The sequence below is a fragment of the Paenibacillus sp. JCM 18996 genome, from assembly GCF_055392555.1.
The window spans coordinates 1,241,461-1,299,131 of the sequence record NZ_AP043884.1 but is presented as its reverse complement, the minus strand read 5'-3'; the positions used below and the strand labels follow the sequence as shown (position 1 = coordinate 1,299,131).

Below are 57,671 nucleotides of genomic sequence, written 5' to 3'. Positions count from 1 at the left end.
AACCGCATTCTGGATCTCTTTTTTATTCGTTTTATAATGAGGGGGGCCTGAAAGAAAGGTTTTGTTCAGGGCATTGACGGAAAAAATCTCCCTGCCGTTGGAATACGCGCTTCGCAAGACGGCTGAGGTCAGGTTGGGATCGTCGAAGGTCCCCGTAAAATCATACAGAGTTAACCGGTGACTGTCAGCTTCGTAATAAAACGATTTGTAACCCGCCTGTCCGTCCGAGAACGTCTTGACCCGCAATTCCGAACGCTCTTGATTACTCGCGACGTAGACCTCGCTGGCATCGGAAAGAGCCCTGAAATACAACGTCCTGGCGGCTTTCATTTGGGATTCATCGGTAAACTGCTGCACGGCGTTCTGTTGCGTTTTTTGGATGGAATAGAACAGCGTAGTGGCTGCACCAAGGATCATGGTGCTTATCGTGACGGCGGCCAGCAATTCGACTAAAGTAATGCCTCGTTCGTTATTCATGTTGAAACGTTAACCTCCCCAAGTGACGGTGACCGAGTAGATATAGGGTGTATTGGCTGCTGCGGAAGGCAGTAAAACGATGGCCTGGACGGATGCGGCGTTATTATCGTTTGTAAAAGGGCTCGGTTTCAGGCTGCTTTCCATGGGAGTAACCTGCTTGTAAATATGATATTCGACGTTTCCTTGCGAAACCGACTCCTGCGAAGGTGCGGCTATCCACTGGGCCAAGACGGTTTTATTGCTTCTCATTTCGTTCAGCTTGCTTTCTGCGATCAGCCTTGCCTGCTCTTTATTTGACGTTTTCTTGTGCCCCAGGGACAGGCTTCCGGATAAGCCGGCAAAGGCAACCGCTGCGATGGCCACTATGAGTGTGGCTGCCATGGCTTCTACCAGAGTCAACCCTTTTTCGTTGCGGATCATAAGCATTTCACACCTGCTTCAACTATGTTTTGGGCAATGAATTTGACTAATTCGGGTGGTCTCTATGAAACTTCTAAAAAAGAATGAAGGTTTCGCTTTCCTTTACGCGTTGATGATCATCATGGTGTTGGGAATAGTCTCCGTGCCTCTGCTCAGTCTGATAAGCAGCAGCAACAGGACGACTGTGAAATCGGCCAACGAGTCGCAGGCAACCTACATGGCCGAAAGCGGAATGGAGGCCTTCATCGAATATTTAAGCGCATATCGAAGCGGAACGACAAGAGTCGATTATTTTAACAAGTATGCCGGCTGGGTCGATTCCACGATTGCGGTTCCCCAGGGAGGCTCGATCAGATACCAGCTTCTTAAACCGGTTATTGACTCTTACGGCGATTATGATATAGTTTCCAAGGCGCAAATGGGGGATTATGTAAAAGAAATAAAATATACTTTTCATATCGACAAATGGAATTTTACGAAAAACGATCTCTTCCAAAACGACTTGCTTCAATACCAGCAAGCGGTCGGCAAGCCTGCTGAGCAGGAAGCCCAAAATTATTATTGGAGCCGTATCCTTTATTTATGGGATTTGCTGCAGCAGAATAAGCTTACCTGGAATGAGCTGCTCGAATTTATCAATGATTTCAATACATTTAAGAACTCGAACGGTACGACGTCCAGAACGATCGTGACTGCCAGTCTGCTGCCCAAATTTGATGAGTATATCTCGGATTTGCGTGATTCTCTAATGCCGTTTGATTACGGAGACAAGGGAGAGATCACAACTGTGAGCGGGCTTGTCGAGCAGATGAACAGCGCGAAAAGCACAGCGGATACAAAGCAAATCTCTTTCAAATGTACCTGTCAGCCTGTCAATCTGGCTGGGGCAAAATGGAATTACGATTTCACTCTGGATAATTCCCGTACCTTCGTTGTGTATTTTACAAACGGCATAACCGATACCGGAGGAAGTTCTTCCGGGCTTTGGCGGATGAAAGGCATGGTTTTTATCAATGGCAGCCTCACGGTCAACAAACCGGTCTTTGAGGTGAACAACCTGGTTGTCACGGATACGCTCAGCACCAAATCAGGAGTAAAGCAAACCGCCCTGATTGCGGCTAAAAATTATACTTTGTCCAATCCAGGGGATGACCCAATAGATCCCAATAAATCGAACAATGTCCAGATCAGTTCCGGTGCGACTTACTACTATGGGGATAAAAATTTTGCCCCCAAAAGAATTCGATGACCCGTCTCCTATCAAAGTATAACATGAAAATTGACAAACTTTGTCGAATATCGAAAAAGAAATTACGCTTATGCATAAAAAAGGATCTGTCATCCCGACTAGGGAGAACAGATCCTCTGGAAAGTAACGATCCAACCAGTTTGTAATCCGAGTTTTCACTTGATTCAAGCTCACCATGACCTTCTGATGTACTCGGCCAAGCTCCTTCATCCACGCCGCCAGCTTCGTTAGCCCTTCCTGATCATTGGGAAACACGCAGTCTTTCCCAAGCTCAATTCCGCGGAAATCCACGGCACGAGCTACGTGAATCTTCTTGGCGAATGTCTGCGCCAACGACCAGTGTTTTTTCGGTAGCAAATTTGAATGAGCATTCATCTACAGCGTGTGAATTACTACATAATTCACACGCTCTTTTTGTGGAAATTTGAGGACTACAGCCTTAAATCTGTGTATCAGAAGAGGAATTTCAACTTCCCCCATGGAAATATCTAGGATAGAGGGCTTTTGATATAAAGAAAGGAGGGACACCAACCTTTGATAAGCCGATGGATCCGACAAGTAAAAATTCACAACCGGCTCGTTGCGGCGTTCGCTATTTTATCTTTGGTTCCTTTATTAATAACGGGATTTTTTGCGTACGATCGGTCCAGTGAAGCGATCAAACGAAAAATTAGCGCTTCCACGATCCAGGTCATGAATCAAGTCAGTGAAAATATTCAAAATGAGCTGACCAAACTCGAAAATGACAGTGTGGATATTGCCTTCTCCGATCTGGTTCAGAACACGTTGGTTTCCTATCCGGCAATCAGTGAATTGGACAAAATCAATGCGGAGGTAAAGATGCAAAACATGCTGGCGAAAAGATTCTCCTCTTTCCACAGCGTGTCCGATGTTCTTTTATATACCAATCGCAAAGAGAAAATCATGGCTTATGGAGACGTCAGTTTTAAGTTCCGGTTAAAGCCGAACTACCTGGATTCGATATTGGAGGAAGCCGCTGCGAAAAACGGTGTCCCTATATGGAAAATCGCGGGTCAGGAGGATGAAGAGTCGGTGAATGCGCGCTACCGGGTTAATAATTACGGCGAGACTGGCATTTTGTTGTCGAGAAGCTTCAAATCATTGCAAGGCAAGCCGATTGGAAACATTATCATCCGCATTGATGAGAAATACATTTTGGCCAAATTCAAAGATGTTCAGCTTGGCGGCGGCGCGGATATATTGATTTTAACAAGCCGAGGAGCCGTCGTTTCAAGCCGGAATCCCAGTATCAAAGCCGCGCATATGTACCCGGATGCTTCCCTTGTCGAAGAACTGGCGGAGAACAGGGAAAAAGGCGCTTTTTCATTTCATACCGCTATTTCTGGGAAGCGCTATCTGGTTGCCTATACGTACATACCGAGCGCCGACTGGTACCTGGTAAGTACGATTCCGTTTTCCTACTTGAACGATGAACCCGTTAAGATCGGCGTATTTATCGCCGTTTTGGGAATCATCTGTTTTTTGCTGGCGCTGCTTCTGTCTTTCATCGTATCCCAAAGCATCTCAAAGCCTTTGTATAAACTGGTGAAATTGATGAATAACGTGAAAAGCGGCAATTTTGGCATAAGGAGCCATGACAACAGCAATGACGAGCTGGGCGTGGTGACGACCCATTTCAACCATATGGTGAGCGAGCTTCAATTCCTGATCGATGAAGTCAAAAACAAAGAGGTCTCCAAAAGGCTGGCTGAATTGAAAGCGCTTCAAGCCCAGATCAATCCCCATTTTCTGTCCAATACATTGAATACCGTCAGGTCGCTTGCCAATTTGCAGAAGGCGGAAAATATCTCAAGTATCATCACGTCGCTCATCCAGCTGCTGCACGCCTCAATGGGAAAGGGCAGGGAACGCGTCACGCTGCGGGAAGAGATCGAATATGTGCGAGATTACTTGAACATTATGGCTTACCGGTATTATGACAAGTTCGAGGTTTATATCGAGATGGAGGAAGGCATACTCGATTGTGATATTTTGAAATTCATTCTGCAGCCGATTGTGGAAAATGCGCTGCTGCATGGACTTGAGCCCATGGAAGGGCAAGGCTTGATTGTCATCAAAGGATACAGGATCGGCGACGAATTGAAGATCACGGTAACCGATAACGGCGTAGGAATGAATGAACTCACGTTGAACCGTCTGATGAGCGAGAAGCCGAAACAAACGAAGGCCGGGTGGAACGGGATCGGCGTTTGGAACGTCGATCAAAGAATAAAGCTGTATTTTGGGGAAAAGTACGGTATCTCCATCCAAAGCGTCCCAAACTTGTACACGACCGTTGAAATTAAGATTCCTGCTGCCGCAGAGGAGGCCGCCTAGTATGTTGAAGGTACTGATAGTCGATGACAGCGCTTATTCGCGTACCGATTTGAAGACGATGATCAATTGGGAGAATCGCGGTTTCTATATTTCCGGAGAAGCGAGCAATGGGATGAACGCCATTCATTCGATGGAAAATGACATGCCCGATATTGTGATAACCGATATGAACATGCCCGTCATGAACGGCATTGATCTGATCGACTATATAGAAAGAAATTGCCCCCAGGTTCAGGTCATTGCCCTGAGCGCTTATGATGATTTTGATTATGTCCGGGAAAGCATGAAGAAGGGAGCCGTCGATTATATGCTGAAGCATCGTCTGAATGCGTCTGTGTTATTGGACATTCTTAAGTCCGCCGCAAGCTCGATAGTCAAATATAGGAATGAACGCGAACGGCAAAACGAGATTACCGAGGAGCTTTCCTTAAGCAAGGCCGCTCTAGGCCGGGAGTTCATGCGGAAGGTTTTGGAAGGGAGCCTGACGGATCCGAATGAGATTCAAAGGCAATTCAACTTCCTGGATATCGGCCTCGACATGGAAAACCTGATGGTAACGGTTGCGGAGATCGATGATTTTCGATTTATTGAAGAAAAATTCACGCCCCTGGAAGTGGACGTAATCATCCGAACGTTTCTGGATATATCCGCAGAAATTCTTAATGACTGGAAGAAGTCCGTTATTTTTCATTGGACCCATGGGAAATTTGTCATGATTTTTTCTTTAGATCAAACCAGCAGCAAGATGTATGTTTACAACAGACAATATGGCATTCTGAACCGAATCCGCTCGCAAATCAAAAAGTATTTGAATATTACGGCAAGCTTCGGTGTAAGCCATGCCTGCAGGGATGTCTTTGAACTGCATCATGCATATCGCGATGCGGAGTCCATGTTGAGAGACAAGTTTTTCAAAGGCAAGGACGGAATCTTCATTGAAAACACAAGCAGTAAGTCGGTGGAGTCTTTTTTTAGCCTGGATATTCAAATGGAAAAGGAGATCTACACCGCTTTAAGAAATCAGGATGAGGAGCGCGTAAAACAACGGATCAATGAAATCTTTGATAGAATCAAAGCTTCGCGGCTGGGAAGCAAATCGACGCAGATGATTTGCGCCGAATTGATCCATATCGCAGGCAAAGTTTGCAGAGATTTCGGGATGGAAATATCCACCCTATATACAAGTGAAGACGTCCCCTACAATATGATCCAGAAGTACGAGACTCTGATGGATATCAAAGAATGGGTGCTGGGTCTTTACCTCAAGCTGATCGCCATGCTTAAATTGATGAAAATCAACGGTACATTAAGCAAAGTAACCCACAAGGCCGTTGAGTTTATTCACCGCAATTACCAGAACAACATTTCATTAACCGATGTCGCAGATTTCGTCGGCGTAAGCGGTCCGCATATCAGCAAGCTGTTCAAAGAAGAGTGCGGGATCGGATTTGCGGAATATATGAATCATTTCCGGGTGGAAAATGCCAAGCTGCATATCGAGAATGGCGAACTCAAGCTGAAGGTAATTGTAAAACGTGTTGGTTTCAACAATTACAATTACTTTTTCCGGGTGTTCAAGGATATTGTAGGAATGACACCGCTGGAATATGAACAGAGATTAAAAAGTTATAGTAGATCTTAAGAAAGTGTAGTTCGATGCGAACTGCACTTTCTTATAATGAAAATAGGTAAACCGAAAGGGGAAACCAATTTATTATTCAAAGGGGAGATGAGAAAGCATGAAAAGGGCGTCCATTATGGCTTTAAGCATGTCCGTACTGCTGACGGCTGTTATGTCAGGGTGCTCCGGCAGCGAGGGATCGCAATCAGCCCAGGGCGAAAAGGCGAATGACAGTCAGAAACCGAAGAAGCCAGTTGCGCTGAACTTGTGGACATCAAACGAATTGCACCAGAAATACTATCAAAAGACGGCTGAATTATGGAAAAAGGATCATCCCGAGCAGCCGATCGAATTAACGGTGGACAATTATCCTAACGCGGAAATGCACAATAAGCTTTTGATCGCCCTGCAATCGGGAGTGGGAGCGCCGGATATTGTCGATATCAACCTCAATTTCTTCTCCAATTTTATGAAAGGCGACATTCAACTGGTGGAGTTGAACAAGCTCGTCGAACCGGTGAAGGATAAATACGTTCAATCCCGGCTCGATATTTACACCAAAAACGGAAAGCTTTATGGTTTGCCTTTCCATGTAGGCGCAACGGTCGTTTATTACAATAAAGAACTTTTGGACAAAGCGGGTGTAAACGCGGATAACATCAAGACCTGGAATGATTTTACCGAAGCGGGGAAGAAGGTTGTCGCCGCAACCGGAAAGCCGATGACCGCTTTCGAAGTAACCAACCAGCGGCCGTTCTGGCCCATGATCGTCCAAAGAGGTTCTGATTATCTGGATAAGAACGGTAACGTCATTTTGGATAACGAAACCAATATTAAGACCTTGAACGCCATGAAGGACATGATGTATAAAGATAAAATCGCGATAGCCATGCCGGGTGGAGATACCACCAAGGAAGAATTTTTCAGCTTTATGAATAAAGGCGAAATGGCCGCTCTGATCATGCCTATGTGGTACATGAGCCGGTTTTTAGCTTATATGCCCGACTTGAAGGGTAAAATCCAGGTTCGCGCCATGCCTGTGTTTGAACAAGGCAACGCCAAATCCGCAGGAATGGGTGGTACGGCCACGTCGGTGACGAAGCAGAGTAAGAATCAGGAAGTTGCGATGCAATTTCTAGCGTATGCCAAGATGACGAAAGAGGCCAATATCAGGATCTGGCAGGAGCTTAAATTCGATCCTCCGAGATGGGATGTATGGGACTCACCGGAGCTGCAGAAGCCTGACGAATATTTCGCAAACGAAAAAGTGTTTAATGTGCTGGTTCAGATGAAGGACGAAATTAAATCGCCCAGCATGACCGAGCTTAGCACCGCCGCACAGGATCTCGTGAATTCCAGTGTCATGTTCAAGTCGTTGAAGGATCAGAGCCTTACCCCGGAACAGGCGCTGAAGGCAGCAGCCGATGAGCTGCGCAAGCAGAAAAAGTAATGCTCGGACGGATGGCGGCTGAAATCAAGGCGCGGTTTCGGTTGCCGTCCACCATCCGGCTTGGAGGTGGTTTTTTGGCCAAAGGCGCAGTCAATACGCGTTACGGACAAACCGGGACGCCCAATAAATTCAGCTTGGGGAAGTTATTTTACTCCGAAAAGCTGGCTCCGTACATTTTTGCATCCCCTTTCATATTGACGTTTCTGATCTTCTTTCTGTATCCGACCTTCTCTACCGTGATTATGAGCTTCCAAGAAGTCACGGGACTTAATAACGCCAAGTTTATCGGACTTGACAATTATAAGCGATTATTCGATGTCCATTTTTACAATGCCTTGAAAACGAACACACTATACACGATGTTTTCGGTTTTGCTGTTGATCCCCATTCCTATTGTGTTTGCCGTTTTTTTGAATGCAAAAGTGGTTAAGGGCAGAAATTTGTTTAAGGCTTCCATCTTTATTCCGGCATTGACCTCCGTTATAGTGGCGGGTGTTTCGTTCCGGCTGATGTTCGGCGAGATGGACACCGCTTTGATAAACTCGCTGCTGATCAAATTGGGTCTTCCCCCGCAAAAATGGGCTTTGAACTATTGGACGGGGATGTTACTCATGACGGTTTTGAATCTCTGGAGGCATGCGGGCATCAATATGGTGTATTACCTTGCCGGTCTGCAAGCCATACCGGAAGAATTGTATGAGTCTGCGGAAATCGACGGAGCCGGTGTGGTTAGAAGGTTTTTTGCCATCACCTTGCCTCTGTTGAAGCCCATCATTATTTATACGATGACAATCGCGATCTTCGAGGGCTACCGGATGTTCGGAGAAAGCTACGTATTCTGGAACGAAGGCATGCCCGCCGATATTGGTCTGACGATTGTCAGGTACATCTACCAGCAGGCTTTCCAACGGAATGACATGGGATTCGGCTCGGCCATCGGCATTACCCTGCTTCTTATCGTGCTGGCCATTAACCTGGTACAGCTGAGAATTTTCGGACTCTTCAAGAAGGACAGTGATTGAGTATGGGCATAAAATCCAAAAAAACGGCAGGGGCTGCCTTAATCATTGTTTTTTTCGTCATTGTCAGCTTTGCGATGCTGTTTCCGCTTTACTACATGTTCTTGGCTTCGTTCAAGAGCTCGAAAGAATTGTTCCGCAACGGCATGGATTTACGGATTGTTCCCGCGCTGATGAGTCTGGACAATTACAAGCTCCTATTCACAGGCAAGAGCATTTATTTGTCCTGGTACAAAAACAGCCTTTTGCTTGTAACTTTGTATACGGTTGCTTCTCTCTTCTTATCGTCTTTGGTCGGTTACGCACTTGGAGCCTATCAGTTCAAAGGCCGGAATCTGATTTTCGTCATGGTCCTGTTCGTCATGATGGTGCCGCTTGATATTCTGATGCTGCCTCTGTACAAGCTTACGGTCAAGATGGGGATCATCAATACGTATGCCGGCGTTATCTTGCCGTTTGTGGTCTCACCTATGGCGATCTTCTTTTTCCGGCAATTTGTGACGGGACTTTCCAGAGATTTCATGGATGCGGGAAGGATTGACGGCTGCACGGAGTACGGCATCTTCTTCCGGATCATGGCTCCTTTAATGAAGCCGGCCTTCGGGGCAATGGGCATTCTACTCGCCATGCAGAACTGGAACAGTCTGGTCTGGCCTCTGATCGTGCTTCGCACCAACAGCATGTTTACCTTGCCGATCGGGTTATCGTCGCTGCTCACTCCTTACGGCAACAATTACGACGTGCTGATATCCGGTGCCGTATTGTCCACGATTCCGATCATCATCCTATTCCTGTTGAATCAGAGGGCGTTTATTTCCGGTCTGACCACCGGCGGAGTTAAAGGCTGATTCATGTAAAATAACATAAAAACTCGTGAAAATGAAGGAGAAAACTAAAAATGAAAAATCTCGTCAAAATTGATACGAAAGCTGGAAAACACAAAATCGACCGAAATATTTACGGGCACTTTGCCGAGCATCTGGGCCGCTGTATATACGAGGGAATTTGGGTCGGCGAGGATTCCGACATCCCCAATACGCGAGGAATCCGAAACGATGTCGTTCAGGCGTTAAAGGATATGAAAATTCCGATCCTGCGCTGGCCGGGAGGCTGCTTTGCCGACGAATACCACTGGAAGGATGGTATCGGACCTAAGGAAAGCAGAGCGCATATGATTAACACACATTGGGGCGGCGTGGTGGAGAATAACCATTTCGGCACCCACGAATTTTTCGATTTATGCGAAATGCTGGAAACCGATCCTTATATCTGCGGGAATGTCGGCAGCGGTACTGTTTATGAAATGCAGCAATGGGTCGAATACATGACCTTTGACGGCGAATCGCCTATGACTGACCTGCGCAGAGCAAACGGAAGAGAAAAGCCATGGAAGCTTACCTATTTCGGTATAGGGAATGAAAACTGGGGCTGCGGCGGTAGAATGAGAGCGGAGTATTATGCCGATCTATACAGACAGTTCAGCACTTATGTAAGAGATTATGGGGAAAATTTCCTTTATAGAATTGCTGCAGGGCCTAGAGGGGACAATTATCACTGGACGGAAGTGCTTATGCGGGAGGCAAAGTATTTCATGGACGGATTGGCGCTCCATTACTACACGAGGCTGAGGGATCACAGCATCGTGATTGAAAATCCCGACGGGAACCGAATTTATTTAAAAAAACCGGATGCAGTGAGAGGCCAGGCCGTCGACTTCGACGAGAGCGAATGGTTCGGCATTATGAAGGCGGCCTATTTCACAGAGGAGCTTGTAGCGAAGCACTCCGCCATTATGGATAAATACGATCCCGAGAAGAAGGTGGCGCTGATCATCGATGAGTGGGGCACATGGTTTGACGTAGAACCCGGCACCAACCCCGGCTTCCTGTATCAGCAAAACACAATGCGAGACGCAGTTTCTGCGGCGATCAGCCTGAATATTTTCAACAATCACTGCGACCGTGTAAGAATGGCGAATATTGCCCAGACGATCAATGTGCTGCAGGCTGTTATTTTGACGGAAGGGGAAAAGATGATCCTGACTCCGACCTATCATGTCTTTGAAATGTTTAAGGTGCACCAGGATGCCATGATGATGCCGATTGAGCTCCATTCAGGCAAATACAGTTACGATGGGGAGGAAGTTCCTCAGATTAGTGTATCTGCATCCATTGATGCTGACGGCAAAATGAATATCACCCTTTGCAATACGGACCCGAGAAATGCTGCGGAGGTGGCTTGCAATATCGGCGGGTATGCCGGTAAGCAGGTATCCGGCAGAGTATTAACCGCATCCTCCATGAACAGTCATAATACATTTGAAAAGCCGGATCAAGTAAAGGCCGTACCATTTACCAGTGTGCAGCTGAATGAAGGAGGCCTGTATGCAGAGATTCCACCGATGTCGGTTGTCGTGCTGACGTTGAGCTAAGGCCGGGTGAACAAGATGGCTAAACAAGGCCCATGCAGGGACTGTTCGGAAACCATTGAGGTGTCACCGGAAAAAATAGAAGCCATGCTGCAGATTCTATTGAAGTCCAGGAACCTTGAGCTGGCGGACGAGGATACAAGCAGCAGAAGGCTATCCGAGTGTATGAGCTGTCCAGCTTATACACTTGGAGGCACCTGCAAATACTGCGGTTGTCTTGTTCAGATTCGAACGAAAATTCAGGGGCAGTACTGCCCCTATCCTTTACATCCGAAATGGTAAGGGAAAAGGAGAGTAATGCTTGATGGCTGCAATTGAGATTCTGCTCCAGAACGAGATCGGCCGCATCAATCCAAATATCTATGGTCATTTTGTAGAACACCTGGGCGGCGTTGTATACGATGGCATTTGGGTTGGCGAGGATTCCGGCATTCCTAACATCAGAGGCTTCAGGCGCAGCCTTATTGAAAAGCTGAAGGAGATTCAGCCTTCTGTCATCCGATGGCCGGGCGGCTGTTTTGCCGAGACCTACGACTGGCGAGACGGAATTGGTCCAAGAAATGAGCGTCCTACCACCGTGAACTGGTGGTACATGAATGACGGCAAATATGAGTCTAATCAAGTCGGGACACACGAGTTTATCGACTTCTGCAGGCTCGTTAACGCTGAGCCGTATTTTGCATTAAACGCAACTACTTCAACCGTATTAGAGGGCAGAAACTGGATTGAATACTGCAATATGCCGCAGGGAACCACCACGCTTGCCAAAGAGCGTGAGAATAACGGGAGTTCGGAGCCCTTCAACGTGAAATACTGGGGCCTTGGCAACGAGAACTGGGGTGGCGGCGGCTGTATGACTCCTGAGGATTACTGCCACATATATAGGAAGTATGCCATTATCGGCAAAAGTGTAGGACCGGAGCTCAACTACATAGCATGCGGCCCCTACGAGGGTATTCCTGATTGGACCTTGAAATTTTTTGAGAAGTATAAGGAAATGTATACGGTCGGCCGTATCCCCCCGATGTTCGGATACTCCCTGCACTATTATGTCACCAACACCGGAAGATTGGGCTCAGAGCTGGAATATTCGGATGCCCAGTGGTATGAGATGATGCGGCTCGGCTTGGAAATGGAGCCCTTTATCCAGACGCAATATGAGATGGTTAACGAGGCAATGCCCGGCAGCAGCATCGGTCTTATTGTGGACGAGTGGGGAGTGTGGCATCTGCTGCACGGCAAGCATCCATTGCCCGGAAAATACCTGTTCGAGCAGCCGGATACGATGCGTGAGGCGGTAGTGGCAGCGCTTTCGTTGAATATATTTAATAACCACTGCGACAAGATAGTCATGGCAAACGTAGCGCAGCTTGTGAACTGTATCCATTCCCTGTTCCTTGCAAAGGGCGACAAGTTTGTTACTACAACAAGCTTTCATGTATTTGATCTTTTTAAAATCCACCAGAATGCTACTGGCGTCAAAACGATTGTCGATACGGAAGCGATTGAATATACCATAGAGGACAATTGCTATTCCATTCCAAGCGTTTCTTGTTCTGCTTCCGTAAAAGATGGCGTTCTGGCGGTCACGCTTGTAAACACTTCTGTCCATCAAGCGCAGCATGTTGAGCTTAATCTGAATGGCGGCTTATTTGCAGGTGAGGGGACAATGACTGTGCTGGCCTCTGCAAGCCCCACGGACGGCAACTCCTTCGATGAGCCGAACAAGGTAACACCAAAACAGCAATCCATCCATGTAGAAGGCTCGGAGTTCAAAGTGACAATTCCTAAAGCGTCTGTCGTACTGTTAAAAATAAACTGCAGTTTATAGCAAAAATAGCTTGCGGAGAGGACTGCTCTTGCAGGCTTTTTTTCGTATATTCTTCCCAGCCGTTCCGCGTACTTCTTCAATTGGCCTTTGGCGTGGTAAGGTCCCCCTTCTTTGATGACCGTCCACAGCGGGTCAGTGTCAAAAGCTATCGATTCCATCATCGCATCATGCCATTCGTTTAAATAATAAGCCGCTTGTTGGCAAAGCTCGGGATGTGTTTGTGCAAGGTTATGCTGTTCGTGCGGATCCTCTGCCAAACGAAAGAGCATTTCTTTGTCAAATAAATGAAACCCGTCGTGATAAGTCCGCATATACAAATAATCTCCAAAGAGCACGCTGCGCTGGCAAACATGCGCGCATTGGGAGACGACCAGATAGTCGCGTCCGTACGGTAATAGCCGGTGCATAGCCGGCTCCGTCCCAGAACGGCATCGGTTTCTTCCCGAGCAGATCGGCGATGGTCGGCAGCAAATCCAGATGATAGTGCAGTCCTGTGTCGACATGCCCCTGCTTCATGCCCGGCCAACGGATAATCATAGGGATGCGGCACGTTCCCTGGTCGGCGGTTCCGTGCTCTCCGTAAAAGCCGAGCTCGCCCATGTTTTTGCCGTGGTCCGCGGTAATGATTACAATAAGCTCCTCCATAACTCTCTGTTTCTCCAGCTCGCATGCCGCAGTCATAGCCGTCGATCATCCGCCGCAAGCCCTCGCGGTCTGTAAATTCGCCGAGGTGACGGGGATATTTCGGATTGGTTCCGGCGTCGAACATGTTGATTTCACGCGGACTATGCGGGCATATCTTGCGGGTGGTGTAACGGTTAAATCAACTGCATTCCAAAACCCCCCTCAAACAAGCTATGGGCTCCGGATGATGATTGCTTTTTACGCTCCCCGTGCTGCTTCGGAAAATGCGCCTTATCTCCCCGGTAGCCGGTGGCTATAACGGCATGGATGTCATACTCCCCGGGTATGTTCAACAAGGCTCTGGCTTTGTTCTTGTCAAAACCGGTCATCGCATAAGTGATCAAGCCGTGGTTTAACGCCTCAAGCGCGAGGTAACCCCAACATAATCCGCTGTCAAGGGACGCTTCGACCGCCTCCGTTTGGCTTTTTACAGCCTTGCGTTTGGAGATTGCCAGCACCAGCACAGGCGCTTCGACGCACCACGCCAAGTTTAGAGGATGAATAAACTTGTGGAATCTTTCCCGGTCCTGCGGCGTTCGCGCGATAATATACCGCCAAGACTGCCCGTCGTTACCGGAAGGCGCCCATGTCGCCGCTCCGAATACTGCCATCAGCACATCGTTCGGCACGTCCTTCGACAGAAAGGAACGGGTCGACCAGCGGGTGAAAATCTGAGGATCAATGCCTAATTCAGATGTTTGGGAAGTTTCCTGTTCAGACGTAACGTTTAATCTCATATTGTGATTCCTCCTTATAAGGATGGTTTGTATGTAGATATATTTACTTTTAAACTTTAATACAAGCCGGCGAAACGAATTCGTATGGACTCCATAAAAATTGGATATGCTTATGAAGTTGGAATGCTATTTATGGAGGTGTCCCGGCGTGGAGTTTGGCAGTCACGATATCATCGTTATAGAACAAGCGCTGCATTCGGCTATGGCACAAGAAACGGACGGCCGAAAGATCAACTCATACAAGGAAGTGCTGGCTAAGCTTAAGGCAAGCTCAGAGATCGCGATCCGCACATCCGCAGGCCCTGTGTATGCCGCTGCGGAAAACGGGCTGCGCTTTGATTACGACGATTTCTCAGCTGGACACTGGCAGTAGATTTTTGCCCGGGACAGCGGAGGGGTCTGCACACAATTGAGACGGCCGTCCCACAGTTTGCCGAGGGTCGGGATTCTGCTGTTTCAAATCAGGCATGGAGTCACAATACCCGACGGACGAAGCGGGAATAAGGCTCTTTTTTTGTTTGGGGAACGTATTGTCCTGCGAACATGCATTCTGTATAATAAAAGAAATGCTGATTTCGTTAGGAGTTTTACATATGAACCGTTTGACAGGGAAAGTGTCGTCCATTAACGAGATGATAGATTTGTTCCGGAGTACGCCGGAGATAGCGGACGGAATTACTTATTGGCATACCATTCCTCCGCGCCATCCCCAGCTGATTGATTTCCCGGACGAAATCCACCCTCTGCTGCGGGAATCGTTGAAGGATAGAGGAATTTCCCGATTATATACCCACCAGGCCCAATCGGTGGCAGAGGTGCTGAGAGGCAATCACGTGGTAACTGTGACGCCTACCGCCTCAGGCAAGACGCTCTGCTACAACCTACCGGTTCTGCAGGGTATACTGCAGGACGCAAGCGCCAGGGCGCTGTATTTGTTTCCGACCAAAGCTTTGGCCCAGGACCAGGTGGCGGAAATGCAGGAAACCATAACGAAAATGGGCGTCGACATCAAATCGCATACCTATGACGGAGACACTCCGCCTAATGTAAGGCAGGCGATTCGCAATGCGGGGCATGTGGTGGTGACCAACCCCGATATGCTGCATTCGGCGATTCTGCCGCATCATACGAAATGGGTAAAGCTGTTCGAGAATTTGAAATATATCGTGATTGACGAGGTGCATTCTTACCGAGGGGTGTTCGGCAGCCATGTGGCGAACGTGATCAGGCGGCTGAAGAGGATCTGCCGTTTTTACGGTTCAAGCCCGCAGTTTATTTGCGCCTCCGCAACGATCGAGAATCCGAAGGAGCATGCGGAGCGTTTGATCGGCGAGACGGTCATTCTTGTGGACAACAATGGCGCTCCTGCCGGGGAGAAGCATTTCGTGTTCTACAATCCGCCTGTCGTCAACCAGCAGCTCGGCATCCGCCGGAGCAGCGTCCTGGAGACGAAGAGGATTGCGGGCCTGCTGCTGAAGCACGGTATCCAGACGATCGTGTTCGCTCGAAGCCGGGTGCGCGTGGAGATCCTGCTGACGTACCTGCAGGATCTGATCAAGCACGAGCTCGGGAGCAAATCGATCCGCGGCTATCGCGGGGGCTATCTGCCGAAGCAGCGGCGGGAGATCGAGCGGGGACTGCGCAGCGGAGAGATCCGCGGCGTCGTCAGCACGAACGCGTTGGAGCTGGGCATCGATATCGGCCAGCTCCAGGCGTGCGTGCTCAACGGCTATCCGGGCACGATAGCCAGCACCTGGCAGCAGTCCGGCCGTGCCGGGCGGCGGCAGGAAAGCTCGCTGACGGTCCTCGTCGCGAGCTCGAACCCGCTGGATCAATATTTGATCCAGAATCCGCGGTATTTTTTCGAGCGGCCGCCGGAGCAGGCGCTCATTCACCCGGACAACCTGATTATTCTGGTTGACCATATCAAATGCGCGGCGTACGAGCTGCCGTTCGAGGACGGGGAACAGTTCGGCGACGAGACCCTGATCGAGATTCTAGAATTTCTGACGGAGGAACAGATCCTCCACCATGTTAACAACCGCTGGTATTGGATGGAACAGTCGTTCCCCGCCCACGATATCTCGCTTCGCAGCGCCGCGCAGGAAAACATTATAATCATCGATACGACAAACGGCAGCAGAGTGATCGGTGAAGTGGACCGGTTCAGCGCTCCCACGCTCGTTCATGAAGAAGCGATTTATCTTCATGAGGGTGTGCAGTTCCAGGTTGAGAAGCTTGACTACGAGGAGAAGAAAGCCTACGTGCGGGAAGTCGACGTCGATTACTTTACCGACGCCAACCTTGCGGTGCAGCTCAAAGTCCTCCATGTGCACCGCGAAGATTTGCAGGGGCAGCTGCTGCGCCAATACGGCGAAGTGACAGTGAACGCCAAGGCGACGATTTTCAAAAAAATCCGACTCAGGACGCACGAGAATATAGGCGCGGGACCGATTCATCTGCCGGAAGAGGAGATGCATACCACTTCATATTGGTTCACATTCGGCGATGAGATTGCCGGCAAGCGCAGCACTAACGATCTGCAGTACGCTTTGCTCGGGTTGTCCAATGTGTTGGTCCATATAGCTCCGCTCTATCTGATGTGCGATCCTTCGGATATTCGGGTAGTGCCGCAGGTAAGGGCAGTGCACAACAAAAAGCCCACGATCTTCTTCTATGACCGGTATCCCGGCGGCGTCGGACTGAGCGAAAGGCTGTACGAGGTGCACGGCACGCTGCTTCGCCAAGCGGAACGTCTCATCTCTTCCTGCACCTGCCTGAGCGGCTGTCCTGCTTGCGTCGGGCCGATCGAGGAAGTGGGACTCACAGGCAAACAGCTTGCGCTTGAACTGCTGAGGGAAACGGGGGACTGACTATGAACGGATTAAGGGAAAGGCTTAACCGGTTGAAGAAGAGCGAGCCGGAGAAGGCGGTCCGCAGAACCGAATCGCTTGGAGCGGACTGGGACCGTATGAACGCCCGGCTGCAGACAAACGAAGCAGGCTCCTTCATCATGAGGGAACGCGTTTATCCGCTCCACCATATGCATGGCCGTTATCCACTGGGGAAGCTGTCTGGAGAATCGCATTTCCTGTCCGCCTTTCATCCTCATCAGGAAGTAAGCTGCGACAGGCTTCTCTTTTTTGACACCGAGACGACCGGCCTTGGAGTGGGCGTGGGCAACGTCCCGTTTATGGTCGGTATCGGGTTTTATACGGAATGTGAATTTACCGTACAGCAGCTTTTTATCCGCAATCCCGGCGAAGAGCTGGCAATGCTGCAGCACCTGAAGGACAAACTCGATGCATCTACGCATCTGGTTTCATACAACGGAAGAACCTTCGACTGGCCGATTTTGAAGAACCGCTATGTGATCAACCGGTTAGAACCGCTCGAGGATTGTTTGTTGCACCTAGATTTTCTGTATCCTTCCCGGAGCTTGTGGAAAAGCACGCTGCCTTCATGCCGGCTGAGCAAGGTTGAGGAAGCGCGGCTGGGCTTTTTCCGTCAGGATGATGTGCCCGGATCCTTGGCCCCCGCGCTCTACTTCCAGTACCTGGCAGAGAACGACGCCACTCTTATTGAAGGGGTGTTCGTGCATAACGAGTACGATATTCTCTCCCTCGCCGGACTCGCTATACATTTCGGTCTCCTGCTTCAAGGAGAGGTCATTTTCAGCGATATGCATCCCGATGAAATTTACCGTACCGGGGCTTGGCTAGAGAGAATGGGGCGCAAGGAGCAGGCGGAGGACGCTTTTCAGTATTTAATGGACCATAGTGCGAGCTACAAAGCGGGTGGCTATCAGCTGCTGCTGGCCCAGCACTACAAAAAAAAAACCGACTACGAGCGGGCTGTCGCTCTATGGAGAGGATATGTCGACGAGAAGCACGCGGCTCCTTCGGCGGTAATAGAGCCATACATTGAGCTCTCCATGTTTTACGAACACCGGGCCAAGGACTTTCGCTCTGCTCTGAAGTACGCCCAGTGGGCCTTGGATAGGCTTTGGAAGCGGCAGTCTCTGTCCAGGCCGGCCAAGGGAATTAATAATCTGGAGGCCGTCCGGGAGCTGGAAAAAAGGATTGAGCGGATTAAAAAAAAGATGGCAGCGGACAGTGAAGCAGGTTCCAAACGGGCTGCCGTTGCATCGGGAAACAGAGGTTCCAGGAGGAGCAAGACAAGGTACGAGGGCGTCTATATGGATTCCTTGTTTAAAGAAGCCGGCTACTGACAGGGTGTCAATACTGCGGGGACTTCATTTCCTGCCGGTATTGCTCGGGCGGAACGACAGGCGGGTGAGGAAGCGGCTGCCCATTGTTGAATATTTCCAGCCTGCAAAGGAACACTATCTGATAGCAGCCACCAACTCTCGTAAGAGAGCGAGAAGAGGGAATGATCCATGCCTGAACTTCCGGAAATGGAAACTTACAAGATACTCCTGGCGCCTAGAATAGCGGGTAAAGTCATCACAGGCGTGGAGATCGGACGGGAAAAATCGTTAAATGTGCCGGCGGAGCATTTTATACAAAATGTGCGCAGTCATACCATGGTTACCATTGACCGGCGGGCGAAGCAGCTGCTGTTTCATTTGGATAATGGACTCGTACTTTTGCTGCATCTGATGCTGGGCGGATGGATGTTCTACGGCACGGAACAAGAAAAGCCGGACCGCACCGTTCAGGTGAAGCTGTCTTTTGGCGACCATCATTTGTTTTTTCTGGGGCTCAGGCTTGGCTATTTGCATATGCATACGGAGCGGGACGCCGCTGCGCGGCTGTCCAAGCTGGGGCCGGAGCCTTTGGAACGAAACTTCGGGCTGGAACAGTTTATGGCCAGGATCACAAGCAAACGCGGCAGCGTCAAAACGGTGATGGTCGATCAGGGCCGAATCGCCGGAATCGGCAACTGCTATGCTGATGAGATCTGTTTCGATGCGGCCATTCGTCCCACGCGGAGAACGGAGGAGCTGACCGGCGAAGAGCTTGCCGCGCTCTATCGCTCCATGCAGACAGTGCTGAACGAAGCGATACGGTACGGAGGGTACATAGAACGGCCGCTTGCTTTGGATGACGACCTCACGGGTAATTATAATGACCGCTGCAATGTATACGATAATGAAGGAAAGCCCTGCCCAAGGTGCGGTCATACGGTAGAGCTGCACGAGCTGAATTCGCGCAAATGCTTTTACTGCCCTAACTGCCAGCGTTAAAGGATGATGTCTCATGTTTATAGGCAGCCATGTCAGCATAAGAAAAGGATTTTTGGGCGCCGCCAGAACGGCCGCTGCAATCGGCGGTACGGCTTTTCAATATTTTCCGAAGAACCCCAGAAGCCTGTCGGTCAAGGAGTTTGATCACGCGGATGCGGAAGCTTGCGCGGCATTTTGCCGCAGGGAAGGGATAATATCCATCGCCCATGCCCCTTATCCCGCCAATTTGGCCGCCGAAGATCCGCATATGCAAGAGGTTACGGTGCAGTCGCTGCTGAACGATCTGGAGATCGTGGAAGCGTGCGGTTCCATTGGTCTGGTCGTCCATTTCGGGAAATACAAAGGAAAAGACCCGTTACAAGGGTACAAAAATATTATACAATTACTGAACCGGGTCACAGCGGAATGGCATGGGAACGCGCTGGTGCTTATAGAAAACCAGGCGGGTGAAGGCACCAATATGGGAAAGACGCTGGAAGAACTGGTGCAAATCCGCAATCTGGCCGACCATAATGAAAGAATCGGCTTTTGCCTGGACAGCTGCCATACGTTCGCAAGCGGGCTGTGGAATGGCTCGAATTGGGCGCAAATTGAAGCCAGAGGAGAGGAGCTAGGTTTTTTTGAGCATCTGAAAGCGCTGCACCTGAACGATTCGGTGTATCCTTCCGGTTCCGCCCGCGACCGTCATGCAACCATTGGCAGAGGGCAGATCGGGGAAGCGGCGATGAAAGATTTGCTGAGTTCCCCGCATGTGGCGCGCATACCGGTCGTGCTGGAGACCCCGGATTCCGATTCTCACGGGGAGGAAATCGCTTATGTACGCGTTCTGGCCGGCTTAAGCAAATAATCGCGTTGGAGGGTGGGGGAGAAGAATGATTCGGTTATCGGATGTCCATTTTATAAGGGAACGGCGTCATATTCTTAAGGATGTCAATCTACATATCCGGCAGGGGGAAAACTGGGTAATTCTGGGCCGAAACGGCTGCGGAAAAACTACAATGCTGGAGTTGATGAACGCTTATCAGTTTCCAAGCTCGGGGACTGTCCATGTGTTGGGCCATCAATATGGTCAGGTAGAGGTTAGGGAAATGCGCAAATCCATTGGCTACATAAGCCAATCGCTGGTAGAGAAACTTGCGCTGCGCGACCCCGTCTGGGAAATCGTGGCGGGCGGCCAATTCGGAAACCTCCGGTTTTATGAGAACATCACGGACGAAGTGAAGCAAAAAGCGGTGGATTGGCTCGATCGCGTCCAGCTCAAGCATACTGCAGAACAGCCTATGGGCGTTTTATCGCAGGGTGAACGTAAAAAGGTGCTGTTAGCCCGGGCTTTACTGGCCGAGCCCTCGATTCTGATCATGGATGAGCCGTGCTCCGGATTGGATTTGTATGAAAGAGAACGGCTGCTGCAAACGATCAGCGCCCTTTACACCAGCAATGTGACTATTGTTTACGTAACTCATCATATTGAGGAAATTATGCCATTGTTCACTCATGCTGCTCTTGTGGAGGAAGGACAGATTATCGCGGCAGGCCCCAAAAAAGAAGTGCTGACCGCCCAAAATATAGAAAGGGCTTATCAGGTTCCCGTGTCTTTGGAGTGGACGAACGATAGGCCTTGGATAAAGGTGCTGTAATCGATGGAACTATCTTTACTGACGGCTTCCGGCTCACGCTTCATCGGAACGTCGAATCACGGCTTTGGGCAGTATGCCCAGGAAGAGGTCCGCAGGTTGATTCCGGATGCCAAATTTCACGCAATCGTACCGACAGAGGTCGTTCTGATCGAAACATCGAGTGACGCGCGGACGGTTATCGACAGGATAAAAAACAATAAACCGATGTTTCTCAGGCACCTCCAGCCGGCCAATTTAGCTGTCGAGGCTGAAGGCGGCGAGCAAGATTTGCAGCGTTTAAGGGAGCTGCTGGCAGGGCGGATTGACCTCCCGGAGGACAGTAAAGTGGCGGTGCAGGCCCGTAAGCAGGAGGGACTTGATCTAGTTTACCCTTTACTTGCGGTTAAAGAAGCAGCGGACCAGGTGCTCGCATCCGAATATAAAGCGGAAACCGTAGTACGGGATGCGGACTACATTTTGTCCATTTACATTACCGGCAAAGCGATATATGTCGGGCTTTCCTCACCGGAAGACAATCTGTCCGACTGGTCCGGCGGCGCAATCCGGTTCCAGAGGGAAGACGGGCAAGTGTCCAGGGCCAAATTCAAGCTGCTTGAGGCCGAGCATGTGTTTGGAGTAGATTTTTCCGCGTTCCGACATGCATTGGATATCGGCGCGGCTCCCGGCGGCTGGACGTCTTTGCTTCTGGAAAGGGGACTTAAAGTGACCGCCGTGGATCCGGCTCATCTGCATCCAGGCCTGCTTGACCACCCGTCTCTCACCTTTCTGCAGAAAAACGCCGACGAGGTGAAATTTGCCGCCGAGACGTTCGATCTGCTCGTATGTGATATGAGCTGGAGCCCGAGGCAGATGGGCAGGCTGATTGCCAACCTGCTGTATGCTCTGCGCAGCGGAGGGACAGCCATTATTACAGTGAAGCTGATGCACAAAAAGCCGTTCCAGACGGTGAGAGAGCTCACGGAGCGTTTTGCGGACAGCTTGACGCTGTGCGGCGCCAGGCAGCTTTTTCATAACAGGGAAGAGCTGACTCTTTACTTGGTCAAAGGCTAGGACGGCGCTGTGGAAAGAGAATCAAGCTCACCTTGGGGGCAAGCACGGCGTTGTGCAGAGAGAAACAAGCTTATCTGGGGGCAAAGGCGATGCTATGTAAAGAGAAACAAGCTCTTCCTGCGAGCATGGTGAGCTGGTTGTTATTTTGCGGTAGGCAGGAAATCATGTAATGCTCTTTATGGATAATGGGGCCCCCAAAAGTGTTGGAGCAGTTTTGCAATGGGCTGCTTCACTTTTGGGGGCCTTGGTATTAATCTTCCGCAGGAGCGGCTTCAACGGCAATTTGATAGGCATTCAGGATCGACTCGGCTTCCTCGGGATCTTTTATGCCCACAAGGTACTGGTCCTCCTCATCGCCTTCGACCCGCATCAGCACGAGGTCTTCTTCCCTTTTCAGCAGTGCGTAGGTGTGCTCTTCCATATCGAACAGCGCCTCTACGTTGTACTCATGTTGATGTCCGGCCTCGTCCTCTACAATGACCTGGTCCCTTGCTTCATCTTCAGCCATGCCGCTAAGCCTCCTTAAAATTCGAGTGAACAAGTATATTATTCCCCATTACCTGCAAAAAAGCGGCGGGAAAAATATTTTCTGCAAAAGGTGCTCCACGCGCTTCGCTTTTTTTGTATGATAAAGCTATGAATAAATTTAATCGTGCAAAATCCGCTGTCGGCCTATCGGTTATGCTGCTGCTGTGCGTTATTTTTTATGGGTTTGATTCTTATCATCCTGTGCCGGACAAGCCGGGGGAGAACACAACCCCAACCATTGCCCCGTCCATTTTGCAAAAGGAGGAGCAGCTTCATCAGCCGGAGGGGGCAGAGACAGCCACGCAGACGGTAGATACAGTGAGACGAAACGGTGTGCAGGCCAAGGAGGACTCTGTGCAATCAACCGAGTTTCAAGCAATGGAGGAGCCTGCACAGCTAACGTCTTCACAGCTCCAAAAAGATCCGCAGCCGGCCCGTCTCTCTTCCGCAAAGCCATACAGCTGCATGAATTCTAACGCATCCGTAGATGAGCATATTGCTTATGTCAATGTTTCCGTGGCCACGCTATGGAAACAACCGCAGATGCAGCGTAAAGTGGACATTCTTTCCATGGAGCAGCCTGTCCGTGTATTGGAGTGGACCCGCAAAATGAGCATCCCGGACAAACTGTGGCTCGTAGGAAAGACGGAGACGCAGGCTTTGCTGGGTCAGGCTGTCTATACTTTGGAGGAGCGGGGGGAGTGGACGAAGGCTGCTGTGATCAATCAGTCGACACCTCTTCTATCACAGGGCTATCCTGGCTGGCTTCCTTCGCAGCAGCTAACGAAAAAAGCCGGCGTGGAATCCGGCGGTGCATGTCCCAAGGTGGTGGTACAGGCTAAAACAGCGTGGCTGTACAACGATCCAAGCTTAACGGAACGGTACCGTCAAATCAGTTTTAACACCGTTCTGCCGCTGGCGGCAGAAGACGGGGACATATTGACCGTTGCGACACCGGCGGACGGGTTCAAATGGATCGACAAGAAGGATGTCTTGATCCGCGGCGGCGAGGCCGGAAAGGCTGTGACGGGACAAGAGGTTTCCGAGCTCGCCCGGCAGTTTTTGGGCTTGCCCTACCTATGGGCCGGCACCTCGGGATTTGGCTTTGACTGCTCCGGATTTACTTATTCCCTGTATGGCTTTTATGGGATTTCCATTCCAAGAGACGCCAAAGACCAGGCAAAGTTCGGCCAAAAAGTCGACCCATCTCGGCTTAGTCCAGGAGATTTGTTATTTTACGCACGCGAGGAAGGAAAAGGGGCTGTTCACCATGTCGCCATGTATATCGGAAACGGCCAAATGATCCATTCGCCCAAAACCGAACGCTCGGTGGAGATGATTTCCATGAATACGCCTGAATATGCCGTTGAATATGCCGTTGCCAGAAGGGTGATACCCTAGGGCCATACAAAAAATAGTAGATAAAATAGCCCTTTCCCGCTATAATCAGAGTGCATTTTTATTTACAAAGGAGAGGATGCAGTGAAAAGTGTAAAGCCGGGTGAAGTGCTGGCTGGCCGTTACAAGATAGTGAAAACGATTGGAGAAGGAGGGATGGGTAGTGTATTTTTAGCGGAGGATGTGAAGTTGGCCGGCAAGGAGTGGGCGGTAAAGGAGATTCCACAGCGCCCCGAGGATGTTCCCCATTTTCTGGAGGAAGCCCAAATGCTGGCCCGCTTAAACCATCCGCAGCTGCCCCGGATCGTAGATTATTATGTGGTGGAACCGGACAACGTGTGCTTCGTGGTGATGGATTATATCGAGGGGCAGACGCTGCAGGCGTGGTTCGCGAATAGGCAGAAGAAGGCCGACGCTGCGTCAGTCCTGTCTTTTGCCGTGCAGTTATGCGATATTTTACATTATTTGCATTCGATTGAGCCTGAGCCTGTCATATACAGGGATTTGAAGCCTTCCAACGTGATTATCGGACAGGACGGCCGCATCAAACTGGTTGATTTCGGGACGGCCCGCAGCTATAAGGCAGGTCAGAACTCTGACACTGTGCCGTTAGGGACGATAGGATTCGCTTCACCGGAACAACTGCACGGATTTCAGACGGATGCCCGCTCGGATTTATACAGTTTGGGCGCTTTTATGTACCATTTGCTGAGCGGCGGCGGATATTATTCGGTGTCGCGCATATCTTTGGGAAAAATAAATACGGCCCTGCCCATAAAGCTGATTGACCTTGTAATGAGCCTGCTTGCGGAGGACCCGCGCTCCCGCCCCGGAGGGGCCTTTGAAGTAAAAGAACATCTTGAGGAGCTGCTTGGATCAGTACGGAGCAAATCTGTGAAGAGCTGCAAAAATCTTTCGATGGATCCCAAAGTTATCGTAGTGGGAAGCCTCTACCCTGGCGCCGGGGCAAGTTTCACCGCCGTATCGCTGGCCAGAATGCTGAACCGTTGGGGCATCTCTCATGCTGTCATGGAGCATCCTGCCGTTGAACCGGAGCTGTATACTTTGCTTTTCGGAGACCGCCATGCGCCAAAAGACTATCTTTCCCGCGGCGGGAGCACCGTCTGGACTGACGGGTTTACGCAGTGGCTTGCTCTGCCTCCGGACGGCGTTATAAAAGAATGCGAGCAGCCCGCCCCAAGCATTCTTTATTGGCTGAACAGCGCTAAAAAGCCCATCCGCATTGTGGACATCGGCTTCAAGTGGGAACAGGAATCAGTAAAAGAATTGTGTGACGCGGCGGATCTGCTGCTGATTGTTGCGGAGGATTGCTCCGTAAAAATCAACAGGCCATCGTCAGCGGCTGTTCTGCAGCGCATGGAGAAGTATTCTGAAAGCGGACAAAAAGTCCAGCTTGTCGTTAACCGTGCCGTCTCTCCAGCAGGAACAAAAGAGTGGCTGGAGCATTTTGCCGGCTGGAAGGTGCTTTCGCTGCCCGCCATAGCCGCTGAGGAAGTGGCTTCAGCCGTATGGAAGGGGCGCTGCGTGCAGGACAACCCGAAATATTTGGAGGAAGCTTCACGAGGTTTTTCCGGTTTATGGAAGGAAGTTTTCACGGAAGGAATCCCGAATGCCAAATCAAAGGGAAAAATTTTATTTAAGGTATTTTCCACTTAGGTATTGCTAAATGATTCCAACAAGAGTTATAATAGCATCAAAATTAATTTATCTGCAAAGCGGAAGCACCGCTAATGCCTACGGGCGTTAGGGTGCTTTTTTTCGTTGTCAGGAGGTGGTTATGATGGAGAGGAAGCACAAAATACGAGTGGCTGCGGCGATTGCCGCGATTGCCTGTGTGCTAACCGCGAGCGGCCTCGTACAAATGTGGGGTTAAGGGGAGAGGAATGTGTCAACCAAGCAGATTTGCATTATCGATCCGGACACGGATTATGTGGAATGGATTGCGGCTTATGCCAGAACAGCTACCGTCAATGGTGCCTGCAGCGTACGCTGTTTTACGGAACCCGCTGCAGCCGCTAATGTCTTGAAGAACCGCAACGAAGAGAGGACAGTTTTATTGAACGAGAAGTGGAAGGAGTGGGGCGAGAACAATTTACAGGAAGATTATTGGATCCTGACAGAGAGCGGCGGAGCGGCGGAGCCGTTTTATTTGTACAAATACCAGCCTTTGGATAAGCTGTTCTCTGCCATTGTGTCACGGTCTTTAGAAAGAAGAAACCGCCCATCTTCGGATAAACCGCGCTCCGTGAAGGTCATCTCCATTTACTCGGCCGTGGGACAATGCGGAAAGACGACAACGGCCTTGAATTTGGCAAGAGGGCTGGCTATGCAGGACAAACGGGTGTTTTACCTGAATCTCGAGCTGCTCGGTCCGACAGTAATCCCGAGTGCCGCACCGGAAACGCAGCCGTTTGAAGAAGTTTTGTACTACATTCGGACCCAGCCGGCCGTCGTGCGCAATAAGCTTGAACAGGCTGTCATACGGGAACCTTCCTTGAGATTTGATTATTTGCCGCCTGCCGAGTCACTGTCGGAGCTTCAGGAAATGACGGCTTCAGACACCTCGTCGCTTATCAAGGCGATCTCTGAGTGCGGATACGACAGCGTCATAGTCGACCTGGAGTCATCCGCCCATCCTAGAGCTTTGGGAGCTCTGTCTGAAAGCGACAGCGTATGGTGGATTGTCACGGATGAAGCTGCGTGTATTACAAAGACGAGGCTACTGCTTGACCGATGGAGAGGCCTGGACACGGAAGCTGCGGCGGTGCTTAATGCGGTATATTTTATCCAGAACAAGTGCCGGGGAAACGCATCCCATGGCCTGTCGGCATCCGGCCACAACCTAAGCGGTCAATTGCCGTACATCCCGCAATGGAAGGCGGCTTCTTCCTCAGAATCGCTGTTTCACTCCGAAGCGTTTAACCGTCAGCTCATGCATCTGGCTGCGTCCCTGGAAATTGCCCATAGGGGTGATGAAGTTGCCGAGTGAGGCAGTGCCGCACCATTTGAAAACGAGAATTTCTGAGCGTCTGGATCTATCCCATACCACTTCGGACGAGCAGCTTATAGAAACGATTGAGGAGGTGGTTTTCGAGCATTCCAGGGCATTTCCCTTGACGGCGAACAGGAAACAGCAATGGGTGCGCCAATTGTATAACAGCTTTCGGGGGCTTGACGTTCTTCAGCCTCTCATGGATGACCCCTCCATAACGGAGATTATGGTGAACGGCTGCGACCGGATTTTCATTGAGCAGGACGGCGAAGTGAAAGTTTGTGCCGAGACTTTTGAGAATCAGGAGAAGCTCGATAATATAATTCAGGCCATTGTTTCCAAAGTGAACCGGGTGGTGAATGAATCCTCGCCAATAGTAGATGCCAGATTAAAAGACGGTTCACGGGTGAACGTTGTGCTGCCGCCGGTCGCTCTTAATGGTCCTACCTTAACTATCAGAAAATTTCCCGAGAAACCAATGTCTATGGATGATTTGATCGGTAAAGACGCAATTACCCCTGATGCAGCGGATTTTCTGAAAATGCTGGTAGCGGCCAAATATAACATTTTCATCGGGGGCGGGACTGGCTCGGGCAAAACCACTTTCCTGAATGTGCTCTCGAATTTTATACCGCAGGATGAAAGGATTATTACAATTGAAGATTCGGCTGAACTGCAGATCAGGAATGTGCCGAATCTGGTGTCTCTGGAAACGCGTAATGCGAACACGGAAGGCAAAGGAGAGATTACGATACGCCAGCTGATCCATTCTTCGCTTAGAATGAGGCCCAACCGGATCATTATCGGCGAGGTCCGGGGTGCCGAAGCGCTGGATATGCTGCAGGCGATGAATACCGGGCATGACGGCTCACTCAGCACAGGCCATGCCAATTCCACGGCGGATATGCTGAGCCGGCTGGAGACGATGGTGCTGAGCGGAGCGGCCCTGCCGGTGGAGGTGATCCGCAAGCAGATCAGCTCGGCTGTCGATATCATGGTGCATTTGTCCAGAATGCGCGACCGTACCAGGAAAGTGACGGAGATAAGCGAGATAGCCGGAATCGAAAACGGGGAAATTGTGCTGAATCCGTTATTCCGGTTCGAGGAAAGGGGGGCAGCTGCGGGAGGTAAAGTGATAGGGGGCTTGATAGCTACAGGCAGTAAACTGAACCATACATGGAAGTTAAGAATGGCTGGACTCTCTGAGCAGCCCTTGTGGAATTCTACTCACCGGAAGGAGGGGGGAAGTTGATATGGCTCTATGCGGTGCTGTCCGGCGGGGTTTGCTGGCTGGCATTCCAGCTGTATGATCGAAGGCATAAGCCGCCCGACGGTGAAGCTTCGCTTGGAAGCTTTCTGGGAATGCCTTTGGGGAAGCTTCCTTTATCCAGACAGAAAGCAGCGCAGGTTTTACCCAAGCAGAATGCTGCAAGAGAAAAACTGCCGAAGGACAGGGCGGCTGCATCGGTGCTGGTCAATTATTCCAGCTATGAAATGAATGCCAGGGAAATCGTTGTGTCCGCGTTATGCGCCGCAGCAGCTTTTGGATTCATCGGATTCGTTTTTTATAAATTGGCTTCTGTAGCATTGCTGTTTGCACTGATAGGCCTTCTGTTTCCGAAGGTTCGTAAGAAGCAGCTTGCCAAAAAGCGGCTCCAGCTGCTCAGTCTTCAATTCAAGCAGGCGTTAAATGCGCTTTCTTCTTCGCTTGTGGCCGGAAAGTCCGTTGAAAATGCCTTTCGCGATGCGGCTGTCGATCTGCGGACTCTGTATCCGAGCTCTGATTGCCACATTATCCGCGAATTGGAAATTATTAACCGGCGGGTGGAGAACGGCGAACAGATTGAGGCAGCGTTAGCCGATTTTGCCCTCAGGGCGAATCTGGAGGACGTAACGAATTTTGCGGACGTTTTCTCCACATGCAAAAGAACAGGTGGGAATCTCGTTCAAGTCATCCGCAGAACATCCTTAATTCTTAGCGAAAAGCTGGATGTGCAGCAAGAAATTACTGTCATGATCGCCCAGAAGAAGCTGGAATCCAAAATATTGACTGCTGCTCCCGTCCTTATTGTTGCTTTATTAAGCTTGAGTTCGCCCGAATACATGAGTCCTCTGTACAGCGGACGAGGATACTTGATCACCACTCTAGCGTTGCTGGCACTTATGGGCTGTTATGCGGCCGCGCAAAAATTGATGAATTTGAAGGTGTGATTCCATGTTCCTGCAAATCCTGTTAGTCGTCCAGGCGGCGCTTCTATTGATGCTGTGGCTGCGGGCAGGAAACAAGTACAAAGCGTTTCTCGCAGAGTACGTTCCGCATAAGCGCAAGAGATGGATTTTTGCGGGTCCGCTTTTACTGTTGGATAGATTCAATCTGCCGGATTTGTTCTCGGACACGTTCTCCAAAATCTATGTCCATATGAACGGCCTGCATGGCGGAAAGCTTGCCCATGCGGAAAGCCGGCTTTTTACCGCCAAAATCCTGCTCGGCTGTATCTGCTCTATTCCTTTTTCCACGCTGCTGGCGATTATCGCGGGAGGGGATGCGGCTTGTTTGGCCCTAGGTTTGGCGTGTGTCGTGCTTATACCTTTCCTGATGCTGAGAGAGCTTGAAAAAACGTCGACAGCCAGAAAAAGATCGATCCTGCTCGAACTGCCGGAGATGCTTAATAAAATGATTTTGCTGGTGAATGCGGGAGAGACGGTACAGAAAGCGTTGATGAAATGCGTTGACATGGGATCGGAGCGTCCCCTGCAAAAGGAGCTGCACCTCTTATCCAACGAGCTGCAGATGAATTCCTCGCTGACGCAGGCGATGGATAATTTCAACAAACGCTGCGCACTTCAGGAGGTGTCCAGTCTAGTAACTACAATTCTTTTGAATCACCGGAGGGGAGGGGACGAATTCGTATTCGCATTGAAGGAGCTTTCGCACATGCTGTGGGATAAGCGCAAAACGGTGACCAGAACGTTGGGGGAGGAAGCTTCATCCAAGCTCGTATTTCCAATGGTGGTCATATTTATGGTAGTCATGGTACTCGTGGCGGCACCTGCATTGTTGGTTATGAATCCATAATTTAGAGGAGGAAGAGTAATGAACGATTGGAATTTAAAAAGGGCAGTAACGCGATTTTGGAAGGAAGAAGAAGGACTTGGCACATTGGAAATTCTGCTGATTGTAGCTGTATTGGTGACATTGGCCATCATATTCAGGAAGTGGATCGTCGGCTGGTTTAACAAGCTGATTGGCGACGCCAACAGCGACATGCAGAACAATACTGCGGTTACTCCCTGTCAGCCAAGCCCTACGACAAGCTGTTCGCAGTGACAGTCTCGGCGGTAAAGGGATTTTTTAAGGATAGACGCGGCAGCTTTACGGTGGAAGCTTCGCTCCTTTTCCCTATGGTGCTGCTCTGCCTTTTCGCCGTGATGTTCATGGTGTTATACGTCTACCTGCAGGCCTCTCTGCACCAAGCAGCCTCGCTCGCCGCTGACCGGGCTGCTTATGCGTGGGATAACAGCTTCAAGCTGCCGCTGACCGGAGCTTATCCGGTTGGCAGCTACGACGGATTATATTGGAGAACTGTTGAAGACGACGCGTTTGCGGGGCTGCTCGGGTCAAAGTCCACCGCGATACAGATACCGGGCACATCTGCCTACCGCCAGGGTCCGGAGAAAAAGCTGCAGAAAGCGGCTGGAAGCCAGGCGAATGGCGTGACCGGGACATTGACCTACATCAACAGATGGATTGACAGGCAGGTAAGAGCCGAGTTGCACCAACCTTTCCGCGCTCCTGATCTATTGTCCCGCTGGCTGCCTGAAAAAGAAGCGAAAGCTGCCGCTGCAGCGAGGATAGTGGATCCCATCGAATACATAAGGAATGTCAATCTGGCCCGAAGCTATTACCAGACGATCAAAGGCAGGATCTCACCCGCCGAGGCTAAATCTCTTATGAAAGAACCTGCACAGGGACGGGACATGCCCAAGATCACATCGGAGCGGCAGGCGAGCGAATACTTAAGGGATTTGCTTCAAGCCAAGGAAGGCATCTACACGTTAAAAGCGGGGAACATCAGAGTGATTGATGCGCTGGACGGGAATGGAGTGGCCCATCAGGCTTATTACAATTTTACGGAGAATCAATTGGCAAGGGAACAGATGACGAAAGATATCGAGATGTTAAGGTCCTCCGCGAGCATCAGAGGAGTGGTGTGGCATTTTTTCGGACCCAACGGCCAGGGAAAGGCAGGGCCTTCTGAAAGCTTCCGCCGCGAGCTCGAAAAGAACGGCATTCTCATAGTGCTGCATTAAGAGAGGTGAACTTTCTGAAATCGGGAAAAGGCATACAGCGGATGCTGTACGATAAACGCGGCTCGGTCTCGGTTTTTTTAATCATCCTTATCGTACCCGTGTTTTTGTTCCATGCGGTGTTCATTGATTTTGCCAGAGTGAAGCTCGCTGAACGCGAATCCGAAGGCGCGGTCAAAACCGCCGCAAGATCCATGTTATCTTATTTTGATCCGGAAATGCAGAATTACGGCTTATTCGGCTTCAATCTGCCTGCCGCAGATTCGGAGCAGCTTTTTGCAAAGGTGTTGAAGGAGAACTTAGCCGTGCCTGGAGGTTTTCAATATATCGATGTAAGGCCTGAAGCAAAGAATCCGTCGATCACACCGGTTTATTCGCTGGCCAATCACACGGTGTTTAAGAGGCAGGTATTGGAAGAAATGAAGTATAAGGCGCCGATTCAATTTTCTTTGGAAATAGCGGACAAGTTCAAAAAGACCGGCTTGGACAAGTCGATGCAGCGGGCTTCCGTTTTTTCCGCCAATGCGGCAGAGCTGCAGAAGCTGCTTGATAAGAGGGACGAGCAGCTCAGCGCCGCCTGGAATCAAACGGAGCAGATGGTCGATAAAGCCAATAAGTATTATGACTATTACAATATCAGGCTCAATGAATTGAGCTCCTTGGCTGACCAAATCGGCATTCACACCGCGGATGAAATGATATCCAATGTTCAGGAGGCCAGAAAAGAAATGGCCTCTCTAGCCGAATCTTTAAAATCGATAGACGGCTCACTTATATCCCTGTTCATGGCAGGCGCCGGGGCGGTCGACAGCATTCGCGCATTGAGTGAAAGCCGAAGCCGTCTTGCAGATCAGATTTCGGCGTTGGAGGCGAAAATAAACGATTGGGAGAGACTGTTAAATCTCATTATCGAATATGGGGCACTGGCAGCTGCAACGAGGCAAGAAGTTTCACTCAATGAAGCTGCTCTTGTTTCGTACCAAAAGACAATTACCGGCACTCTGGCGGAAGCCCAAAAAGTGAACATTGAATTGAATGAAAAGTTGAACGACGTCATTGCAAATAGCGGGACAGACGGCCAAACTCTCGCTTCGGATGATGTATTCCGAAGTATCAGGATACTGCGCGACAGTTATTTTCAAGAGTATGAGGTTGGAGTAAGCTCCATTGCGGCGCTATTTTCAGGGTTCAAGGCGTCAGTTGAGACAACGCTGCTGTACACTGGCGAGGCGTTAGGCAAAAGGCGGGCGGCCAATGAAAGCTTCCATACCCATACGCTTCAATTTTACGACAAGCAAAACGCCTTGGAAAAAAACGCACAATACGCACGCAGCTCAGCTGCCCGGAAGCAGAAGGAGCAGAAAAACAAGCTGAATGAATTGCTGGATAAAGCCAGGAATGCGATCGGAAGCTGCAGTATTGTCGAGGCTGCGAACGGAGGCGGAGAGCCATATACTAAGCTAAAAAACGAATTGGTACCCAAATATAGGTGGGAGTCCGGCGTTCCCGCCGGTGTGGATATCGTTGAAATCGAAGACGCCGACCGGACCGCCAAACGTTCCATGGCCCTCCTCTCCCAAATTGCCGGTTTGATGAATTCCGTGCGTGACCAGTTTTATCTCGATGAGTTCGTATTGAGTAAATACGGTTACCGCACCTTTGGAATGGAAAAAGGGACTGACGGGGCTTTAAAGCAGGTGGCGGCCGAACCGGCGCAGCCAGGGACCCGTGTGCTTCAAAAGCAGGAAGCGGAATATATCCTGTATGGCCTTAACAGCTGCGCAGCGAACTATTCGGCGGCCTACGGGGAGATGTTTGCCTTGCGGCTTGCGGTGCGCACGATGGAGGCATTGGCTGAACCCGGGAATGAGCTGCTCCAAGCCGGCAGTCCTCTTCTCGTACTTTTGACGGCCGCTGCGGAAGGCTCGGTTAAAGCCTTTAATGATATGAACCTCTTGATAGACGGAGAGGATGTTCCCGTTTCCGGCAAACTTCCGGACACGGTCCGGATGGGGTATAAAGATTATTTAAGATTGTTTTATATGCTGCACGGCAGCGAACGCAGGACCATACCGCGGATGCAGGCTTTAATAGATCTTAACACAGGCAAGGACCTGCAGAAGGAGACCACTTATATCCAGACGGCGGCAACCACTTCGTTCAGGCTCTGGTTCCTTCCGGATGCCATGAGAGCTTTGGGGGAGGCCGGAGCGTTGAACTGCCGGGTAACAGCGGGCCGCTGTCAAATAACCAAAACGGCGGTGATGTCCTATTAAAAAGAGGAGGCTTTTTCTACCGGATGATCAGGGAGGCTTAATCCTTGAGGCAGCATTGATCCTTCCCTTGTTTTTGTCGTTTTTGATCGTACTGGTCTCGTTTATAAAATTGTCGATGGCGGAAATGGCGCTTCAGTCGGCTCTTTCGGATTCCGCAAAAATGATAGCCGGCCATTTTTATCCGGCCCGGCTGCTCTACGCGGAAGGAACGAAGCGAGTGATGGACACCCGCGCGGCAGGCGCGGTCGCCGATATGTTGGGTAAGGTACGGAATGCGAGAGATAAAGCAAAGCAGTCTGAACAATTTGTCGAGGACTACTCGGCATACATACCGGAGCCTTTGGTGCAGCTGATGGAGTGGGAGAGGACGAAGCGGGAGAAATACGAACAAATGCCTGCAGAACAATATCGGCATTACACGGAAACAGTTTTCGTCCCTTTGTTGAATCAGACCTTTGGCAAGCTGGTGTACAAAATGGCGGATCCGAAACTGATCCGGGAAGACCGGTTGAAAGTGACCAAGGTGACTTTTCCGGATTTCGAGGCCCACGGTCAAGCGTTTGTCGGCATTGAAGCGGAGTATGAAATGAGGCTGGCGGTGCCTTTTTTCCATCCAGTACTAAGGATCAAGAAACAAGCTTATGAACGCGCCTGGGTCGGCGCTTAGCGAGGAGAATGCATATGGAATGGACAACCGTTTTATTATTTACCTTGATCGGCGCAGCATTTATAACGGATGCCAAAGCGATGGTGATTCCCAACCGGCTCACCCTGTCCGCTTTGCTTGCCGGTTTATTGCTGCACACTTCGCTGCACGGTTGGTCCGGGCTGATCTATTCCGCAGCGGGAGCAGCTTCAGGGTTTGGCATGATGTTTGTTCTCTATTGGACGGGAGCTCTCGGCGCGGGTGACGTCAAGCTGTTTGCTGCTCTCGGCGCATGCGGCGGAGCGGAATTTGTTCTGTACAGCTCGGTGTATTCCATTTTGTATGCTGCAGTCATTGGAATTGCCATCCTGCTGATCACGAAACAATGGAAGCAGCGGATGGGCAGAGTGTTTGCAGCTGCAGGCGGGATATTGCTGATGGGCGATTTCAAAGCTGTGCCTGCTCTAAAGCGGGACTCCTGCCGGTTTCCGTTTATGTATGCGGTGCTTCCCGGAGCGATTACCGCCTTTTATTATATTTGGGAAGGAGAAATGCTGCAGTGACCGACAGCGTTTACGGATTTCGAGCGGATTATATCCATAGGCTGTTTAATTTTGCGGTACTTTTTCGGGAACAAGGTTTGAGCGAAGCCGATTTGTCGGCGATCCAGATCAAATTTATACTGGGCAACAGCATCCCGGGAATGCTTCCATTACATATCGAATACCAGAATGCCGATACTAAGCTGCTCTACGATATAACCGGTAAAAAGAAGCTGGCACACTGCATCGATAAGAAAACGTTCACGGAATTCAGCTTTCTTTCTCTGCTGCTCAGCTTGCTTAATACGCTGGAAGACAGTCGGAACTACATGCTTTCAGAGAGCTGTTATCTTCTTCGGAAGGACTTTATTTATGTCGGACAGGGCTTGTCGGACCTTTATTTGACATATGTTCCGTTAAAGGCCTGGCCTGAGAAAAAAGCTGTCCAAGAGGAGCTGTGCGAGCTTTCCGATACGATCCTTATTGAAACGGGGCTGTCAGCCAATAAAGAATTGGGCATGCTGGTGTTGTTCATGCGGGACCACATTTTCAGTATTGCCGAATGTAAAAAGCGGATTATTGCCATGCTGGAACGGCTTGCTGAGTTACAGCCGCCGGTTCCTGCACCAGCAGCCGACTTCCAGACGCCGGACGAAGTCGGAGGCAAGGGCCGCGAGCATCCCATTGAATATGATGGGCCGGGGACTGATGAAGCGCGAAGAAAGCCTGCACAAAACACATTCGCGCCGAATCTGTTTCATGCAGGTCGTCGAGAGCGGGATAGCATCAAAGTGTTCGGCAAAACGCTCTCCCGCTGTGCCGCGTATCTGTTTGCCGCGGCAGCGTGTGCCGCCCTATGGGGAGCTGCCTTCAAGGGAAGCGGCGAAGCTATCCTGCAATTGAAGCTGGGGCTGAGCCTGCTGATCGGAGATGCAGTATTTGCTTTGCTGCACATCTGGAATCCTTTTTCAAAAAGAGCTATAGCCGGCGGGACTAGCTTGTCGGCAGGAACCGGAAACAGGGAGCGCAGCGAACAAGATGAACCAGGTAAAGCACTGGCACCGCCGGTAAATATGCAAAAGTATATGCTGGATTATTATGAAAGTCTGCCGTACACCTCGCCGCTGCCCTCGCCTGATGCGACCGTGTTTCTTCAGCCTTCCAAAATGACCGAACGGCAGCCCGTTTTTGAAGTGAGAAGAGAGGATAAGCTGGAGAAGGTTCCGATTACCGGCATTTCCTTTATTGTAGGCCGGGGGCCTAATGACGTCCAGTATGCGGAAAATAAACCGGGAGTATCGAGAGTCCATTTTGAGGTGAATCAAGAGAACGGGGCTTACAGCATAAAGGACCTGGGCTCAAAGAACGGAACGCTGCTCAACGGTGAGCGGCTAGTTGCGTACAAATCCTATCCTTTGAACGACGGGGATAAGGTGAAATTGGTTCAAACGGAGTTTGTTTTTGCGGGGGGCGGTTAGACGGCGTTTTTATTCATTTTTCCCGATTATGTTTGATGATTCCAGGCGGATTTCACTTTCCTGCGGACACCGTTCAATGCTATAATGAGTTGCTATACAGAACAATTATGAAATCGATAGGAGACTGAAAGCAACCATGAGTCTGTTGACGGTTGAAGAATTAAGCCACACGTTCGGCGATAGAGTGCTTTTCAAGAATGTGTCGTTCCGCCTGCTTGCGGGAGAGCATGTAGGTCTGGTAGGAGCCAATGGAGTGGGGAAATCCACTATGATGAATATATTGACGGGCAAGCTGCTGAAAGATTCCGGAAAGGTGGAATGGACTCCGAGAGTTCATTACGGCTATTTGGACCAGCATACGAAGCTGACTCCGGGTAATACGATCCGCGATGTGCTCAAGGACGCGTTCCTGCCTTTGCTGGACCAGGAACGCGAGATGATGGCGATCACCGATAAGATGGCAGACGCCCCGCCCGAGGAATTGGAGAAGCTGCTGGAGGAGATGGGAGAAATCCAGGAACGGCTGGAATCCAGCGGTTTTTACATGCTCGATGTGAAGGTAGAGGAGATGGCGAACGGTCTTGGCTTGAATGCCATCGGGCTCGACCGAGATGTCGCAGCACTAAGCGGGGGACAAAGAACGAAAGTGCTTCTGGCCAAGCTTCTGCTGGAGCAGCCGACCGTACTCCTGCTCGACGAGCCTACGAACTACCTGGATGTTGAGCATATTCAGTGGCTTACGAATTATTTGCAGGAATACCCGTATGCGTTTATTCTTATTTCCCACGACACCGAGTTTATGAACAAAGTGGTCAACGTGGTTTACCATTTGGAATTTGCCAAGCTGACGCGTTACACCGGGAACTATGAGAAATTCCTGTCGATGGCGGAGATCAACAAGAATCAGCATATCGACGCTTACGAAAAGCAACAGGATTTTATCAAAAAGCAGGAGGATTTCATCCAGCGCAACAAAGCCAGAGCGTCCACTTCCGGACGTGCCAAATCGCGCGAGAAACAGTTGGACCGAATTGAACGGATTGATCGTCCCGAGGAAGCCATGAAGCCGACCTTCGTTTTCAAGGAAGCCAGAGCGAGCGGACGCTATGTTTTTGAGGGTAAAGACCTGGAGATCGGATATTCGGCTCCTTTGCTGCCCAAAATGAATATGACGATCGAACGCGGTGAGAAGATTGCCATTGTCGGCTGCAACGGAGTGGGAAAATCCACCTTGCTTAAAACGATACTGGGCAAAATCCCTCCGTTAGGCGGGACCGCCTACCAAGGGGATTATTTGTTCCCCTCATACTTCGAGCAGGAAGTGAAAGCGCCCAATATCACTCCGATTGACGATGTCTGGAATGAATTCTCCCATATGAACCAGCATGAGGTACGCGGCGCGCTGGCCCGGTGCGGCTTAAAGAACGAGCATATTACAAGGCCGTTGAACATGCTTAGCGGGGGAGAACAGGCAAAGGTCCGTTTATGCAAGTTGCTGATGCGGGAGAGCAACTGGATTTTGTTCGACGAGCCTACGAACCATCTGGACGTCATCGCGAAGTCTGAACTCAAACGCGCTTTGAAGGAATATAAGGGAACCGTGCTTCTCGTTTGCCACGAACCTGATTTTTACGAGGATTGGGTAAGCAAAGTGTGGAATGTTGAAGAATGGTCTGCCGTAAAGCAATAATTCTGTTATAGAAGGAACCGGCGCTGCCGGCGGATGTACGAAGCGCAAGGAACAAACAGTGCAGACTCTCACGTGCTGCGCTGTTTTTGTTGACGAATGCAGCGGAAAGCGAGGGAACCCATGAAGCAATCCATAGACCGAAAGTATGTTCTAGATCTGCTCAAACATTTATTGATCACGCCCTCTCCAAGCGGATACTGCCACAAAATAATGAAAACCATTGAGGAAGAAGCCGGGAAGCTTGGCCTGCAATATGAATATACGAATAAAGGCTGCGGGCTGATCAGTGTGCCGGGCCAAGACAGCAGCCGTACGATCGGGCTGTCCGCCCATGTTGACACGCTAGGCGCTATGGTCCGTTCGATTAAGGATTCGGGCAGGCTTCGATTAACCCCAATTGGCGGATATATGATGGCCTCTTTGGAAAACGAGTACTGCCTGATCCATACGAGAGCAGGGAAAGTGTACGAAGGAACCATCCAAACCACACATCCGTCGGTCCACGTATTTCCGGATGCCCGTGAGCAAAAACGGGACGAAGAGAACATGGAAATCCGCATCGATGAAGCCGCAGCTTCCAGGCAGGAAGTGGAATCGCTGGGAATCGCGGTCGGCGACTTTATCTCCTTTGACCCAAGGCCTGTCTTCAACGAAAACGGTTATATCAAATCGCGGCATCTGGATGATAAGGCCAGTGTTGCCGCTATCTTCGGGATGCTTGAGCTTTTTAAGAGAGAATCCCTCGTACCTGTGCATTCTCTGAAAATCCTGATCACCACATACGAAGAAGTGGGGCATGGGGCCGGCTATTTGCCTGCGGAAATCGACGAGCTTCTTGCGGTTGATATGGGGGCTATCGGCGACGACCTCTCCTGTACGGAACAAGACGTGTCCATTTGCGCCAAGGATTCCTCAGGACCTTACGACTACGCGATGGTTTCCCGGCTGGTCCGGCTTGCGCAAAGAGAAGGTTTGCGGTATGCGGTCGATATTTATCCCCAATACGGATCGGATGCTTCGGCCGCGCTCAGGGCCGGCAATGATATCCGGGCTGCATTGATCGGTCCCGGAGTGCAGGCTTCCCATGGCATGGAGCGTACGCACCAGGACGCCATCTGGAATACCATCGCTTTGATGGCTGCTTATGTCACTGAACCCGCGGGAGGATATCAGTGAACATTTTATCGGTGGAAGGTTTAAGCAAGAGCTATGGCGAGAAAGTGCTTTTTGACGATATTTCGTTTACGGTAAATGAGAAGCAGCGAATCGGCCTCATCGGTGTCAATGGGACGGGGAAATCGACGCTGCTCAAGCTGCTCTCCGGACTCGAAACCGCGGACGAGGGGAAAATCATTCACTCGAACCATTTCCGGGTGGAATATTTACCACAGGAGCCCAGGTTTCAAAAGGACTCGACCGTCCTGGAGCAGGTATTTTACGGCGAAAGCCCGCTCATGCAGGCGCTGCGGGAATACGAGCAGGCTTTGGCAGAGCTGGAACTGGACCCGGACAGCGGGAAGCAACAGAGCAGGCTGTTCGCCGCTCAGCAGAAAATGGATGCGACAGAGGCCTGGGATGCGGCTACCACAGCCAAAACAATCCTGACAAAGCTTGGAATCAATGAGTTCTCCAAGCCGGTGGAACAGCTTTCCGGAGGCCAGCGCAAACGGGTCGCTATGGCCCGCGTGCTTATTCAGCCGGCCGACCTGCTCATTCTGGATGAGCCTACGAACCACATCGATAACGAAACTGTCGAGTGGCTTGAGGATTTTCTGTCCAAATGGAAAGGCGCACTGCTTCTCGTCACGCATGACCGATATTTTCTGGAACGGGTGACGAACCGGATGATTGAACTAGACAAGGGAAAGCTGTACAGCTATGAGGGGAATTACTCCACGTTTCTTGAACAGAAAGCGGATCGTTTGGCCAGGGAGGCGGCGTCTGAGGATAAACGGCAGAATCTGCTCCGAAGAGAACTTGCTTGGCTGCACCGCGGAGCGCAGGCCCGTTCGACAAAGCAGAAAGCACGCGTCGAACGCGCTGAGCAGCTGAGAGACCGGAAGATGGCGGGTCCGGCGGAGACGTTGGATATCGCTCTAGGTGCCAGCCGTCTGGGCAAGAAGGTGATGGAGCTCGAGCATATTTCCAAAGCTTTCGGCGGCAGACAGCTGCTTAAGGATTTCAGCTATATCGTTATGCCGGATGACCGGCTCGGCATTATCGGCCCTAACGGGAGCGGGAAATCGACGCTGCTGAATATGCTGGCCGGCCGCCTCCAACCGGATGAAGGTTCCATCGAGACAGGCTCTACCGTGAAATTGGCATACTACACGCAGGAAAATGTCGAGATGGACGGTAATATGCGGGTGATCGAATACATTAAAGAAGCCGCGGAAGTCATCCGCACTGCGGACGGCGGCTCGATTACCGCGGCGCAGATGCTGGAACGCTTCCTTTTTCCTCCCGCGATGCAGTGGACGTTGCTTTCCAAGCTGTCCGGAGGAGAGCGCAGAAGGCTTTATCTCCTCCGCACTTTGATGGGACAACCGAACGTCCTGCTGCTGGATGAGCCGACCAACGATCTGGACATTCAAACGTTGACGATCCTGGAAGATTATCTGGAGCTCTTCCCGGGAGCCGTGATCACCGTATCCCATGACCGTTACTTCCTGGATAAGACGGCGGTTCACTTGTTTGCATTCGAAGGCGGAGGCAGAGTCGAAAGATTCGACGGCACTTATTCGGACTATTTGGACAAGAAACAGGCTGAAGAAGCGCTGTCCAAGGAAACCGCAGCTTCTGCGGGCAAGCCTACGATGCCCCTATCTGCAGCGTTAACCGCGCAGCCGGTTAAAAGGCCGCGCAAGCTCTCATACAAGGAGCAGAAGGAGTGGGACGAGATCGAGGACCGCATCGCGACATTGGAAGAGAAGCTGAACGAAGTCCAGCGGCAGCTCGGGCAGGCGGGGGCGGACTATTCCAAAGTGATCGATCTCACCGAACAGGAGAAAACAACTGCTTCCGAGCTCGAACACGCTATGGAGCGCTGGACCGAACTTTCCGAGCTGGTTGAGAGTATTGAAAACAATAAAAGCTAGTGAGCAGGGACGGCTCAGTGATCATTTTTCACCCTGGATATACCGCTTATCCTTGAGGAACAGCCTCCAGAACCAAATGAAGATGGGGGCCATAATCGCGGAACCGATGATATATCCAATGACCAACGAAACAAACATCGCGTGGTTGGTAATACCGTTGTATATCGTATAGTCCGGATAGACGATGTAAGGCATATGGCTGCTGCCGTAAGCATACATGGCAAACAGGTACTGGAACACAATGGCGACCACAGCAGCGCGGGATCTTCCGATGTACAGCATGAGGTAGCCCAACAAGAAGGCCAGGACGGAAAGCCCGAACATAGGGAGCCGCTGCCTTATATTCACTGTAATCCAAAGCGCTTCCGGCACATAGGTTGAGGCGACGATGACGGCGGACAGCAGAGTGAGCGGCCCGAGTATCAACGCGATTTTGCGGTAAACAAGGAACGCGGAATGATCCCCGCCTTCCTTAGAGTAATCGGCCAGCAGTAAAGCGGAGATAAACAGCTCGGACGCGATCCCGAAAATAATATGCGCATATACGGTGAAAGAACTGAATAACCGGCCCAGCATGAGCTGGAAGCCGCCTGCGGAACGGTTGATAAACCCTCCCAAGGTGACCGGCAATACACTGACGAGCAGTCCGGGGATGAGCAGGCCCGTTAGTCCTGAGATGACTCTAAGAAGACGGCTGTATTTATCAGCTGCATAAGAATAGGCCATCAAGGAGCTGCGGATCGTTAAGGCGATCAATACAAGACTGACCGGCACGATTAGAATGGTGCCCAGAATTCCGATCGATCCAGGGAAAAAACCGCCTAACGCCACGACCAGCAGCACCAAAAACACATTGGTCACTTTCCATGCCGGAGACAGGAACCGGTTGGCAATCACTCCGGCCGTTGTTCTCGTATTCCGTTCATAGACCAACGACCAGAAACCGGAGCCGAAATCTACGGAACCCAAGATAGCGTAGATGAACAGAAGGGCTCCTATAATGGAAATGCCGATGACCGCGTCATCCATTGAGCTTCACCTCGCTGCTGCCGGAATCCGCCGGCGAGTCGCTGAGGTCCGCGGATACCGGATTCCTTTTGAAATAAAGATAGGTCACGCCCCCTGTGAGGAACAATAGCACCACATACAGCCCGACGAACAAAACAAACAGCTGGCCCAGGTTATTGGATCGGACCGCCGCCTCACCCGTCCTTAGTACATGGTAAATCGTCCATGGCTGACGGGCTGAACAGCTGAACACCCAGCCCGTTTCAATACCGAACATGGAGAGCGGCCCTGTGGCCACGAAGGCCCAAAGCAGCCAGCGCGGGAACGTCTTTTTCCGGATAAACCGGTAGAACACGCCGAGGAAGGAAAGAAAGATCAGCACCATCCCGATGGTTACCATCATGTCGAACATCGAGTGTACAAATAAAGGAGGCCAATCCTCCCGCGGGAAATCATTCAAACCTCTGACCACGGTGTTAAAGCTGTTTCCTGCCAGGAAGCTGAGTCCGGAAGGGATTTTGATTCCGCCGATGACCTCTTGGGCCGCCGGATCGACCCTTCCGAAAACCGCCAGCGGGGCATGGCTCTGGGTAACGAACAGCCCTTCGGCGGCCGCCAGCTTCTCCGGGTTGTTGTGATGCAAATTCTGGGCCGTAGCATGGCCGTTGACCGCGCTGTACAATGACATTACGCCGCCGAGGACGAGAGCGATCAAGATCCCTTTGAGGTGATACGCGGCTTCCTTTTGGTCCGGTTTACCGAAAGCAAGCTTGTACGCTCCTACTGAAACGACGGCGAATGCGCCCGTCATAATGGCTGTGGAAGTGACGTGATTGGCGGTAACCCAAAAGCTCGGGTTGAGCACCGCTTCCCAAGGATGAACATCGGTTATCGCCCCGTCGTTCTGTACGGTGAATCCTCTTGGTGTATTCATAAAAGAGTGGGCATCGGTGATCAGTACAGCGGACAAGCCGGCACCAGTGGCAATGAAGAACATGCTGATAATCCTTAAGATCGGGGACAAACGGTCTGCAGCATACACATAAATGGACATAAACAGCGCCTCCAGAAAAAAGGCGTACAATTCCAGCTGAAAAGGCAGCGCGATAACCTGCCCCACATATTTCATAAACCCCGGCCACAGCAGGGAAAGCATTACCCCTACGATAGTACCCGACGGAATCGCCACCCCGAGCAGTATCCCCAGGCATTTGGTCCAACGTTTGGCCAGAATGGCATAGTCACGGTCTTTTTTCAAGTGCAGCAGCAGTTCCGCAAAAAAGATCATTACAGGAATGCCTACCCCTAATGTGGCAAATATAATGTGAAAGGCCAACGAAGTACCGAACAGCGCCCTTGCCAATGTGACTGAATCCATAATTCCACTCCCTTTGTTGTATAACCAACCGCTTGGATGGATGAGCATGCATGCACATCCTGGGATGTTGTACCCGCGTCAAGCGGTTGACCTTAGGTCGATCCATTTTTTCCACCGAAATTAATATTTGCAAAATCTTTCCTGTATATTCACTACCCGAGGACAAACCGAATGGTTCAGAAAGCACGAGAATGGTTAGTTTATTAAATAAGCAGACTGGCATACTTGGGCTCGGGGGTTCCATGGATTCATGATAGGTGCCCCAATCGTTAGGAGGGGAATATTATTGGATACGAAACCGTCTGTCAAAAAGCTGAGCTTCAAAGATTTTCTTGGCAGTCTATACTGCCGCTACCAGGACGACGAAGTGTCCGCTTTGGGCGCACAGCTGACCTATTATCTGATTCTCTCGTTTTTTCCTTTCCTTATCTTCCTGCTGTCATTAATCAGCTTTACCCATATGACCACGGATGAGCTTCTCGGCACGTTGACGCGGGTGCTTCCCAACCTGTCGTATCAGACGGTAACGGATGTCATTTCAGGCATTATGACGGGACACGACGAGAAATTGCTGTCTTTCGGTATAGTTGCGGCCGTGTGGTCTACGGCGAACGGGGTGAGTGCGATCATGAAGGCGATGAACAAGGCCTACGATTGCGAGGAGGACCGGCCATACTGGAAGGTCCAGGGAGTGGCGCTCATTTTCACCTTGGCCATGGCTGTCGTCATTTTATTTTCGTTTATCATGCTTGTTTTCGGAAAAGTGATCGGCGAGCATATTTTTACCTTTATTCGGCTGCCGTATTTTGAAACAGTATGGGGAATCGCAAAGTACCTCATTCCTCTGGTGACCTTGATCTGTTTGTTTCTTCTCATGTACAAATACCTGCCGAACCTGCACCTGAAGTTCAGGGAAGTGCTGCCCGGCGCTTTGTTTGCCACCTTCGGCTGGTTGGTCACCTCGATCCTGTTTTCTTTTTATGTCAACAATTTCGGCAATTACACCAAGACTTACGGCAGCATCGGGGGTGTGATCGTCCTCCTCATTTGGCTGTACATTTCCAGTATCATCATCATTATGGGCTGCGAAATCAACGCCACCCTTCATTTTGAGAGAAACGGCTTGAAAAAAGCGGAATGCAAGAAGTATGCGCTGCCGCTGCCGTTTTTTACAAAAAAGGACAAAAAGAAGCCGATGTCGCCGGAATGGCCTGACATGTCGGGCACCGACAGGGAGCTCCCGCCAAAAACGAAGGGAAGCCCTGTGAAGATCAAGATCAAGTAGGATAGCCCTCCGGTTATCCTTTTTTTCTTTGTAAACGGCATTTGCATATTTTTTTCTCTCCCGATCCTGTGGTATAATTGGTCTTTAGTGAAGAAGAATCGTGGAGGTAGAACAATTTAGATGATAACTGTTACGGATGTTACGTTAAGATACGGCAAGAGGGCGCTTTTTGAAGATGTCAATATCAAATTTACACCGGGTAACTGCTACGGCTTGATCGGGGCAAACGGCGCGGGGAAATCCACTTTCCTTAAAATTCTTTCCGGCGAGATCGATCCCAGCAAAGGAGAGGTCAGCATTACCCCTGGCGAGCGGCTGGCGATATTGAAGCAGAACCATTTTGAATATGACGAGTTTGAAGTGCTGAAAACCGTGATTATGGGGCATGCCAAGCTATATTCGATTATGGAGCAAAAGGATGCGCTGTACGCGAAGCAGGACTTTAGCGAAGAAGACGGCATGAAAGCGGCCGAACTGGAAGGAGAATTCCAGGACCTCGACGGCTGGCAGGCGGAGTCGGACGCGGCTGAGCTGCTGATCGGACTGGGCATTCCAACGGCACTGCACGACCAGAAGATGAAGGATCTGAGCGGCAACGAAAAGGTCCGTGTCCTTCTGGCGCAGGCGCTGTTCGGAAATCCGAACATTCTGCTGCTCGACGAGCCTACGAACCATCTGGACATCGAATCGATCAACTGGCTGGAGCATTTCCTGTCCAGATTCGAAGGCACCGTAATTGTCGTATCCCACGACCGCCACTTCCTTAACCAGGTATGTACGCATATTGCGGATATCGATTTTGGCAAAATCCAGATGTATGTCGGCAACTACGATTTCTGGTACGAGTCCAGCCAATTGGCTACCAAGCTGATGAGGGACGCCAACAAGAAGACGGAAGAAAAACGGAAAGAGCTGGAGGAATTTATCCGCCGTTTCAGCGCCAACGCTTCCAAATCCAAGCAGGCCACTTCCCGCAAAAAGCAGCTGGAAAAGCTCACGCTGGAGGACATCAAGCCTTCGAACCGGAAATATCCGTTTATTAACTTCAAGCCGGAGAGAGAAGCGGGCAAGCAGCTGCTGACGGTGGAGAACCTGAGCAAGACTGTGGACGGAGAGAAAGTGCTGAACAGCATTTCCTTCACTGTGAACAAGGATGACAAAATCGCTTTGGTGGGTCCGAACGGGATGGCCAAAACCACGCTGTTCAGAATTTTGATGGGCGAGCTGGAGCCGGACGAAGGCACATTCAGTTGGGGAGTGACTACAACCCAGGCTTATTTCCCTAAAGACAACTCGGACTATTTTGAAACGGACATGAATCTTGTGGATTGGCTGCGCCAGTACTCGAAGGATCAGGATGAGTCTTATATCCGCGGTTTCCTGGGCCGCATGCTGTTCTCTGGCGAGGAAGCGCTGAAGAAATCGAGCGTGCTCTCCGGTGGAGAGAAAGTCAGATGCATGCTGTCCAAAATGATGATGACGGCCGCCAACGTGCTTATTCTCGACGAGCCGACCAACCACCTGGACCTGGAGTCCATCACCGCGCTGAATAACTCGCTGATCGATTTTGACGGCACGATGCTGTTTGTCTCGCATGACCATCAATTCATCCAGACCATCGCCAACCGGATTATGGAAATTACGCCGAACGGCCTGATCGATAAAATGAGCACTTACGACGAGTACCTGGAGAATGAAGATGTCAAAAGCCAGCGTGAAACGCTCTACGCGTAGAGCGTGCGGCAGCAAAAAGGATGAGCGTTGCCGCTCATCCTTTTGTCTACTCTTTGCCGCCGATTCGGCATGTGCACTCTAATGCGCTGATGCCGGCTGTGCCGTTAGGGCAAGCAGCCTGCTTGCGGCACCGTTAATTGGCAAGCCGCTAGCTTCCGCCGGTTCTGCGGCGCTGGTTATTGGGCTTTTTGTTGTTCTGGCTTTTCATGGCAAGTCCGTTGGTAGCTTTGACATTCGAGCTCAGGCCGTCATTCTGTTTGGCTTGTTTTTTCTGGGCAAGCATTGCTTTAGCGGCTTCCGCCAGGCTTACTTTCTTCGGTTCTTTATCGCCGGACATCGGATACACCTCTTTCTTCATACAGCATGGGCTGTCGGCATGGCCGAGATGCTCTCATTGTAATGGTTTTGGGACGAGGCCGCAATACTAATACTACATTATAACCATTTCATCCGTGCGAAGGAGTATGTATGTTTGACCCAACCATTTACGACAATTTGAAAGTAGTTTTGGAAGGTTCTGTGTACGATCTGGATCTTTCCGGAGCAGTTCGGATATCCGGCCGTCAGGATCAAATCGACCTTTCGACTATGAGCCGGCTTTACCAGATCGAGTTTCGACGGCTGCAAGGCGCTGCCCTTGCGCGAATGCGGCTCAGCACAACCTTGACCGACCTCTCCTCCGAGCTGCTGCAGCGGAAAGGGGAAAAACCGGGCTGTGTGCTGGAAATTCATTTCGAGCTTCCCATCCGCAGCGTGGACAAAGAATGTCGGGCAATTGAGGCTCATCTCAAAGAGACCTGGGGTGACAGGCCGAACATCGTCCAAACCTTGTCGTACGTATATGGGAAGGTGGATCAATCCTATGCGAATGTGATCTCCTTGAATTTCGGCCGGAAGCTGGATGAAAATCAGGTTGACGATCTGCCTTCGCTGACGGCCCACACCCTGGAAAGCCTGGAAAAGCTGGATTCGATGAAGCATGTCAACGTTTAGGCAGGGAGGTTTGAAAGTGGAGGAATTGACCCAGACCCAACTGCAGGAAGCAGTGAGAAACTACACGAGCCCTTTTGCCGTATTTTTTTATACCCCTTTTTGCGGAACCTGTAAAATGGCGGCGAGGATGCTGGACATTGTGCTTGCCGCGGATCCTTCCTTGCCTGTGAAGCAATCGAATCTCTATTTCACTCCCGGCATTACCGCGCAGTGGCAGATCCGGAGCGTGCCCTGCATTGCGATTGTGAAAGAGGGCAGAGCGGCCAGCTTTGTGTATGGAATGCATTCCGTCGACGAATTGTATACGAGATTGAAGGAGGAATTGAAATGAACATAGGGGACAAAGTAACCGCAATGTATAAAACAGGCCGATACATCGGCGAGATCGTGGAACAGACTTCTCCCGCCAAAGCCGCGGTACAAATTCTCGCTGTACTGCAGCATCCGCAGCAAGGAGATCTGCATCAGCCCATGCAGTCGCAGGTGGCCTTTTTTCATCAGCGCAGGGCGCTGGCATTCAAAGAAATCGCACTGATGCCCGTGCACACAGTCAAGCCTTACACCGGTGAAATTCCGGATTACAGGAAGTCGTTGAAGGACGCTTTGGAGGCGCAAATGGAATCGCTGCGTGCAAACGGTGATGAATATTCGGCGAGGGCCCTCCAGGAATTGGAGCTTCTCTCCAAGGACTATTTTCCGGAAGGAAAGTAGTCTTTTTTCCGGATTCGATGCACAAGATAGCATAAATTTATAGCGAAAATTGCGTATAGATATGGCAGCCATCCTATGTTATAGTTGTGCCGATATGATAAAAAACGACAGGAATTACTCTTGGGGGGATTGCTCTATGTCTACGCAAGATATTGTTCGTATTGGAATTATCGGAGCCGGGAATATCGGGACGGTGCATATGAATCACTTCGGCAAGCTTCCGGGTGTGGAGATTGCCGCTTTGACCGACGTTTTTTTGCCGCTTGCCGAGACGAAAGCCAAGGAGCACGGCATTGAGAAGGTATATGCGAATTCGGATGAATTGATCAACGACCCCACAATCGGCACTATCATCGTAGCCGTGTCCAATGAGTGGCATGCCCCCGTGGCCATACGCGCGCTTCAAGCGGGCAAGAACGTGCTGCTGGAGAAGCCGATGGCAGTCTCCCTGGACGCAGCCCGGGAAATCGTCAAAGCGCAGAAAGAATCGGGCACCGTGCTTATGCTGGCGCATCAGATGCGGTGGGAATGGCTGTCCATGCAAATTAAAGACCAGGTGGAAAAAGGGGCTCTCGGCCAGATTTACAATGTCAAGACAGGCTGGATGCGCCGCAAGGGAATTCCGGGGTGGGGCACCTGGTTTACCCAGATGAAAAAGTCCGGCGGCGGGCCGCTGATCGACATCGGCGTCCATATGCTTGACCTGTCCATGCATTTGATGGGGGATACCAAACCGGTCTCCGTCTACGGATCGATTTATTCCGAATTCGGACCGAAGAGGAAAGGAATCGGTTCCTGGGGAACGCCGGACTGGAACGGACTCTATGATGTGGAGGACCTTGCTACCGCATTAATCAAGATGGAGAACGGCACAACGCTTTCTTTGGATGTCAGCTGGGCGGCCCATATGGATACCGACAATCAGCCGTATGTACATCTGCTCGGAACGGAAGGCGGGGCCAGCATCAAAGGACCGAACGGGAAATTGATGACGGAGATGTTCGACCGTACGGTCGATGTGCCGGTTGTCACCCCGGAAGGCGATGAGGGATCAAGGATGCGCATGAGCAGGCATTTTATCGAATGCGTTCGGGAGAACAAAACGCCTGTGACTTCCGTTATGACAGGCTATACGAACAACCTGATCCTCGATGCGATCTATCAATCATCGCGTACTGGACATGAAGTCAGACTCAACTGGGAAATCTAAACAGCAACGGAGGGACGGCATCGCTTTTGAGTGGGGATTTGTTTAGTTTGTTCAGCATTATCGGGACGATCGCATTTGCAGTGAGCGGCGCAGTAGTAGCCATGGAGGAGGAATACGATATCCTCGGCGTGCTTGTGCTGGGGCTTGTCACCGCTTTCGGCGGAGGGGTGGTCCGCAATATTCTGATCGGCATCCCGGTAACGACGCTGTGGGAGCAGGGGATGTTCTTTAAGCTGGCGCTCGCAGCCATGTTTCTTGTCTTTATTTTTCCTATTAAGTGGATTCAGAAATGGAAATCGTGGGAATCGTTGTTTGACGCCATAGGGCTGTCCGCTTTCTCCATCCAGGGAGCGTTGTATGCCGCCCACATGAACCATCCGATCTCTGCAGTTATTGTCGCTGCCATGATGACGGGGATCGGCGGGGGGATTATCCGGGACCTGCTGGCAGGACGCAAGCCTCTTGTTCTCAGGGACGAAATTTACGCGGTGTGGGCGATGCTTGCAGGCTTGATGGTCGGAGTCGGCTGGTTCCAAAATATTTGGGGCCTGCTCACTTTGTTCCTGCTCGTCATTATCTTCAGGATGCTGTCCGTCTTCTTCAAATGGCGTCTGCCCCGACGTTCGCTCAGACCGAAGATATAACCCCGGCGCATGCACCAATACCCTGAAACAGGAAAGGACCTCTTCACCATACCGGTGGAAGGTCCTTTTTTTCATGTGTGAGGTATATAAAAGGGAGGGATGGTCCAATCCTACTAAGGTAAAAAAAATCACCGGAAGAGAGGGGGTTCCATCTATGTCCCTTCGTTATAAAGTTCGGGCGTACTGCACGACCCGCACATGCGATTATATTCAACCGCAGGATCTGATAGAAACTGCCGACCATCATACTTCCATTACTTACGCGATGTCTTTGAATGAATCGGAAAGGTCTCTCGCCTGTCCGCAATGCGGTGATCCGATGCAGTTCTATCCGTTTGCGTCCATCCAGGACGCTCCGCTGCCGGAAGGTGAAGGAGTCAGCCCAACCAATGGTCTCCCCAGTTCTGGACTTCATCCATGACCGGTTTGAGCGCTTTGCCCTTCTCCGTCAATTCATACTCTATACGTACCGGCGTCTCGGGATAGACATTCCGGATAAGGATGCCGGCCGCTTCCAGTTCTTTAAAACGCTCGGCCAGCATTCTGTCGCTCATTCCCGGAATGATGCCGGATATATCCTTGAACCGCTGAGGGCCTTCCATCAGCACCCTGATAATGAGGCCCGTCCAGCGTTTGCCCAACAGCTCAAAAGCATTCTCGAATTTGGGACACAAGTGCATCATATGCTTCTCGTTCAGGCTCATGCTGTTTCCTCCTTTATCTGATTTCTTCTCTGTATCATTTTATTTTAACATAGTTACTTGACAAAAGTAAGGGTTGATTTTTATCGCATGCTTTTATTATAAACCATTTGAGGGGGATTTTCTTCATTGGATGGTATTTTCCTGCGCAGTTTTTCCTTGTAAAATCAGGTGTGCTGAGGTATAACATTCTCTATGCGAACACTGACGATTCTCTCTGTAAAGAGTAAAGGGGACTGGAAAAGAATATGGACAAAACAGATGAGCTGTTCAGATTGGGCCTGCCTGCGGGTTTGGCCGAGGAGCTTGAGAGGAAGATCGAATCCAGGAGGCCTTGGCAGACTTGTGGACGGGGATTGACCGATATACAGATTATATCTTTCACAATCATTTCTGTGCTATCATGTCCTACAGAAAGGAGTATGTTTAATGGAGCGCTCTTTAACGATCACATATGAAAATCAGGATATGGCAGCAACTCTGCACTATCCTTCGCAAGAGCTGAGCGAGTGCGGGAGCCAGCCGTGCCGCTGGCCTTTAATTATAATTTGCCACGGTTTTGTGGGCAGCCGCATCGGTGTAGACCGGCTGTTCGTGAACACAGCCAGAACGCTGTGCTCGGGAGGCTATCTGGTGCTCCGCTTCGACTATGTGGGCTGCGGGGAAAGCACGGGCGATTATGGCGCGGAGGGACTGGACTCGATGATCGCCCAGACGCGGCGGGTTTTGGATTACTGCACCGGCATGGACTTTGTGGACGCGAACCGGGTCGTCCTGTTGGGGCACAGCCTCGGAGGGGCGGTAGCTGTACTCACCGCCGCCCAGGATAAGCGGGTGAAGTCGTTGGTGTTATGGTCCGCGGTGGCGAACCCTCTGCACGACATCGTCAAAATCGTTGGCGAGGAGGCCTATATCCAGGCGCTTCATGAGGTTTCTCTGGATTACCTGGGCTATCAGCTGAAATCCCAATTTTTCGAGTCGCTGTCGCATCACTCGCCGACTCAGCAGATCCGCCAATATGACGGGGATATTCTTCTTTTGCATGGCACAGGCGACGATGTCATCCCTTCCGACTACAGCTGGCTGTTTCAGCGGATTGCATGGCAGCGGCCGAACGGCCAATGCGACCGCGAGCTGATCGAAGGCGCGGACCATACATATTCCAGCCGCCCGCACAGAGAGCAGCTGATCGACGGCACGAGGAAATGGCTTTTCCAAATCGATAAACGAAAAACGGACTGGAACGATTGGACGATCTAGCGGCAAATGGCACCGGAAATATGCTTTCCCTTTCCTTTCTTGTTATAATAATAAGGATGTAATGCAGATGAGGGGAGTGGGAACAGTGGGTGTGAAATCGGTGCCTTTTTTCTCGGGGGCGTTGTTCGGCCGCAAATCTTGTATGGTCTATGTGCCGGACAGTTATGATCAGAATAACCGGGAATATCCGGTAGTTTATTTGCTGCACGGGTTAAACGGAAGCGAGTCGGATTGGACGGAAAAAGGCGATGCCCACCTGACCGTGGAACGAATGGCGGCAGAAGGGAAGCTTCCGGAATGCATCGTAGTGATGCCGAGTGACGGCGGGTACGGCCATGGAACGTTTTACATGGATTGGTATGACGGTACGGGAAACTTCGAGCAGTATATCATCTGCGATTTGATCCCGTTTATCGACAGCACTTACCGTACGATCGCTTCACGTGAAGGAAGGGCTGTATGCGGGCTGTCCATGGGCGGCTACGGCGCAGTGATGCTTGCTCTGAAAAATCCGGAGGTTTTCGGAAGCGCCGCCAGTCTGTCGGGTGCCTTGGCTTCCTTGAAACAAATGTCTCTCTATGATTACGCCCGCTCTGATTTTGGCCGTATGCTGGGACCGCAGCATGGCGCCTACGCCGAAAAGTACGATATTTACGATTTATCGGCCACAATGAGAATACAGGAACGGCGGCCTGCGATTTATTTTAACTGCGGCAGAGGCGATTATTTGTTTGATTTTAACCAGGCGTTTAACCTCCATCTGGAGAGCATCGGCTACGGCCACCGCATGGAAAAATTTGAAGGCGAACACAACTGGGATTATTGGAAGAAGCATCTTCCAGACGCGTTAGTTTTTCTGAATTCTTGTCTGCCTCACCTCCATCGCTGAAGCAGGGGGTTTTTTTTGCGTTATGTTTTGGGGTCGGCTATATGCAGTATTGCCGGGTAATTGTATCGTAAAATAAGTCTGATCTGGTATTAGTGGAATAATACTTCTAGAGAGACCGGTGATTCATTCGTGCTTCAGTTATGGAATTTATTCATCTCTTTTGCAAGGGCGACCCTGCTCGGCTATGGAGGCGGCCCCTCCATTATTCCGCTTTACGAGCATGAGGTTGTACAGCGATACCATTGGCTGGGCAAGGAGGATTTCGGGGAGGCGCTGGCCTTCGCCAATGCGCTGCCGGGACCGATCGCTACGAAGCTTGCCGCATACATAGGCTTCAAAGTCGCCGGATGGCTCGGAGCGCTGGCGGCTGTATCCGCCGTCGTGCTGCCTACGGCTCTTCTGATGATCGCACTGGTCGGTGTAATGTTCAAGCTCTCCAATAACGCCTTCATCCGCGGCATGATCAAAGGAGTACAGCCGGTTATTTTCGTCATGATGGCGATGCTGGCTTACGATTTTGCCAAATTTGCATTCCGCGAATCTCCCGGACCTATCCCGTTCATCCCATTTGCCATTGCAGCCGCATTCTTCATTTCCATTCAATATTTAGGCCTGAATGCGGTCTGGGGAATATTGGGCTCGCTGCTGATCGGGGCTTTGTTCCTGAGATAATGCCGCTGCGTCACCCGCCACGCGCAGTTCCCGGCGCGCGTTACGGTTGCTGCATGACGTCGATCGAACCTCGGTAGCCCGGGGCCGGCGGAGCAGCTCGCAGTCACAGTTTTGTCAACGGGAATTGACTAAAGGAGGAAGAGCAAAGTATGCTTTTAGGCATCGTATCGGATACCCATATGCCGCAGCGCACAAAGAAGCTGCCGGAAACGCTCGTGCGCGGGCTGCAGGGTGTCGACCGGATCCTGCACGCCGGGGACTGGGTCAGTCCGGATGTGATCGGCTTGTTCGAAGCGATCGCTCCGGTTGACGGAGTGGCGGGCAACAACGACGGTGATGACATTATAAACAGGCTGGGCCGCAAAAAAATTGTCCAGCTTGCCGGATACCGAATCGGGCTTGTACATGGAGACTCTCCCTCAAGGACAACGGAAGCGGCGGCGAGGCACGCTTTTGCCAAGGAGCGGGTGGATGCTATTGTGTTTGGCCACTCGCATATTCCTTTGCTTAAGGAAGCGGACGGGCTGATACTTTTTAACCCCGGCTCGCCCACCGATAAAAGAAGTCAGCCGCGCTATTCTTACGGAATTATTGAGCTTGGGGAAATGTTGTCCGCACGCCATTATTTTTATGACAGCAAGGAATAGCTTGGGACGATTAGACTTCGATCCTGTTTTGTCCTATAATCACAATTACAGCCGCATTTTGGAAAGGAGCAGCGATCATGCAGAAATGGAAAGAAATTAACACGATCGAAGAGTGGAACCAAGCTTATAACCAATCGGGAGAAAAGCCTTTTATTATTTTGAAGCACAGCACAACTTGCCCGGTATCAGCCAACGCGCTCAAGGAATACGAGGAATTTTTGGGCACGGAGCCTGAAGAGGATATGGATTATTTACTGGTAAAGGTGATCGAATCCCGGCCGGTTTCCAATCAGATCGCTCAGGATCTGGGCGTTCAGCACGCATCCCCGCAGATCATTTATGTCAAGGATAAAGCGTCCTATTGGAACGCGTCGCACTGGGCGGTTACGGTAGAACACATCAAAGCCGTTGTTGATTAATCGGGAGTCAAGGCCTTGGCCTTGGCTTTTTTGTTACGTTAAAGAAAAATTCGCTAAAGGATTAAAGCGAAATGGTGTTACCAAGAAAACCTGCCTTTAAAACGCGGTCGCTCATGCTTTTATATCCTCGATAAAGGTTTTCTTAATTTCGGAAAGGAGTGAGCGGTTTGATCAAAGTTCTCTTTGTCTGCTTGGGCAACATCTGCAGGTCGCCGATGGCGGAAGCTCTGATAAGGCATCTCATTCGGGAAGAAGGGCTTCAAAACCGGATAGAGGCAGACTCTGCCGGCACAGGAGATTGGCATGTCGGACATCCTCCCCATGAGGGCACGCGAACAATTTTGACCGTAAAAGGAATCGATTATTCGGGGCTCAAAGCTCGGCAGATTGCGGCCTAGGACGCGGAGGAATTTCACTACATCATTGCTATGGACTCCAGAAACAAGAAGGATATCGAGCAGCTGATACCGGGGAACGAGGCCGGAGGCAATCGTCCATCCCGCCAAGGGGGACCGCACATTATGCAGCTGTTGGACCTCGTTCCGGATAGTGCCGTGAGAGATGTGCCGGATCCCTATTATACGGGGAATTTTGAAGAAGTGTACGCTTTGGTAGACGCCGGCTGCCGCCGGCTGCTTCAGCATATCAAGCGGGAAGAAAACCTGTAAATCGGAGCTGGCCCGAGCTTTGTTTCATATCTAAGGGATATCTGAAAAAGAAACCTCTTTAGGCCTCTTTTTCGTTACCATAAACGAATCGCTCGAGCAGCGAAATTTTTTCTTCGGAAAGCGGCCCCGAGTTGTCGAAATAAAGAATCGAGGAAAGGGGAAGGTTCCATTTGATTTCGCGAAGCGCAAGGGATCGACTAAAATCGTCCCAGTTCTGCAGCTTCCACTCATCCCAAGCCGAGCCTCTTTCCTCAATGCGGAGCCGGTAAAGCCGCTCGTCAGGCAGAAATATGCAAGCCGCTTTGGCGTCAACGTCCCGCTGTGATGCACTAATGCGCGACAGCTCCCTATCGAGCCAAAAAGGGTCTTCGGTCTCTTTGGTAAAGGGTCCGACGACAAAAACGTCCGCTCCAAGCTCAACATTCTCCAATGCTGCGTCCATCGTGATGCGGTAGCCTAAATCACGGCAGCGGGTTTTATAAACGGGCGAATCACGATCGTTCGGATCATGCCCGGAAAGGGCCATGATCGCCTGAGCGGCAGGCCGGGACAGCGTGTCCATGTCGAGAAAAGCCGCCCGGCGCCTTTTCGCCAACGCTTTGGCGAGTGTCGTTTTCCCCGCAGCGGCGGGACCCAAGAAAAAAACCAGTTTTCTCATGTATACCTCCGGCGACGTATTAGAACCATTTTACAATAAAGGTCAAAATGCTGTGAGAAAGTTTAATTTCGTTCAGATTCTCGTTCTATTATAGCTTAGGCCATTTAAGTCCGCGACATTGCGGGCTTTTTTCTTTTCGCACAATTTTCTACGAGTTTTTGAGAGATGCTGTATAAAGATATTGTGAAAAAAAACTTGTGAAAAAAGATTGTAAAATGATTCGCAAACCTTTATACTAATCAATTATAAATATTTATACAAACTTATAAATATACAGTCTTAGGGGGAAAGAACCATGTTGAAGAAAAAGTCTCTGCTTTTATTGACCGTTGTCCTATTAATCGCGGTATTCACAGCCGCCTGCGGCACTAAGTCGTCCGCCCCAACACCTGCACCGGCGTCAAAAGACAGCAATACCAGCCAGGGCTCCGGGGAAACAGGCAAGCTGGCCGATATTAAGAAAGCGAAGAAGCTTGTTTTGGCGACAAGCGCCGACTATCCTCCTTACGAATTCCACAAAGTGGTGAACGGTAAAGATGAAATTGTCGGTTTCGATATCGAGATTGCCAAAGAAATCGCCAAGCAGCTGGGCGTTGAACTGGAAATAAAGGATATCAAATTTGACGGACTGCTGGCGGCTCTGCAAGGCGGAACGGTTGATATGGTCATCTCGGGAATGACGCCGACGGAAGAAAGAAAGAAAAACGTGGATTTCTCCAAAATGTACTACACTGCCGTTCAGAGCGTAGTTGTAAGAGCGGAAGACAAAGACAAATATAAGAAGCTGGAAGACCTGAAAGGTCTCAAAATCGGAGTACAAAAGAGCTCAATCCAGGAAGATATGGCCAAAAAGCAAATACCGGACGCTCAGCTCAAGCAGCTCAGCAAACTTCCTGATTTGATGCAAGAGCTGAAGAATAAGCGGGTAGACGCTGTCGTTGCCGAGCTGCCTGTAGCGCAATCTTTTATCTCCAAGAATAAGGACCTTGTTATTGGCGAGCCTAAGCCTGTGGATGAAACAGGCGGATCCGCGATCGCCTTCAAGAAAGGCAGCGGCCAGCTGGTGGATGAAGTAAACAAGACGATTGACAAGCTGGCAGCCGATAAGAAAATAGAGCAGTTTGTAACCGACGCGAACCTTTTGGTGGAATAGATTAAACGGAATCAGCCAGTGAAAATAGCGGAAGCTCTCCGCTATTTTCTTGTTTTCCGTCAAATTATGGTATATTTTATGAGAAGTTAATCAGCATATGGACAGTAAATGGAGGTTGGTCCGGTTGGGTTTGAATTTTTCTTGGTTGGTGGAGTATTATCCGCTCTTAATTGAAGGCGCCAAAATGACTTTATATCTTTCTTTCTTTACCGTGCTGTTTGGCGTCGTTCTCGGCTCCCTGCTTGCGTTTATGAGGCAGTCGAATATAGCGCCGTTGAAAGCTGCAGCCGTGGCCTGGATCGAATTTATCCGAGGCACGCCGCTGCTTGTCCAGGTGTACTTGATCTACTTTGCCATCATGCCTGCGGTGTTCGGCAGCAATTTCTCAGAAGTCGTGGCGGGTATCATTGCTCTATCGATCAACAGCTCTGCCTACATCGCGGAAATTTTCCGCGGCGGGATCCAATCGGTGGACAAGGGCCAGACGGAAGCGG

At 50.6% G+C, this 57,671-nt stretch carries 56 protein-coding genes and 2 pseudogenes (2 of these 58 only partly in view); 47 read left to right on the top strand and 11 right to left on the bottom strand.

The genetic code is table 11. The features are described 5' to 3' along the window. Together ACZ5N7_RS06385 and ACZ5N7_RS06380 are read right to left on the bottom strand one after the other, a co-directional pair. A protein-coding gene (locus tag ACZ5N7_RS06385; protein WP_464658286.1) for a PulJ/GspJ family protein crosses the window boundary here: on the bottom strand, positions 1-477 show its 5' portion. The gene continues 111 nt to the left of window position 1, outside the view; 477 of the gene's 588 nt are visible here — the first part of the coding sequence; its start codon is at positions 475-477; its stop codon lies beyond the left edge, outside the window. A gap of 9 nt (positions 478-486) precedes the next feature. After that, positions 487-897 (bottom strand): prepilin-type N-terminal cleavage/methylation domain-containing protein, encoded by a 411-nt coding sequence (locus ACZ5N7_RS06380; protein ID WP_464658285.1) that lies wholly within the window; start codon positions 895-897, stop codon positions 487-489. 64 nt (positions 898-961) lie between these two features. Here ACZ5N7_RS06380 and ACZ5N7_RS06375 point away from each other — a divergent pair, with 64 nt between their 5' ends. Continuing rightward, positions 962-2,146 (top strand): type IV pilus modification PilV family protein, encoded by a 1,185-nt coding sequence (locus ACZ5N7_RS06375; protein WP_464658284.1) that lies wholly within the window; start codon positions 962-964, stop codon positions 2,144-2,146. 165 nt (positions 2,147-2,311) lie between these two features. Here ACZ5N7_RS06375 and ACZ5N7_RS06370 read toward each other — a convergent pair. Continuing rightward, positions 2,312-2,486: pseudogene (locus tag ACZ5N7_RS06370) on the bottom strand (IS110 family transposase); the annotation flags it as partial. Between the two features lie 194 nt (positions 2,487-2,680). Here ACZ5N7_RS06370 and ACZ5N7_RS06365 point away from each other — a divergent pair. The 8 genes from ACZ5N7_RS06365 to ACZ5N7_RS06330 all read left to right on the top strand — a co-directional run bounded on the left by ACZ5N7_RS06365 (position 2,681) and on the right by ACZ5N7_RS06330 (position 12,853). Beyond that, positions 2,681-4,504 carry a cache domain-containing sensor histidine kinase gene (locus tag ACZ5N7_RS06365; RefSeq protein ID WP_464658283.1) on the top strand — a complete coding sequence of 608 codons (1,824 nt, stop codon included), beginning with the start codon at positions 2,681-2,683 and terminating at the stop codon, positions 4,502-4,504. 1 nt (position 4,505) lies between these two features. Then, entirely contained in the window at positions 4,506-6,146 is a 1,641-nt protein-coding gene (locus ACZ5N7_RS06360; protein WP_464658282.1) for a response regulator, read from the top strand. A gap of 97 nt (positions 6,147-6,243) precedes the next feature. After that, positions 6,244-7,575: an ABC transporter substrate-binding protein gene (locus ACZ5N7_RS06355; RefSeq protein ID WP_464658281.1), complete on the top strand. Its 1,332-nt coding sequence runs from the start codon at positions 6,244-6,246 to the stop codon at positions 7,573-7,575. A 74-nt stretch (positions 7,576-7,649) separates the two neighbouring features. Next, positions 7,650-8,597, top strand: a complete 948-nt coding sequence (locus ACZ5N7_RS06350) for a carbohydrate ABC transporter permease (RefSeq protein ID WP_464658280.1) — start codon at positions 7,650-7,652, stop codon at positions 8,595-8,597. A 2-nt stretch (positions 8,598-8,599) separates the two neighbouring features. Beyond that, positions 8,600-9,442 carry a carbohydrate ABC transporter permease gene (locus ACZ5N7_RS06345; protein WP_464659163.1) on the top strand — a complete coding sequence of 281 codons (843 nt, stop codon included), beginning with the start codon at positions 8,600-8,602 and terminating at the stop codon, positions 9,440-9,442. A gap of 50 nt (positions 9,443-9,492) precedes the next feature. Then, positions 9,493-11,025: an alpha-N-arabinofuranosidase gene (locus ACZ5N7_RS06340; protein ID WP_464658279.1), complete on the top strand. Its 1,533-nt coding sequence runs from the start codon at positions 9,493-9,495 to the stop codon at positions 11,023-11,025. Positions 11,026-11,040: 15 nt separating this feature from the next. Then, entirely contained in the window at positions 11,041-11,304 is a 264-nt protein-coding gene (locus ACZ5N7_RS06335; protein ID WP_464658278.1) for a DUF6171 family protein, read from the top strand. Between the two features lie 22 nt (positions 11,305-11,326). Then, positions 11,327-12,853: an alpha-N-arabinofuranosidase gene (locus tag ACZ5N7_RS06330; RefSeq protein ID WP_464658277.1), complete on the top strand. Its 1,527-nt coding sequence runs from the start codon at positions 11,327-11,329 to the stop codon at positions 12,851-12,853. A gap of 276 nt (positions 12,854-13,129) precedes the next feature. Here ACZ5N7_RS06330 and ACZ5N7_RS06325 read toward each other — a convergent pair whose 3' ends face one another. Together ACZ5N7_RS06325 and ACZ5N7_RS06320 are read right to left on the bottom strand one after the other, a co-directional pair. Continuing rightward, positions 13,130-13,534, bottom strand: a complete 405-nt coding sequence (locus ACZ5N7_RS06325) for a sulfatase-like hydrolase/transferase (RefSeq protein WP_464658276.1) — start codon at positions 13,532-13,534, stop codon at positions 13,130-13,132. A 137-nt stretch (positions 13,535-13,671) separates the two neighbouring features. After that, on the bottom strand, positions 13,672-14,274 hold the full coding sequence (locus ACZ5N7_RS06320; RefSeq protein WP_464658275.1) for a nitroreductase family protein: 603 nt from the start codon (positions 14,272-14,274) through the stop codon (positions 13,672-13,674). Positions 14,275-14,422: 148 nt separating this feature from the next. Here ACZ5N7_RS06320 and ACZ5N7_RS06315 point away from each other — a divergent pair, with 148 nt between their 5' ends. From ACZ5N7_RS06315 to ACZ5N7_RS06285, 7 genes are all read left to right on the top strand, one after another. After that, on the top strand, positions 14,423-14,647 hold the full coding sequence (locus ACZ5N7_RS06315) for a hypothetical protein (protein WP_464658274.1): 225 nt from the start codon (positions 14,423-14,425) through the stop codon (positions 14,645-14,647). Positions 14,648-14,867: 220 nt separating this feature from the next. Then, a complete protein-coding gene (locus ACZ5N7_RS06310; protein ID WP_464658273.1) occupies positions 14,868-17,147 on the top strand; it encodes a DEAD/DEAH box helicase in 2,280 nt (759 codons plus the stop codon). A 2-nt stretch (positions 17,148-17,149) separates the two neighbouring features. Further along, positions 17,150-18,505, top strand: a complete 1,356-nt coding sequence (locus ACZ5N7_RS06305) for a ribonuclease H-like domain-containing protein (protein ID WP_464658272.1) — start codon at positions 17,150-17,152, stop codon at positions 18,503-18,505. A gap of 168 nt (positions 18,506-18,673) precedes the next feature. Further along, the gene (locus tag ACZ5N7_RS06300; protein WP_464658271.1) at positions 18,674-19,483 is read left to right on the top strand and encodes an Fpg/Nei family DNA glycosylase; all 810 of its coding nucleotides are present in this window, start codon (positions 18,674-18,676) and stop codon (positions 19,481-19,483) included. A 13-nt stretch (positions 19,484-19,496) separates the two neighbouring features. Then, the gene (locus tag ACZ5N7_RS06295) at positions 19,497-20,330 is read left to right on the top strand and encodes a deoxyribonuclease IV (protein WP_464658270.1); all 834 of its coding nucleotides are present in this window, start codon (positions 19,497-19,499) and stop codon (positions 20,328-20,330) included. A gap of 25 nt (positions 20,331-20,355) precedes the next feature. Then, entirely contained in the window at positions 20,356-21,120 is a 765-nt protein-coding gene (locus ACZ5N7_RS06290; RefSeq protein WP_464658269.1) for an ABC transporter ATP-binding protein, read from the top strand. A 3-nt stretch (positions 21,121-21,123) separates the two neighbouring features. Next, positions 21,124-22,170, top strand: coding sequence for an SAM-dependent methyltransferase (locus ACZ5N7_RS06285; protein ID WP_464658268.1), 1,047 nt, complete (start codon positions 21,124-21,126; stop codon positions 22,168-22,170). Positions 22,171-22,420: 250 nt separating this feature from the next. Here the strand turns inward: ACZ5N7_RS06285 and ACZ5N7_RS06280 are convergent, their stop codons facing one another. Beyond that, positions 22,421-22,678 carry a DUF1292 domain-containing protein gene (locus ACZ5N7_RS06280; RefSeq protein ID WP_464658267.1) on the bottom strand — a complete coding sequence of 86 codons (258 nt, stop codon included), beginning with the start codon at positions 22,676-22,678 and terminating at the stop codon, positions 22,421-22,423. Between the two features lie 128 nt (positions 22,679-22,806). On the opposite strand from ACZ5N7_RS06280, the gene ACZ5N7_RS06275 reads away from it, so the two are divergent. The 15 genes from ACZ5N7_RS06275 (at position 22,807) to ACZ5N7_RS06205 (ending at position 41,147) form a co-directional block, all read left to right on the top strand. Next, positions 22,807-24,099: a C40 family peptidase gene (locus tag ACZ5N7_RS06275; protein WP_464658266.1), complete on the top strand. Its 1,293-nt coding sequence runs from the start codon at positions 22,807-22,809 to the stop codon at positions 24,097-24,099. A gap of 81 nt (positions 24,100-24,180) precedes the next feature. Continuing rightward, on the top strand, positions 24,181-25,773 hold the full coding sequence (locus ACZ5N7_RS06270; RefSeq protein ID WP_464658265.1) for a serine/threonine protein kinase: 1,593 nt from the start codon (positions 24,181-24,183) through the stop codon (positions 25,771-25,773). Between the two features lie 229 nt (positions 25,774-26,002). After that, complete coding sequence (locus ACZ5N7_RS06265; protein ID WP_464658264.1) at positions 26,003-27,106, top strand: AAA family ATPase; 1,104 nt, start codon at positions 26,003-26,005, stop codon at positions 27,104-27,106. After that, positions 27,090-28,361, top strand: a complete 1,272-nt coding sequence (locus ACZ5N7_RS06260; protein ID WP_464658263.1) for a CpaF family protein — start codon at positions 27,090-27,092, stop codon at positions 28,359-28,361. Before ACZ5N7_RS06265 ends, ACZ5N7_RS06260 begins: the two co-directional genes overlap by 17 nt. Next, on the top strand, positions 28,358-29,320 hold the full coding sequence (locus tag ACZ5N7_RS06255) for a type II secretion system F family protein (protein ID WP_464658262.1): 963 nt from the start codon (positions 28,358-28,360) through the stop codon (positions 29,318-29,320). The genes ACZ5N7_RS06260 and ACZ5N7_RS06255 overlap by 4 nt, the downstream gene beginning before the upstream one ends. A gap of 4 nt (positions 29,321-29,324) precedes the next feature. Continuing rightward, the gene (locus tag ACZ5N7_RS06250) at positions 29,325-30,185 is read left to right on the top strand and encodes a type II secretion system F family protein (protein WP_464658261.1); all 861 of its coding nucleotides are present in this window, start codon (positions 29,325-29,327) and stop codon (positions 30,183-30,185) included. Between the two features lie 18 nt (positions 30,186-30,203). Further along, entirely contained in the window at positions 30,204-30,437 is a 234-nt protein-coding gene (locus tag ACZ5N7_RS06245) for a Flp1 family type IVb pilin (protein WP_464658260.1), read from the top strand. Further along, entirely contained in the window at positions 30,434-31,420 is a 987-nt protein-coding gene (locus tag ACZ5N7_RS06240) for a TadE/TadG family type IV pilus assembly protein (RefSeq protein WP_464658259.1), read from the top strand. Before ACZ5N7_RS06245 ends, ACZ5N7_RS06240 begins: the two co-directional genes overlap by 4 nt. A 5-nt stretch (positions 31,421-31,425) precedes the next feature. Then, positions 31,426-33,693, top strand: a complete 2,268-nt coding sequence (locus tag ACZ5N7_RS06235) for a hypothetical protein (protein ID WP_464658258.1) — start codon at positions 31,426-31,428, stop codon at positions 33,691-33,693. A 55-nt stretch (positions 33,694-33,748) separates the two neighbouring features. Continuing rightward, a complete protein-coding gene (locus ACZ5N7_RS06230) occupies positions 33,749-34,360 on the top strand; it encodes a TadE/TadG family type IV pilus assembly protein (protein ID WP_464658257.1) in 612 nt (203 codons plus the stop codon). 14 nt (positions 34,361-34,374) lie between these two features. After that, positions 34,375-34,902, top strand: a complete 528-nt coding sequence (locus ACZ5N7_RS06225) for an A24 family peptidase (protein ID WP_464658256.1) — start codon at positions 34,375-34,377, stop codon at positions 34,900-34,902. Beyond that, positions 34,899-36,359 carry a DUF6382 domain-containing protein gene (locus tag ACZ5N7_RS06220; protein WP_464658255.1) on the top strand — a complete coding sequence of 487 codons (1,461 nt, stop codon included), beginning with the start codon at positions 34,899-34,901 and terminating at the stop codon, positions 36,357-36,359. The genes ACZ5N7_RS06225 and ACZ5N7_RS06220 overlap by 4 nt, the downstream gene beginning before the upstream one ends. Before the next feature lie 136 nt (positions 36,360-36,495). Then, a complete protein-coding gene (locus tag ACZ5N7_RS06215) occupies positions 36,496-38,049 on the top strand; it encodes an ABC-F family ATP-binding cassette domain-containing protein (protein ID WP_464658254.1) in 1,554 nt (517 codons plus the stop codon). A 120-nt stretch (positions 38,050-38,169) separates the two neighbouring features. Continuing rightward, positions 38,170-39,225 carry a M42 family metallopeptidase gene (locus ACZ5N7_RS06210; RefSeq protein ID WP_464658253.1) on the top strand — a complete coding sequence of 352 codons (1,056 nt, stop codon included), beginning with the start codon at positions 38,170-38,172 and terminating at the stop codon, positions 39,223-39,225. Then, positions 39,222-41,147, top strand: a complete 1,926-nt coding sequence (locus ACZ5N7_RS06205; protein WP_464658252.1) for an ABC-F family ATP-binding cassette domain-containing protein — start codon at positions 39,222-39,224, stop codon at positions 41,145-41,147. Before ACZ5N7_RS06210 ends, ACZ5N7_RS06205 begins: the two co-directional genes overlap by 4 nt. 21 nt (positions 41,148-41,168) lie before the next feature. Here ACZ5N7_RS06205 and ACZ5N7_RS06200 read toward each other — a convergent pair whose 3' ends face one another. Together ACZ5N7_RS06200 and ACZ5N7_RS06195 are read right to left on the bottom strand one after the other, a co-directional pair. Then, positions 41,169-42,176, bottom strand: coding sequence for a cytochrome d ubiquinol oxidase subunit II (locus tag ACZ5N7_RS06200; protein ID WP_464658251.1), 1,008 nt, complete (start codon positions 42,174-42,176; stop codon positions 41,169-41,171). Continuing rightward, entirely contained in the window at positions 42,169-43,533 is a 1,365-nt protein-coding gene (locus ACZ5N7_RS06195) for a cytochrome ubiquinol oxidase subunit I (protein ID WP_464658250.1), read from the bottom strand. The genes ACZ5N7_RS06200 and ACZ5N7_RS06195 overlap by 8 nt, the downstream gene beginning before the upstream one ends. A 286-nt stretch (positions 43,534-43,819) precedes the next feature. On the opposite strand from ACZ5N7_RS06195, the gene ACZ5N7_RS06190 reads away from it, so the two are divergent. Together ACZ5N7_RS06190 and ACZ5N7_RS06185 are read left to right on the top strand one after the other, a co-directional pair. Further along, positions 43,820-44,818 (top strand): YihY/virulence factor BrkB family protein, encoded by a 999-nt coding sequence (locus tag ACZ5N7_RS06190; RefSeq protein WP_464658249.1) that lies wholly within the window; start codon positions 43,820-43,822, stop codon positions 44,816-44,818. A gap of 120 nt (positions 44,819-44,938) precedes the next feature. Continuing rightward, positions 44,939-46,552, top strand: a complete 1,614-nt coding sequence (locus tag ACZ5N7_RS06185) for an ABC-F family ATP-binding cassette domain-containing protein (protein ID WP_464658248.1) — start codon at positions 44,939-44,941, stop codon at positions 46,550-46,552. A gap of 148 nt (positions 46,553-46,700) precedes the next feature. On the opposite strand, the gene ACZ5N7_RS06180 is transcribed toward ACZ5N7_RS06185, so the two are convergent. Next, positions 46,701-46,889 (bottom strand): hypothetical protein, encoded by a 189-nt coding sequence (locus tag ACZ5N7_RS06180; protein WP_464658247.1) that lies wholly within the window; start codon positions 46,887-46,889, stop codon positions 46,701-46,703. 131 nt (positions 46,890-47,020) lie between these two features. Between ACZ5N7_RS06180 and ACZ5N7_RS06175 the strand changes: the two genes are divergently transcribed. From ACZ5N7_RS06175 to ACZ5N7_RS06150, 6 genes are all read left to right on the top strand, one after another. Next, a complete protein-coding gene (locus tag ACZ5N7_RS06175; protein ID WP_464658246.1) occupies positions 47,021-47,545 on the top strand; it encodes a hypothetical protein in 525 nt (174 codons plus the stop codon). 16 nt (positions 47,546-47,561) lie between these two features. Beyond that, entirely contained in the window at positions 47,562-47,876 is a 315-nt protein-coding gene (locus ACZ5N7_RS06170; RefSeq protein WP_464658245.1) for a thioredoxin family protein, read from the top strand. Further along, the gene (kapB, locus tag ACZ5N7_RS06165) at positions 47,873-48,256 is read left to right on the top strand and encodes a kinase-associated lipoprotein KapB (protein ID WP_464658244.1); all 384 of its coding nucleotides are present in this window, start codon (positions 47,873-47,875) and stop codon (positions 48,254-48,256) included. The genes ACZ5N7_RS06170 and kapB overlap by 4 nt, the downstream gene beginning before the upstream one ends. Positions 48,257-48,392: 136 nt before the next feature. Next, positions 48,393-49,466 (top strand): Gfo/Idh/MocA family protein, encoded by a 1,074-nt coding sequence (locus ACZ5N7_RS06160; protein WP_464658243.1) that lies wholly within the window; start codon positions 48,393-48,395, stop codon positions 49,464-49,466. A 101-nt stretch (positions 49,467-49,567) separates the two neighbouring features. After that, the gene (locus ACZ5N7_RS06155) at positions 49,568-50,110 is read left to right on the top strand and encodes a trimeric intracellular cation channel family protein (RefSeq protein ID WP_464659161.1); all 543 of its coding nucleotides are present in this window, start codon (positions 49,568-49,570) and stop codon (positions 50,108-50,110) included. Between the two features lie 154 nt (positions 50,111-50,264). Continuing rightward, on the top strand, positions 50,265-50,531 hold the full coding sequence (locus ACZ5N7_RS06150; RefSeq protein WP_464658242.1) for a hypothetical protein: 267 nt from the start codon (positions 50,265-50,267) through the stop codon (positions 50,529-50,531). Here the strand turns inward: ACZ5N7_RS06150 and ACZ5N7_RS06145 are convergent. Then, positions 50,488-50,814, bottom strand: a complete 327-nt coding sequence (locus ACZ5N7_RS06145) for a winged helix-turn-helix transcriptional regulator (protein WP_464658241.1) — start codon at positions 50,812-50,814, stop codon at positions 50,488-50,490. The two genes, ACZ5N7_RS06150 and ACZ5N7_RS06145, sit on opposite strands and share 44 nt — an antisense overlap. Before the next feature lie 426 nt (positions 50,815-51,240). Here ACZ5N7_RS06145 and ACZ5N7_RS06140 point away from each other — a divergent pair, with 426 nt between their 5' ends. The 6 genes and pseudogenes from ACZ5N7_RS06140 (at position 51,241) to ACZ5N7_RS06115 (ending at position 55,366) form a co-directional block, all read left to right on the top strand. Then, a complete protein-coding gene (locus tag ACZ5N7_RS06140) occupies positions 51,241-52,071 on the top strand; it encodes an alpha/beta hydrolase (protein WP_464658240.1) in 831 nt (276 codons plus the stop codon). 67 nt (positions 52,072-52,138) lie between these two features. Beyond that, positions 52,139-52,960 (top strand): alpha/beta hydrolase, encoded by an 822-nt coding sequence (locus tag ACZ5N7_RS06135; protein WP_464658239.1) that lies wholly within the window; start codon positions 52,139-52,141, stop codon positions 52,958-52,960. A 129-nt stretch (positions 52,961-53,089) separates the two neighbouring features. Continuing rightward, positions 53,090-53,632: a chromate transporter gene (locus ACZ5N7_RS06130; protein WP_464658238.1), complete on the top strand. Its 543-nt coding sequence runs from the start codon at positions 53,090-53,092 to the stop codon at positions 53,630-53,632. 149 nt (positions 53,633-53,781) lie between these two features. Then, positions 53,782-54,279 carry a metallophosphoesterase family protein gene (locus tag ACZ5N7_RS06125; protein WP_464658237.1) on the top strand — a complete coding sequence of 166 codons (498 nt, stop codon included), beginning with the start codon at positions 53,782-53,784 and terminating at the stop codon, positions 54,277-54,279. A gap of 77 nt (positions 54,280-54,356) precedes the next feature. Next, on the top strand, positions 54,357-54,698 hold the full coding sequence (ytxJ, locus tag ACZ5N7_RS06120; protein ID WP_464658236.1) for a bacillithiol system redox-active protein YtxJ: 342 nt from the start codon (positions 54,357-54,359) through the stop codon (positions 54,696-54,698). A 167-nt stretch (positions 54,699-54,865) separates the two neighbouring features. Beyond that, a pseudogene (locus tag ACZ5N7_RS06115) lies at positions 54,866-55,366 on the top strand (low molecular weight protein-tyrosine-phosphatase). 58 nt (positions 55,367-55,424) lie between these two features. On the opposite strand, the gene ACZ5N7_RS06110 reads toward ACZ5N7_RS06115, so the two are convergent. Further along, positions 55,425-56,024, bottom strand: coding sequence for a P-loop nucleotide/nucleoside kinase family protein (locus tag ACZ5N7_RS06110; RefSeq protein ID WP_464658235.1), 600 nt, complete (start codon positions 56,022-56,024; stop codon positions 55,425-55,427). Positions 56,025-56,319: 295 nt separating this feature from the next. Here ACZ5N7_RS06110 and ACZ5N7_RS06105 point away from each other — a divergent pair, with 295 nt between their 5' ends. Further along, the gene (locus ACZ5N7_RS06105) at positions 56,320-57,177 is read left to right on the top strand and encodes an ABC transporter substrate-binding protein (RefSeq protein ID WP_464658234.1); all 858 of its coding nucleotides are present in this window, start codon (positions 56,320-56,322) and stop codon (positions 57,175-57,177) included. Positions 57,178-57,301: 124 nt separating this feature from the next. Then, on the top strand, positions 57,302-57,671 hold the 5' portion of the coding sequence (locus ACZ5N7_RS06100) for an amino acid ABC transporter permease (RefSeq protein WP_464658233.1). 287 nt of this gene lie beyond the right edge of the window; only the first 370 of its 657 coding nucleotides appear in the window; it begins with the start codon at positions 57,302-57,304; its stop codon lies off the right edge, out of view.

What these genes read in the sequence shown, in the direction of transcription:
- ACZ5N7_RS06380 (WP_464658285.1), bottom strand. Translation starts at nt 897, where the DNA reads ATGATCCGCAACGAAAAAGGGTTGACTCTGGTAGAAGCCATGGCAGCC.
- ACZ5N7_RS06375 (WP_464658284.1), top strand. Translation starts at nt 962, where the DNA reads ATGAAACTTCTAAAAAAGAATGAAGGTTTCGCTTTCCTTTACGCGTTG.
- ACZ5N7_RS06360 (WP_464658282.1), top strand. Translation starts at nt 4,506, where the DNA reads ATGTTGAAGGTACTGATAGTCGATGACAGCGCTTATTCGCGTACCGAT.
- ACZ5N7_RS06355 (WP_464658281.1), top strand. Translation starts at nt 6,244, where the DNA reads ATGAAAAGGGCGTCCATTATGGCTTTAAGCATGTCCGTACTGCTGACG.
- ACZ5N7_RS06345 (WP_464659163.1), top strand. Translation starts at nt 8,600, where the DNA reads ATGGGCATAAAATCCAAAAAAACGGCAGGGGCTGCCTTAATCATTGTT.
- ACZ5N7_RS06340 (WP_464658279.1), top strand. Translation starts at nt 9,493, where the DNA reads ATGAAAAATCTCGTCAAAATTGATACGAAAGCTGGAAAACACAAAATC.
- ACZ5N7_RS06335 (WP_464658278.1), top strand. Translation starts at nt 11,041, where the DNA reads ATGGCTAAACAAGGCCCATGCAGGGACTGTTCGGAAACCATTGAGGTG.
- ACZ5N7_RS06330 (WP_464658277.1), top strand. Translation starts at nt 11,327, where the DNA reads ATGGCTGCAATTGAGATTCTGCTCCAGAACGAGATCGGCCGCATCAAT.
- ACZ5N7_RS06325 (WP_464658276.1), bottom strand. Translation starts at nt 13,534, where the DNA reads ATGACTGCGGCATGCGAGCTGGAGAAACAGAGAGTTATGGAGGAGCTT.
- ACZ5N7_RS06320 (WP_464658275.1), bottom strand. Translation starts at nt 14,274, where the DNA reads ATGAGATTAAACGTTACGTCTGAACAGGAAACTTCCCAAACATCTGAA.
- ACZ5N7_RS06310 (WP_464658273.1), top strand. Translation starts at nt 14,868, where the DNA reads ATGAACCGTTTGACAGGGAAAGTGTCGTCCATTAACGAGATGATAGAT.
- ACZ5N7_RS06305 (WP_464658272.1), top strand. Translation starts at nt 17,150, where the DNA reads ATGAACGGATTAAGGGAAAGGCTTAACCGGTTGAAGAAGAGCGAGCCG.
- ACZ5N7_RS06300 (WP_464658271.1), top strand. Translation starts at nt 18,674, where the DNA reads ATGCCTGAACTTCCGGAAATGGAAACTTACAAGATACTCCTGGCGCCT.
- ACZ5N7_RS06295 (WP_464658270.1), top strand. Translation starts at nt 19,497, where the DNA reads ATGTTTATAGGCAGCCATGTCAGCATAAGAAAAGGATTTTTGGGCGCC.
- ACZ5N7_RS06290 (WP_464658269.1), top strand. Translation starts at nt 20,356, where the DNA reads ATGATTCGGTTATCGGATGTCCATTTTATAAGGGAACGGCGTCATATT.
- ACZ5N7_RS06285 (WP_464658268.1), top strand. Translation starts at nt 21,124, where the DNA reads ATGGAACTATCTTTACTGACGGCTTCCGGCTCACGCTTCATCGGAACG.
- ACZ5N7_RS06280 (WP_464658267.1), bottom strand. Translation starts at nt 22,678, where the DNA reads ATGGCTGAAGATGAAGCAAGGGACCAGGTCATTGTAGAGGACGAGGCC.
- ACZ5N7_RS06275 (WP_464658266.1), top strand. Translation starts at nt 22,807, where the DNA reads ATGAATAAATTTAATCGTGCAAAATCCGCTGTCGGCCTATCGGTTATG.
- ACZ5N7_RS06260 (WP_464658263.1), top strand. Translation starts at nt 27,090, where the DNA reads ATGAAGTTGCCGAGTGAGGCAGTGCCGCACCATTTGAAAACGAGAATT.
- ACZ5N7_RS06250 (WP_464658261.1), top strand. Translation starts at nt 29,325, where the DNA reads ATGTTCCTGCAAATCCTGTTAGTCGTCCAGGCGGCGCTTCTATTGATG.
- ACZ5N7_RS06245 (WP_464658260.1), top strand. Translation starts at nt 30,204, where the DNA reads ATGAACGATTGGAATTTAAAAAGGGCAGTAACGCGATTTTGGAAGGAA.
- ACZ5N7_RS06225 (WP_464658256.1), top strand. Translation starts at nt 34,375, where the DNA reads ATGGAATGGACAACCGTTTTATTATTTACCTTGATCGGCGCAGCATTT.
- ACZ5N7_RS06215 (WP_464658254.1), top strand. Translation starts at nt 36,496, where the DNA reads ATGAGTCTGTTGACGGTTGAAGAATTAAGCCACACGTTCGGCGATAGA.
- ACZ5N7_RS06210 (WP_464658253.1), top strand. Translation starts at nt 38,170, where the DNA reads ATGAAGCAATCCATAGACCGAAAGTATGTTCTAGATCTGCTCAAACAT.
- ACZ5N7_RS06200 (WP_464658251.1), bottom strand. Translation starts at nt 42,176, where the DNA reads ATGGATGACGCGGTCATCGGCATTTCCATTATAGGAGCCCTTCTGTTC.
- ACZ5N7_RS06195 (WP_464658250.1), bottom strand. Translation starts at nt 43,533, where the DNA reads ATGGATTCAGTCACATTGGCAAGGGCGCTGTTCGGTACTTCGTTGGCC.
- ACZ5N7_RS06185 (WP_464658248.1), top strand. Translation starts at nt 44,939, where the DNA reads ATGATAACTGTTACGGATGTTACGTTAAGATACGGCAAGAGGGCGCTT.
- ACZ5N7_RS06180 (WP_464658247.1), bottom strand. Translation starts at nt 46,889, where the DNA reads ATGTCCGGCGATAAAGAACCGAAGAAAGTAAGCCTGGCGGAAGCCGCT.
- ACZ5N7_RS06175 (WP_464658246.1), top strand. Translation starts at nt 47,021, where the DNA reads ATGTTTGACCCAACCATTTACGACAATTTGAAAGTAGTTTTGGAAGGT.
- kapB (WP_464658244.1), top strand. Translation starts at nt 47,873, where the DNA reads ATGAACATAGGGGACAAAGTAACCGCAATGTATAAAACAGGCCGATAC.
- ACZ5N7_RS06160 (WP_464658243.1), top strand. Translation starts at nt 48,393, where the DNA reads ATGTCTACGCAAGATATTGTTCGTATTGGAATTATCGGAGCCGGGAAT.
- ACZ5N7_RS06155 (WP_464659161.1), top strand. Translation starts at nt 49,568, where the DNA reads ATGGAGGAGGAATACGATATCCTCGGCGTGCTTGTGCTGGGGCTTGTC.
- ACZ5N7_RS06150 (WP_464658242.1), top strand. Translation starts at nt 50,265, where the DNA reads ATGTCCCTTCGTTATAAAGTTCGGGCGTACTGCACGACCCGCACATGC.
- ACZ5N7_RS06145 (WP_464658241.1), bottom strand. Translation starts at nt 50,814, where the DNA reads ATGAGCCTGAACGAGAAGCATATGATGCACTTGTGTCCCAAATTCGAG.
- ACZ5N7_RS06140 (WP_464658240.1), top strand. Translation starts at nt 51,241, where the DNA reads ATGGAGCGCTCTTTAACGATCACATATGAAAATCAGGATATGGCAGCA.
- ACZ5N7_RS06135 (WP_464658239.1), top strand. Translation starts at nt 52,139, where the DNA reads ATGAGGGGAGTGGGAACAGTGGGTGTGAAATCGGTGCCTTTTTTCTCG.
- ACZ5N7_RS06125 (WP_464658237.1), top strand. Translation starts at nt 53,782, where the DNA reads ATGCTTTTAGGCATCGTATCGGATACCCATATGCCGCAGCGCACAAAG.
- ytxJ (WP_464658236.1), top strand. Translation starts at nt 54,357, where the DNA reads ATGCAGAAATGGAAAGAAATTAACACGATCGAAGAGTGGAACCAAGCT.
- ACZ5N7_RS06110 (WP_464658235.1), bottom strand. Translation starts at nt 56,024, where the DNA reads ATGAGAAAACTGGTTTTTTTCTTGGGTCCCGCCGCTGCGGGGAAAACG.
- ACZ5N7_RS06105 (WP_464658234.1), top strand. Translation starts at nt 56,320, where the DNA reads ATGTTGAAGAAAAAGTCTCTGCTTTTATTGACCGTTGTCCTATTAATC.